The 57,671-nt window shown below is 61.7% G+C and carries 52 protein-coding genes (2 of these 52 only partly in view); 33 read left to right on the forward strand and 19 right to left on the reverse strand.

All coding sequences use genetic code 11. The features are described 5' to 3' along the window. A protein-coding gene (locus CO660_RS22275; RefSeq protein ID WP_097600534.1) for a helix-turn-helix domain-containing protein crosses the window boundary here: on the forward strand, nt 1-197 show its 3' portion. The gene continues 832 nt to the left of window position 1, outside the view; 197 of the gene's 1,029 nt are visible here — the last part of the coding sequence; the start codon falls outside the window, past its left edge; its stop codon occupies nt 195-197. Nucleotides 198-238: 41 nt separating this feature from the next. Here the strand turns inward: CO660_RS22275 and CO660_RS22280 are convergent, their stop codons facing one another. Together CO660_RS22280 and CO660_RS22285 are read right to left on the reverse strand one after the other, a co-directional pair. Then, nucleotides 239-1,276: a LacI family DNA-binding transcriptional regulator gene (locus tag CO660_RS22280; RefSeq protein WP_097600535.1), complete on the reverse strand. Its 1,038-nt coding sequence runs from the start codon at nt 1,274-1,276 to the stop codon at nt 239-241. A gap of 112 nt (nt 1,277-1,388) precedes the next feature. Next, nucleotides 1,389-2,021, reverse strand: a complete 633-nt coding sequence (locus CO660_RS22285; protein WP_097600536.1) for a TetR/AcrR family transcriptional regulator — start codon at nt 2,019-2,021, stop codon at nt 1,389-1,391. 108 nt (nt 2,022-2,129) lie between these two features. On the opposite strand from CO660_RS22285, the gene CO660_RS22290 reads away from it, so the two are divergent. The 8 genes from CO660_RS22290 to CO660_RS22325 all read left to right on the forward strand — a co-directional run bounded on the left by CO660_RS22290 (nt 2,130) and on the right by CO660_RS22325 (nt 12,529). Next, nucleotides 2,130-3,203 (forward strand): efflux RND transporter periplasmic adaptor subunit, encoded by a 1,074-nt coding sequence (locus tag CO660_RS22290; protein ID WP_097600537.1) that lies wholly within the window; start codon nt 2,130-2,132, stop codon nt 3,201-3,203. After that, nucleotides 3,200-4,285 (forward strand): efflux RND transporter periplasmic adaptor subunit, encoded by a 1,086-nt coding sequence (locus CO660_RS22295; RefSeq protein WP_097600538.1) that lies wholly within the window; start codon nt 3,200-3,202, stop codon nt 4,283-4,285. The genes CO660_RS22290 and CO660_RS22295 overlap by 4 nt, the downstream gene beginning before the upstream one ends. Further along, the gene (locus CO660_RS22300) at nt 4,282-7,353 is read left to right on the forward strand and encodes an efflux RND transporter permease subunit (RefSeq protein ID WP_097600539.1); all 3,072 of its coding nucleotides are present in this window, start codon (nt 4,282-4,284) and stop codon (nt 7,351-7,353) included. The genes CO660_RS22295 and CO660_RS22300 overlap by 4 nt, the downstream gene beginning before the upstream one ends. 184 nt (nt 7,354-7,537) lie before the next feature. Next, nucleotides 7,538-8,689: an alpha/beta fold hydrolase gene (locus tag CO660_RS22305; protein ID WP_176536348.1), complete on the forward strand. Its 1,152-nt coding sequence runs from the start codon at nt 7,538-7,540 to the stop codon at nt 8,687-8,689. A 141-nt stretch (nt 8,690-8,830) separates the two neighbouring features. Then, nucleotides 8,831-10,282: an NCS1 family nucleobase:cation symporter-1 gene (locus CO660_RS22310; protein ID WP_097600540.1), complete on the forward strand. Its 1,452-nt coding sequence runs from the start codon at nt 8,831-8,833 to the stop codon at nt 10,280-10,282. A gap of 227 nt (nt 10,283-10,509) precedes the next feature. Beyond that, nucleotides 10,510-10,794 carry a DUF1778 domain-containing protein gene (locus CO660_RS22315; RefSeq protein ID WP_085781699.1) on the forward strand — a complete coding sequence of 95 codons (285 nt, stop codon included), beginning with the start codon at nt 10,510-10,512 and terminating at the stop codon, nt 10,792-10,794. A 3-nt stretch (nt 10,795-10,797) separates the two neighbouring features. Further along, entirely contained in the window at nt 10,798-11,307 is a 510-nt protein-coding gene (locus CO660_RS22320; protein ID WP_085781698.1) for a GNAT family N-acetyltransferase, read from the forward strand. Nucleotides 11,308-11,485: 178 nt separating this feature from the next. Further along, nucleotides 11,486-12,529, forward strand: coding sequence for a magnesium and cobalt transport protein CorA (locus CO660_RS22325; RefSeq protein WP_097600541.1), 1,044 nt, complete (start codon nt 11,486-11,488; stop codon nt 12,527-12,529). Here CO660_RS22325 and CO660_RS22330 read toward each other — a convergent pair whose 3' ends face one another. The 3 genes from CO660_RS22330 to CO660_RS34500 form a co-directional block, all read right to left on the reverse strand. Next, on the reverse strand, nt 12,530-13,303 hold the full coding sequence (locus CO660_RS22330) for a phosphotransferase (RefSeq protein WP_097600542.1): 774 nt from the start codon (nt 13,301-13,303) through the stop codon (nt 12,530-12,532). Then, entirely contained in the window at nt 13,300-14,190 is an 891-nt protein-coding gene (locus CO660_RS22335; protein ID WP_097600543.1) for an MBL fold metallo-hydrolase, read from the reverse strand. The genes CO660_RS22330 and CO660_RS22335 overlap by 4 nt, the downstream gene beginning before the upstream one ends. Before the next feature lie 69 nt (nt 14,191-14,259). Next, complete coding sequence (locus CO660_RS34500; protein ID WP_097600544.1) at nt 14,260-14,622, reverse strand: hypothetical protein; 363 nt, start codon at nt 14,620-14,622, stop codon at nt 14,260-14,262. 266 nt (nt 14,623-14,888) lie between these two features. Here CO660_RS34500 and CO660_RS22345 point away from each other — a divergent pair, with 266 nt between their 5' ends. The 3 genes from CO660_RS22345 to glgB are packed head-to-tail and all read left to right on the forward strand — an operon-like array spanning nt 14,889 to nt 23,593. Then, entirely contained in the window at nt 14,889-18,116 is a 3,228-nt protein-coding gene (locus tag CO660_RS22345; protein ID WP_097600545.1) for an alpha-1,4-glucan--maltose-1-phosphate maltosyltransferase, read from the forward strand. Beyond that, on the forward strand, nt 18,117-21,398 hold the full coding sequence (treS, locus tag CO660_RS22350; protein WP_097600546.1) for a maltose alpha-D-glucosyltransferase: 3,282 nt from the start codon (nt 18,117-18,119) through the stop codon (nt 21,396-21,398). Further along, a complete protein-coding gene (glgB, locus tag CO660_RS22355; protein WP_097600547.1) occupies nt 21,395-23,593 on the forward strand; it encodes a 1,4-alpha-glucan branching protein GlgB in 2,199 nt (732 codons plus the stop codon). The genes treS and glgB overlap by 4 nt, the downstream gene beginning before the upstream one ends. 21 nt (nt 23,594-23,614) lie before the next feature. Here glgB and CO660_RS22360 read toward each other — a convergent pair whose 3' ends face one another. Beyond that, nucleotides 23,615-25,240 (reverse strand): thiamine pyrophosphate-dependent enzyme, encoded by a 1,626-nt coding sequence (locus CO660_RS22360; protein WP_097600548.1) that lies wholly within the window; start codon nt 25,238-25,240, stop codon nt 23,615-23,617. Between the two features lie 25 nt (nt 25,241-25,265). Continuing rightward, complete coding sequence (locus CO660_RS22365) at nt 25,266-26,444, reverse strand: amino acid aminotransferase (protein WP_097600549.1); 1,179 nt, start codon at nt 26,442-26,444, stop codon at nt 25,266-25,268. 150 nt (nt 26,445-26,594) lie between these two features. Here CO660_RS22365 and CO660_RS22370 point away from each other — a divergent pair, with 150 nt between their 5' ends. Further along, a complete protein-coding gene (locus CO660_RS22370; RefSeq protein WP_097600622.1) occupies nt 26,595-27,062 on the forward strand; it encodes an Lrp/AsnC family transcriptional regulator in 468 nt (155 codons plus the stop codon). A 12-nt stretch (nt 27,063-27,074) separates the two neighbouring features. Here CO660_RS22370 and CO660_RS22375 read toward each other — a convergent pair whose 3' ends face one another. The 6 genes from CO660_RS22375 to CO660_RS22400 all read right to left on the reverse strand — a co-directional run bounded on the left by CO660_RS22375 (nt 27,075) and on the right by CO660_RS22400 (nt 31,683). Beyond that, on the reverse strand, nt 27,075-27,836 hold the full coding sequence (locus CO660_RS22375; RefSeq protein ID WP_097600550.1) for an ABC transporter ATP-binding protein: 762 nt from the start codon (nt 27,834-27,836) through the stop codon (nt 27,075-27,077). Continuing rightward, entirely contained in the window at nt 27,833-28,873 is a 1,041-nt protein-coding gene (locus CO660_RS22380) for an iron chelate uptake ABC transporter family permease subunit (protein WP_097600551.1), read from the reverse strand. Before CO660_RS22380 ends, CO660_RS22375 begins: the two co-directional genes overlap by 4 nt. Beyond that, complete coding sequence (locus CO660_RS22385) at nt 28,870-29,895, reverse strand: ABC transporter substrate-binding protein (protein ID WP_097600552.1); 1,026 nt, start codon at nt 29,893-29,895, stop codon at nt 28,870-28,872. The genes CO660_RS22380 and CO660_RS22385 overlap by 4 nt, the downstream gene beginning before the upstream one ends. Before the next feature lie 142 nt (nt 29,896-30,037). Continuing rightward, nucleotides 30,038-30,919, reverse strand: a complete 882-nt coding sequence (locus CO660_RS22390; RefSeq protein ID WP_097600553.1) for an alpha/beta hydrolase — start codon at nt 30,917-30,919, stop codon at nt 30,038-30,040. Between the two features lie 2 nt (nt 30,920-30,921). After that, nucleotides 30,922-31,203 (reverse strand): hypothetical protein, encoded by a 282-nt coding sequence (locus tag CO660_RS22395; RefSeq protein ID WP_085781684.1) that lies wholly within the window; start codon nt 31,201-31,203, stop codon nt 30,922-30,924. 27 nt (nt 31,204-31,230) lie between these two features. Continuing rightward, nucleotides 31,231-31,683, reverse strand: a complete 453-nt coding sequence (locus tag CO660_RS22400) for a hypothetical protein (protein ID WP_097600554.1) — start codon at nt 31,681-31,683, stop codon at nt 31,231-31,233. A gap of 168 nt (nt 31,684-31,851) precedes the next feature. Between CO660_RS22400 and CO660_RS22405 the strand changes: the two genes are divergently transcribed. The 9 genes from CO660_RS22405 to CO660_RS33400 all read left to right on the forward strand — a co-directional run bounded on the left by CO660_RS22405 (nt 31,852) and on the right by CO660_RS33400 (nt 45,004). Next, nucleotides 31,852-38,151 carry a HAMP domain-containing protein gene (locus CO660_RS22405; RefSeq protein ID WP_097600555.1) on the forward strand — a complete coding sequence of 2,100 codons (6,300 nt, stop codon included), beginning with the start codon at nt 31,852-31,854 and terminating at the stop codon, nt 38,149-38,151. A gap of 10 nt (nt 38,152-38,161) precedes the next feature. Continuing rightward, entirely contained in the window at nt 38,162-39,835 is a 1,674-nt protein-coding gene (locus CO660_RS22410; RefSeq protein WP_097600556.1) for a response regulator, read from the forward strand. A 298-nt stretch (nt 39,836-40,133) separates the two neighbouring features. Then, complete coding sequence (gene treZ / locus CO660_RS22420) at nt 40,134-41,930, forward strand: malto-oligosyltrehalose trehalohydrolase (protein ID WP_097600558.1); 1,797 nt, start codon at nt 40,134-40,136, stop codon at nt 41,928-41,930. Beyond that, complete coding sequence (gene malQ / locus CO660_RS22425) at nt 41,927-43,888, forward strand: 4-alpha-glucanotransferase (protein ID WP_097600559.1); 1,962 nt, start codon at nt 41,927-41,929, stop codon at nt 43,886-43,888. The genes treZ and malQ overlap by 4 nt, the downstream gene beginning before the upstream one ends. A 29-nt stretch (nt 43,889-43,917) precedes the next feature. Continuing rightward, the gene (locus CO660_RS34340; RefSeq protein ID WP_280953008.1) at nt 43,918-44,049 is read left to right on the forward strand and encodes a hypothetical protein; all 132 of its coding nucleotides are present in this window, start codon (nt 43,918-43,920) and stop codon (nt 44,047-44,049) included. 103 nt (nt 44,050-44,152) lie between these two features. Continuing rightward, entirely contained in the window at nt 44,153-44,368 is a 216-nt protein-coding gene (locus CO660_RS22430; protein WP_097600560.1) for a hypothetical protein, read from the forward strand. Nucleotides 44,369-44,378: 10 nt separating this feature from the next. After that, nucleotides 44,379-44,561 carry a hypothetical protein gene (locus CO660_RS33930; protein ID WP_097600561.1) on the forward strand — a complete coding sequence of 61 codons (183 nt, stop codon included), beginning with the start codon at nt 44,379-44,381 and terminating at the stop codon, nt 44,559-44,561. Between the two features lie 9 nt (nt 44,562-44,570). After that, nucleotides 44,571-44,759 carry a hypothetical protein gene (locus tag CO660_RS22440; RefSeq protein ID WP_088685813.1) on the forward strand — a complete coding sequence of 63 codons (189 nt, stop codon included), beginning with the start codon at nt 44,571-44,573 and terminating at the stop codon, nt 44,757-44,759. An 83-nt stretch (nt 44,760-44,842) separates the two neighbouring features. Next, on the forward strand, nt 44,843-45,004 hold the full coding sequence (locus CO660_RS33400) for a hypothetical protein (protein ID WP_164517833.1): 162 nt from the start codon (nt 44,843-44,845) through the stop codon (nt 45,002-45,004). Nucleotides 45,005-45,303: 299 nt separating this feature from the next. On the opposite strand, the gene CO660_RS22445 is transcribed toward CO660_RS33400, so the two are convergent. The 3 genes from CO660_RS22445 to CO660_RS33405 form a co-directional block, all read right to left on the reverse strand. Then, nucleotides 45,304-45,528 carry a hypothetical protein gene (locus tag CO660_RS22445; protein ID WP_097600562.1) on the reverse strand — a complete coding sequence of 75 codons (225 nt, stop codon included), beginning with the start codon at nt 45,526-45,528 and terminating at the stop codon, nt 45,304-45,306. A gap of 47 nt (nt 45,529-45,575) precedes the next feature. Next, nucleotides 45,576-45,938 (reverse strand): hypothetical protein, encoded by a 363-nt coding sequence (locus CO660_RS22450; RefSeq protein ID WP_097600563.1) that lies wholly within the window; start codon nt 45,936-45,938, stop codon nt 45,576-45,578. A 133-nt stretch (nt 45,939-46,071) separates the two neighbouring features. Then, nucleotides 46,072-46,320, reverse strand: a complete 249-nt coding sequence (locus CO660_RS33405) for a hypothetical protein (RefSeq protein WP_176536349.1) — start codon at nt 46,318-46,320, stop codon at nt 46,072-46,074. 383 nt (nt 46,321-46,703) lie between these two features. On the opposite strand from CO660_RS33405, the gene CO660_RS22460 reads away from it, so the two are divergent. The 5 genes from CO660_RS22460 to CO660_RS22480 all read left to right on the forward strand — a co-directional run bounded on the left by CO660_RS22460 (nt 46,704) and on the right by CO660_RS22480 (nt 48,531). After that, nucleotides 46,704-46,994 (forward strand): hypothetical protein, encoded by a 291-nt coding sequence (locus CO660_RS22460; RefSeq protein WP_097600564.1) that lies wholly within the window; start codon nt 46,704-46,706, stop codon nt 46,992-46,994. 15 nt (nt 46,995-47,009) lie between these two features. Next, nucleotides 47,010-47,417 carry a hypothetical protein gene (locus tag CO660_RS22465; protein WP_097600565.1) on the forward strand — a complete coding sequence of 136 codons (408 nt, stop codon included), beginning with the start codon at nt 47,010-47,012 and terminating at the stop codon, nt 47,415-47,417. Nucleotides 47,418-47,482: 65 nt separating this feature from the next. Further along, the gene (locus CO660_RS22470; RefSeq protein ID WP_097600566.1) at nt 47,483-47,731 is read left to right on the forward strand and encodes a hypothetical protein; all 249 of its coding nucleotides are present in this window, start codon (nt 47,483-47,485) and stop codon (nt 47,729-47,731) included. A 205-nt stretch (nt 47,732-47,936) separates the two neighbouring features. Beyond that, on the forward strand, nt 47,937-48,167 hold the full coding sequence (locus CO660_RS22475; protein ID WP_097600567.1) for a hypothetical protein: 231 nt from the start codon (nt 47,937-47,939) through the stop codon (nt 48,165-48,167). Nucleotides 48,168-48,267: 100 nt separating this feature from the next. After that, nucleotides 48,268-48,531: a hypothetical protein gene (locus CO660_RS22480; RefSeq protein ID WP_097600623.1), complete on the forward strand. Its 264-nt coding sequence runs from the start codon at nt 48,268-48,270 to the stop codon at nt 48,529-48,531. 30 nt (nt 48,532-48,561) lie between these two features. On the opposite strand, the gene CO660_RS22485 is transcribed toward CO660_RS22480, so the two are convergent. Continuing rightward, complete coding sequence (locus tag CO660_RS22485; RefSeq protein WP_097600568.1) at nt 48,562-49,632, reverse strand: LacI family DNA-binding transcriptional regulator; 1,071 nt, start codon at nt 49,630-49,632, stop codon at nt 48,562-48,564. A gap of 180 nt (nt 49,633-49,812) precedes the next feature. On the opposite strand from CO660_RS22485, the gene CO660_RS22490 reads away from it, so the two are divergent. The 5 genes from CO660_RS22490 to CO660_RS22510 all read left to right on the forward strand — a co-directional run bounded on the left by CO660_RS22490 (nt 49,813) and on the right by CO660_RS22510 (nt 54,425). Next, entirely contained in the window at nt 49,813-50,640 is an 828-nt protein-coding gene (locus CO660_RS22490; RefSeq protein WP_097600569.1) for an ABC transporter substrate-binding protein, read from the forward strand. A 78-nt stretch (nt 50,641-50,718) separates the two neighbouring features. Continuing rightward, nucleotides 50,719-52,257 (forward strand): amino acid ABC transporter permease/ATP-binding protein, encoded by a 1,539-nt coding sequence (locus CO660_RS34345; RefSeq protein ID WP_097600624.1) that lies wholly within the window; start codon nt 50,719-50,721, stop codon nt 52,255-52,257. Nucleotides 52,258-52,323: 66 nt separating this feature from the next. Then, complete coding sequence (locus CO660_RS22500) at nt 52,324-53,460, forward strand: FAD-binding oxidoreductase (protein ID WP_097600570.1); 1,137 nt, start codon at nt 52,324-52,326, stop codon at nt 53,458-53,460. Between the two features lie 93 nt (nt 53,461-53,553). Next, nucleotides 53,554-54,066, forward strand: a complete 513-nt coding sequence (locus tag CO660_RS22505) for a hypothetical protein (protein ID WP_097600571.1) — start codon at nt 53,554-53,556, stop codon at nt 54,064-54,066. Nucleotides 54,067-54,173: 107 nt separating this feature from the next. Further along, nucleotides 54,174-54,425 carry a hypothetical protein gene (locus CO660_RS22510; RefSeq protein WP_097600572.1) on the forward strand — a complete coding sequence of 84 codons (252 nt, stop codon included), beginning with the start codon at nt 54,174-54,176 and terminating at the stop codon, nt 54,423-54,425. Between the two features lie 320 nt (nt 54,426-54,745). Here CO660_RS22510 and CO660_RS22515 read toward each other — a convergent pair whose 3' ends face one another. Next, the gene (locus CO660_RS22515) at nt 54,746-55,474 is read right to left on the reverse strand and encodes an endonuclease/exonuclease/phosphatase family protein (RefSeq protein ID WP_097600573.1); all 729 of its coding nucleotides are present in this window, start codon (nt 55,472-55,474) and stop codon (nt 54,746-54,748) included. A gap of 116 nt (nt 55,475-55,590) precedes the next feature. Between CO660_RS22515 and CO660_RS22520 the strand changes: the two genes are divergently transcribed. Beyond that, entirely contained in the window at nt 55,591-56,550 is a 960-nt protein-coding gene (locus CO660_RS22520) for a lysylphosphatidylglycerol synthase domain-containing protein (RefSeq protein WP_097600574.1), read from the forward strand. Here CO660_RS22520 and CO660_RS22525 read toward each other — a convergent pair. Further along, nucleotides 56,497-57,671, reverse strand: the 3' portion of a protein-coding gene (locus CO660_RS22525) for a phospholipase D-like domain-containing protein (protein WP_097600575.1). Its footprint extends 361 nt past the window's final position; the window shows 1,175 of its 1,536 coding nt (coding positions 362-1,536); the start codon falls outside the window, past its right edge — the gene reads right to left on this strand; it ends in the stop codon at nt 56,497-56,499. The genes CO660_RS22520 and CO660_RS22525 overlap by 54 nt on opposite strands.

The raw sequence follows: 57,671 nt of genomic DNA on the forward strand, positions 1-57,671 counted from the left end.
CGCCGGCCGGCTACCTCCGCACGATCCGGCTGCAGGCGGCCCGCGAGCAGCTGCGGGATCCGACGAACCAGCAATCCGTCCGCGAAATCTGCGCGATATGGGGTTTTGCGCACGCCGGCAGGTTCTCCATCATCTACCGCAGCACTTTCGGTGAAAGCCCGAGGGATACGCGGTTGCGGGCTGAGCGTTTGCGCTGATGTGAGCTTCGGACCTTCGAAAGGCTGGCTCTTCCGGCCCTTCAGCGCGGCGGTGCGATGCTGCCCCGCAGGACGAGATGGCAGCCGAGTTCGAGGCGATGAGCCGGCCGTTGCGGATCATTGGCGATCAGCCGCTGTTCGATGAGCGCGAGCGCTGCCGCCCCGAGACGGTCGGTAGGCACGCTCACGGTGGACAGCGGCGGGCGGCTGAACTCGCCCGGAACGATGTCGTCGAAGCCGAGCACAGATATCGCGTCGGGCACGCGTATCTCGCGATCGGCCAATGCCTTCAGGCAGCCGAGCGCCAGATTGTCGGCCGCGCAGAAGACGGCGGTGGCGCCTTTCAGCGTTGGGTCGCGATGGAGCAGCGCGTTGATGGCCGCTTCGCCATGCCGGGGCTCATATCCCTCGGCCTCGATGATCATGTCCTCCGGCACCGGAAGCTGTGCGGCCAAATAGGCATCGGAAAAACCGTCGTACCGGCGCTGAATGGTCGTGCGGCCCTTCCAGGTCAGATGCAGGATCCGGCGGTGGCCGAGCGCCATGAGGTGCTCGATGCCGAGCCGTGCGCCGAAGCGGTTTTCAGGCGTCACAGTATCGACCAGCATGGCGGGATCCTCGCCGTTGACGATGACGACGGGCATGTTAGCCGAGGCTAGGCTGCGGATGAGTTCGGGCTGATCATCGTTCAGCACCACGATGCCGTCAGCGCGTTCTGCTGTCGCGATCTTCCTGACCTCGGCGCCGTCGATGCGCCGGCCGCTGCTGACATAGGGTACGATGCGGATGCCGCGACGCTCGCATTCCCTGCGAAGACCGTTGAGAATGGTCCAGCTCACCAGGTTGAGATCGCTCTCCGGGGCGGCATCGTCAGGAATGGCGAGAAGCAGAACGTGCAAGGCGGCGATCGTCGCCTTCTTTCTCCGGCGGTCGAGATAGCCGAGACGTTTTGCCGAATCCAGCACTCTTTCCCGCACCTCGATCGTGAGCGGCGCAGTTCCGTTCAGGGCGTGCGAGGCCGTGCTCAGCGACACGTCGGCATCGCGTGCGACATCTTTGAGATTGACTTTACGTTCCACTTTTTCCGCCAGGAATTCAGATCGTACCTTCGAAGCATAAGCTAACTCGATGTTTTTACATAAAGACTTTCGAAAAGCTATGTGCTTGCGCCGATATTTTCGTCATTCGCAATCAGCGGCGTTCGGCAAGCAGCCCGTTGAACAGCAGGTCGAAATAGGCTCGCATAAAGGCATCCTTGTCGGGTGTCGGCACGCGGCGATCATCGAATATCAGCCGCAGAACCGTCGTCGTCAGAATCGGCGCGACCACGAGGTCTGAGAATTCGACAGGAATTTCGCGAAATTCCCCCAACGCAACACCTTCCAGGATGAGAGCGTCGATCCTGGCGATAATCGGCGCTATGAATTCATCGTGGTGGCGATCGATCAGGTCGGGGAAGCGCTGTCCTTCCGAAATGACCAGACGCGTCAATTCGCGGGTTGTACGATCCTCCGCGATTTGGTCGTAAAGCAGACCGAGAATGGACGTCAGCCTGTCGGTGGCGGTGCCGCTGAGGCCAGCGGTGATTTCAAGCAGTTCCTGAAAGGGGACGGAGAAGTGACTGATCATGGCTTCGAACAGCTTTTCCTTCGTCTCGAAGTAGACGTAGACCGTGCCCTTGGTGACGCCGACCCTGTCTGCGATGTCGTCGACGCGGGCGCCGGTGAACCCGTTTCTGACGAATTCCTCGAATGCAGCATCCAGGATCTGGATGGGTCGCAGCGCCTTCTGTTCCGCGCGTGTGAGTTTCTTCTGAGCTGCCATGCGTGCCTCGCCTCCCTTGTTTTGCGCAATCGTTCCTGCGCAAAAGTTTCATTGACTAATCCGTCAGTCAATTATATAGCAGCTGCCGTTGAGAGCAAGAGGTCAACTATGAGAACCATTCTGATCGCCACAGCGATCGTATGCACGATCGGTCTCGTCTCCTGCAGCGAGCCTGGCGGGCCGAGCGAACCTGCCGCGCGCCAGGTCGGCGTCGTCGTCGCGAGGTCTGAGCCGCTGAGTGATGGCGGTGCGCTGACGGGAGAGGTGCGCGCCCGGGTCCAGACCGATCTGTCCTTCCGGGTCAGCGGCAAGATCATCGAACGGCTGGTGGAAGTTGGTCAGTCAGTAAAGGCGGGGCAGGTACTGGCGCGCATCGATCCGGAAGAGCAGAAGGCCGATCTCGATGTGGCGGCGGCCAATCTTCAGTCGGCTGAAGCCCAGCAGACCCAGGCGCAGCTCGCCTTCGACCGTCAGCAGAGCCTGTTTCGAACGCAGGTGACGACGCGGGCCGCACTCGACCAGGCACAGGAGGCGCTCCTGACGGCGCAGGCCTCGACGAAGTCGGCGCAGGCGCTCTTCGAGACCGCGCAGGACACCCTGTCCTATACGGAGCTGAAAGCCGATGCCGATGGCGTGATCACCGCCCGCAATGCCGAGGTTGGCCAGGTGGCGCAGGCCGCGCAGGTTGTCTTCACCCTTGCCCATGACGGCGACCGGGACGCCGTCTTCGAAGTCGTCGAGAGTGCGTTCCTGCGTCCGATCGAAGGCGACGGCACTGTGAACCTGCTGTCGAACCCCTTGCAGAAGATCACGGCGAAGGTCCGCGAGATTTCGCCGACGATCGATTCTTCCACCGGCACTATCAGGGTCAAAGTCGCCATTACGAGCGATGCTCCCATTCCGCTCGGCGCTCCCGTCGTCGGGAAATTCAGTTATGTCCCCCAGGACGTCATCCAGCTGCCCTGGTCGGCAATGACCTCCAAGGACGGCAAGCCAGCCGTCTGGATCGTCGATCCTGCATCCTCAGCGGTTTCGATGAGAGCGATCGATGTCGCCAGCTACGAGACCGGCAGCTTCGTCGTCAAATCGGGTGTGTCGGCGGGAGATGTCGTGGTGACCGAGGGGACCAAATTCCTCAGGCCCGGTGAAACCGTGTCTTATGTGAAGGAAGCATCCAAGTGAGTATTCGTCCCAAGATAATCGCCCTGATGATGGGTACGGCCCTGCTCTCCTCCTGCACGAAGCCGGAGGAAAGCATGCAGGAGGCGCCCCGTCCCGTGCTGTCGATGACGGTCAGGCAGACGCCCGCGACAAGCCTCAGCCTGACCGGCACGATCCAGCCGACGATAGAAACCGAACTCGGCTTCCGGATCCTCGGGCGGATGATCGCCCGCAACGTCAATGTCGGTGATGTCGTCAAGAAGGGTGACGTGGTCGCTGCCATCGATCCGCTGGCGCTGGAGCTTGCCGTGCGCAGCGCCCAGTCCGATGTCGAGAATAGCGACGCCCAGCTTCGAAACGCGGTAACGACGGAACAGCGCCAGCGCGCGTTGGTGGAATCGCGCTCGGGCACGGAAGCCTCGCTCGAAGAAGCCGAGCAGGCGAGACGGACGGCCGCGGCTGCGGTCGCCAAGGCGCAGGCCAATCTCGACAAGGCCAAGGAGCAGCTCGGCTATGCGCAGCTTCAGGCGGAGTTTGATGGGGTCGTCACGGCGACATCGGCCGAGGTCGGCCAAGTCGTGTCGGCCGGCCAGACGGTCGTCACGATAGCCCGGCCGGACAAGCGTGATGCGGTGGTCGACGTGCCTCAGGCCGCTGCCCAGAAACTGAAGATCGGCGCGCCCTTCGACGTGACGCTGCAGCTCGAGACTTCGATCCGCGCGACGGGCGTCGTGCGCGAAATCGCGCCGGAGGCGGAAACCGCCACCCGCACGAGCAGGACCAAGATCGCACTTGCCGATCCGCCTGAAGCCTTCAGGCTCGGCGCGGTCATCACAGCCTCCGCAACCATCGCCGCCGACCCCGAGATCGTGCTGCCTTCCTCGGCGATCCTTGCCGGCAGCGACGGCGCCAACGTCTGGATCGTCGACGTGCCGGCCAAGAAGGTGGCGCTGCGCCGCGTGAAGATCGACGGCGACGTCGTCGACGGCGGCACCGTCCGCGTCACCGAAGGGCTCGCTCCCGGAGAGCGGGTGGTTGTGGCGGGCGTGCATAAACTTGAGGATGGCCAGGCCATCAGGATCGACCAGGAGATCAGCCAGTGAAGTCCTTCAATCTTTCCGACTGGGCGCTCGAGCACCGTTCGCTCGTCTGGTACTTCATGATCGTCTTCATTCTCGCAGGCGCCTTCTCCTATCTGAACCTCGGCCGCGAGGAAGACCCGAACTTCACCATCAAGACAATGGTGATCACCGCCCAGTGGCCCGGTGCTTCCGCCGAGGAAGTGACAAGGCAGGTGACCGACAGGATCGAGAAGAAACTCCAGGAACTGGAATCGCTCGACTACACCAAGAGCCAGACCGTCGCCGGCCAGACGACCGTCTTCGTCGAGCTGCTGCCGACGACCAAGGCTAGGGATGTCGCGCCGACCTGGCTGCGCATCCGCAACATGATCGCCGACATCAAGGGGGATTTCCCGAGCGGGGTCGTCGGTCCCTTCTTCAACGACCGCTTCGGCGACGTGTTCGGAAACATCTATGCCTTCACCAGCGATGGGCTCACCCAGCGCCAGCTTCGCGATCTCGTGGAAAATGCCCGCTCAGAAGTTCTGACGGTCCCGAATGTCGGCAAGGTCGATGTGATCGGCGCCCAGGACGAGGCGATCTATCTGGAATTCTCCACACGCCAGATCGCGGCGCTCGGCATTGACCAGCAGTCGGTCATCCAGACGCTGCAGGCCCAGAATGCCGTCACGCAATCCGGCTTCGTCGACGCCGGTCCGGAGCGTATCGCATTGAGGGTGAGCGGACAGTTCACCTCCGAGGAGAGTCTCAGGTCGATCAACCTTCGCATCAACGACCGCTTCTTCCCGCTGACCGATGTCGCCACGATCAAGCGTGGTTACGTCGATCCGCCCTCGGCGCTGTTCCGCTTCAATGGAGAGCCGGCGATCGGTCTTGCCATCGGCATGAAGCAGGGCGCCAACCTTTTGGAATTCGGCGAGGCGCTCGACGCGCGGATGAAACAGGTCGTCGCCGATCTTCCGATCGGGGTGGATGTCCACCGCGTTTCAGACCAGCCCCATGTCGTCGACGAAGCCGTCTCGGGCTTTACCCGCGCGCTCTTCGAAGCGATCGTCATCGTGCTCGTCATCAGCTTCATCAGCCTCGGCCTGCGCGCCGGCATGGTGGTAGCGATCTCCATTCCTCTCGTGCTCGCCATCACCTTCGTGGTAATGGAATATTCCGGCATTTCGCTTCAGCGCATCTCGCTCGGCGCGCTCATCATCGCGCTCGGGCTGCTCGTCGACGACGCCATGATCGCCGTCGAGATGATGGTGGCCCGCCTGGAGGCGGGCGACGATCTGAGGAAGGCCGCCACCCACGTCTACACCTCGACGGCCTTTCCGATGCTGACGGGAACGCTGGTGACCGTCGCGGGCTTCATCCCGGTCGGTCTAAACAGCAGTGCGGCCGGCGAATTCACCTTCACGCTTTTCGTCGTCATCGCGGTTTCGCTCGTGGTCTCCTGGATCGTCGCCGTGCTGTTCACGCCGCTTCTCGGGGTCACTATCCTGCCGAAGACGATGAAGTCGCATCACGAGAAGAAGGGGCGTTTCGCCGCCGTCTTCTCCTGGCTGCTGACGCTCGCTATGCGCTGGCGCTGGATCACCATCGTGCTGACGGTCGGCGTCTTTGCGCTTTCGGTCGGCGGCATGGGGCTGGTGCAGCAGCAGTTCTTCCCGAACTCGGACAGAACCGAGCTCGTGATCGACTGGAACCTGCCGCACAACAGCTCGATCGCCGAGACCAACAGGCAGATGGCCAAGTTCGAAAAGGAGATGCTGGCGGACAACAAGGATATCGATCACTGGACGACTTATGTCGGCCAGGGCGCCCCACGCTTCATCCTGTCCTTCGATGTGCAGACGCCAGATGTCACCTTCGGGCAGACCATTATCGTCACCAAAGGCCTCGACGTGCGCGACAAGGTGCGGGCGGAGCTGCAGGATTATCTGACGAAGACCTTCCCCGGCACCGACGCCTTCGTGAAGCTTCTCGATATCGGCCCGCCGGTGGGCAAACCGGTCCAGTACCGGATCAGCGGCCCGGATATCCAAAAGGTACGTGATATCTCCCAGCAGTTTGCAGGCGTTGTCGGTACCCATCCGCTGCTGTCGAACATGGTGCTGGACTGGAACGAGCCTTCGCGGGTGGTGAAGGTCGATGTGCTGCAGGACAAGGCGCGCCAGCTGGGCGTCTCTTCCGAGGACATCGCGACCGCCCTCAACGGCATTGTCGAAGGTTCGACCGCGACGCAGATCCGCGACGACATCTACCTGGTCAATGTCATCGGCCGGGCCAGGGCGTCCGAGCGCGATTCCGTCCAGACGCTTGAGAATCTGCAGCTCTCGACCTCCAACGGCAAGGTCGTGCCGCTCTCGGCCGTGGCGAATTTCCGCTTCGAACTTGAGCAGCCAACGATCTGGCGTCGCGACAGGCAGCCCACCATCACGCTCAAGGCGGCCGTCATCGGTTCGACACAGCCTGCTACGATTGTCGATCAGCTGAAGCCGAAGGTGGAGGAATTCCAGAAGAACCTTCCTGTCGGATACAAGGTGGAAATCGGCGGCGCCGTCGAATCCAGCGCCGAGGCGCAAGGGCCGATTGCGGCGGTGGCTCCGCTGATGCTGTTTACGATGGCGACGATCCTGATGGTACAGCTGCAGAGCTTCAGCCGCCTCTTCCTGGTCTTTGCGGTCGCGCCGACGGCGCTGATCGGCGTGGTCGCAGCCCTCCTGCTGAGCAACGCCCCCATGGGCTTCGTCGCCATCCTGGGGATTCTGGCGCTGATCGGCATCCTGATCCGCAACTCCGTCATCCTGGTGGTGCAGATCGAGCAACTGCGCGCCGAGGGATTGGCGCCATGGCAGGCTGTCATCGAGGCGACCGAACACCGCATGCGGCCGATCATGCTGACGGCGGCGGCGGCAACCCTGGCGCTGATCCCGATCTCGCGCGAGATCTTCTGGGGGCCGATGGCCTACGCCATGATGGGCGGCATCGTCATCGGCACCGCGCTCACACTGCTGTTCCTGCCGGCACTCTATGTCGCGTGGTTCAGGATCCCCAGGGATGAAAGTGTTCGGGCGGAAGCCTTGGCTGAGGCATGAAACCGGGCTTCAACGGCCATCGCCTACGGCCGCCGCGGCGGCCGCTGCAACACGGACCGCGACGAAATAGGTGGGATGGCGCAGGCGATGCCGTCCCACCCCGGAGCGGGAATGGCATGGCGAAGATGACGTGGTCAGAACCACACGCCGGAGAGCGTCTGGATCTGAGGGAAACGGATCGATAATGCAGCCACATTTCCGAGGCCTGCCAAAGCCAATGCGCGCGATCATCGTCACCATCGGCCTGGCGACGCTCGCCGGCTGCGCCACGCGGCCATCGGCTGAGGTCTTGAGGCCTGTTCATCTGAGCGTGCCGGCCCGTTCGGAAACGGCGCCGGACAGGGTGAGCGTGCTCGTCGCGACCAACAGGACCCCGGATCGCGTGCGGGGCGGGTTCGACAGCACATGGGCCGAGAAGCTGACCTATGAGCAATACGCTTTCTCGGTTCCTCCCGTCAGGAAGGATACCGTGATCATCTATCCCAAGTCGAAGCCGGATCCGGAGCGGCAATTTGCCGTCGTCAAGCGCAGGCAGCTGCCGAACGATGCTTTCGTGCAGCAGGCGCTCGCCTCCGTGCAGCCCGACGGCACCGTCGGCATCTTCGTCCACGGCTACAACTACAGTTATCAGGAGGCGCTTTACCGCACCGCGCAGATTGCCGCCGACGCGAAGATCCCGGGCGCTCTGATCCTGTTTTCCTGGCCTTCGGCGGCATCCGTCACCGGATATGTCGCCGACCGCGACGCTGCGCTTTCCTCGCGCAGCGAACTCGATTCTCTCGTTACATCTCTCTCGGCATCGGGCAAGGTGAAGCGCGTCATCCTGTTTGGGCACAGCATGGGCGGGTTCCTGGTGATGGAAACGGTGCGAGAGCTCAAGCTGCAGCATCGTAACGCCGTGATCGGCAAGCTGGCGGTGGTGCTCGCCGCTCCAGACATCGACGTCGATGTCTTCCGGTCGCAGCTGAAGGACATCGGTCCAATGCCGAACCCGATCTCCCTTCTGGTTTCCAAGGACGACCGGGCGCTTGTGGCCTCAAGCTTCATCGCCGGCGAACGGGCGCGCGTCGGCCGCCTCGATATCGACGATCCCGTCATCCAGGAGGCGGCCTTGCAGGCGAGGCTCCGGGTCATCGACATTACCTCGATCAAGACCTCCTACGGGTTGGGCCACGACCGCTACGCATCGCTCGCGAAGTTCGGCGCCCAGCTTGCTTCCTTCGAGAGCGGCAGGCGGTCGACCGCCGGCGATGTCGGCGCCTTCGTCTTCGATGCCGCAGGCGCTGCAGTCGCAAGCCCGTTTCGCCTGGCAGGACGTGTCGTTCGCTCGCAATAGAGCGGTTTGCTCCAAGTCGGGAGCCTGTACATCCTGATCATCAGGATTGTGTACAATGTGACTATTAAATTGTCAGATGCCTAAATGAAGCGCAGACTTCCATCGTGGCCGAGTCGGCCACTGGGGATATGGGAGGGCATTATGAGCATTCAAAATCCGTCTCCCTCGTTGTACAACGAGGATCTTGCGCCCGCGGAGGAGCGTAAGTGGGGCGCATTCAGCATCTTCAACGTCTGGACGTCGGACGTCCATAGTCTTTGGGGCTACTATCTGGCGGCAAGCTTGTTCTTGCTCTGCGGCAGCTTTGTGAACTTCGTCATCGCTATCGGCATCGGCTCCCTCGTCATCTTCTTCCTGATGAGCCTGGTCGGCAATGCCGGCGTGCGCACCGGTGTACCCTTTCCGGTGCTGGCGCGCGCCTCCTTCGGCACGTTCGGCGCCAACGTTCCGGCTCTGGTCCGGGCGGTGGTCGCCTGCTTCTGGTACGGCGCGCAGACCGCCGCCGCATCCGGCGCGATCGTCGCCTTGCTGATCCGCAACGAGAGCCTGCTCGCCTTCCACCAGAACAGCCACATGCTCGGCCACTCGACCCTCGAACTCATCTGCTACATCATCGTCTGGGCGCTGCAGCTGCTGATCATTCAGCGCGGCATGGAAACGGTCCGCAGGTTCCAGGATTGGGCAGGTCCTGCCGTCTGGATCATGATGCTGATCCTGGCCGTCTATCTGGTCGTCAAGTCAGGCACCTTCTCGTTCGGTTCAGAAATCCCGCGTGACGTGCTGATCGAAAAGACCAAGGATGCCGGCGTGCCGGGCGAGCCCGGCTCCATCGCCGCACTTGCCGCCGTGGCGGCCACCTGGATCACCTATTTCGCGGCACTCTACCTGAACTTCTGCGATTTCTCGCGTTACGCGACGAGCGAAAAGGCGCTGCGGAAGGGCAATCTCTGGGGTCTGCCGATCAACCTCCTGGCATTCTGCCTCGTCGCCGGTGTCACGACCACGGCCGCCTTCACTGTGTACGGCGAGGTCCTGCTGCATCCGGAAATGATCTCGGCGAAATTCGACAGCTGGTTCCTGGCGCTGCTTGCGGCGCTGACATTCGCGGTTGCAACGCTCGGCATCAACGTCGTGGCAAACTTCGTCTCGCCGGCCTTCGACTTCGCCAATGTCTTCCCGCGCCAGATCAACTTCAAGCGCGGCGGATATATCGCCGCTTTGATCGCCCTCGTGCTCTATCCGTTTGCTCCCTGGGAGACGGGTGCTGCGCATTTCGTCAACTTCATCGGTTCGACGATGGGGCCGATCTTCGGCATCATGATGGTCGACTACTATCTCATCAGGAAGAGCCAGCTGAACGTCGAGGCGCTCTATCAGGAGAATGGCGAGTTCCGGTTCCAGAATGGATGGCACGGCAATGCCTTCATCGCATTTGCGGTGGGCGCGCTGTTCTCGTCGATCCTGCCGACCTTCACCTCCATCCTGCCGGACTGGTGGGGCACCTATGGCTGGTTTTTCGGCGTCGGCATCGGCGGGGCGATCTATTTCGTGCTGAGAATGGGCGCGCGGCGCACTCCGGCCTTCGCCTCATGACGAAACAAAGGCGCCTGGCCATCGCCGGGCGCCTTCATGCTCTGTTTGGAAAATCTGCTGCCGGAGGGAGCCGGTCATTCGCCCGGTTCAAACGGCGTACCGCCACTGCATGGATGGCCGTACGGCCTATGAGTATTGCGCCGTCAATTAGGTATACGCACTTTAAATGTATTGCGTTCCGCGTTACATTCGCCTATATAGCTTCCCGATGCCTCATGAGGGAAACCATGGCAAACACCGCTCCCCGCAAGGAAATACCCGTATCAATGCGTTTTCGCGATGATGATCTGGCAGTCATTGACCGTGGTGCAGCGCTCACGGGTCTCTCCCGGACAGAGTTTATGCGACGCGCTGCCGTGCATGAGGCGCAGATGGCGATCCTGAACGAAAGCGTCATCCGCCTGTCTCCCGATGCTTTCGATGCCTTTGTGACGGCAATCGAGGCGGCACCATCCGCGCCATCGCCGAAAGTAGTGGAACGCTTGCAGCGCAAGGCGCCTTGGGAAAATTGACCGGTGGCGCTGTCAAATGTCGAGCTTCTTGACGGGCGTCATCGACTTCAGGGGTTTTCCTGTGGCAAGCCGTCCCTGGATTCTTGGCTACAGAACTTTGCAGCATCGAATCAGCAACGTGGATTTACCCGGACGTTTGTCGTTTGCGACGACGATAGGGTGATCGGCTATTACGGCCTCGCACCGACGGTCATCGAGCCCAACGTCGTATCACGCAAGATCAGAACTGGACGTCCGCCCGATCCGATTCCCTGCCTCTTGATCGGGCAATTGGCCGTGGATAGCCGCTATAGGGGCAAAGGTATCGGATCGGCACTCGTGAAGGATGCCTTTCTTCGCTGCGTTGCCGGAGCCGATATCATCGGCGGACGGGCCATCGTCGTCCGTGCGATCGATGAAGAAGCCGAGCGGTTCTGGCAGAGCTGGGATTTCATGCCCTCGCGCGACAACTCATCGATCCGTATTCGCTCACTGGAGGATATTCGTGCATGGCTTTCAGGTCTCGGTGGATAGAGATGCAGGCCCGCCGCCCCTCTGGCCATTGGATGGGCGTTTTTCGGATAGCGAGGGTTTAGCCAGTCGCCGTGCGGAAGCGGATGCATGTTTTACGAAATGGCATTATGATCGGCGCAACGCTTGACCGGCGTTGGATGCGGATATGTGAGCCGCGGAACGGGGAGGACGGCAGGATTTGGAACGGCTGAAGGATCTGGACAGTGTTTCCGCGCAGGTCGGCAGCGGGTCGGCGTCGCCTCCTTATGAACGACGCGGCGTCGTGGCTGCCGCCGTCTACGAGCATGGGCAGCGTATTCGCGACATCAAAATAGAGGAAGCCGGCGAGTGGCGAAACCGGGAGAATGCCATCGTCTGGATCGGCCTGCACGAGCCGGATGAAGTGCTGCTGCACCAGATCCAGGCCGAGTTCAATCTGCATCCGCTGGCAATCGAGGATGCAGCGCAGCCCCACCAGCGCCCGAAGCTGGAAATCTACGGGGAGGCGATGTTCATCGTCGCCCGCACTGCTCATATGAAGGACGGCGAGATCGTCTTCGGCGAAACGCATCTCTTCGTCGGCCGCGGTTATGTCGTTTCGGTCCGCCATGGGGAGTCGTCCTCATATCTGGCGGTCAGGCAGCGTTGCGAGGCGACGCCGGCAGCGCTTGCCCATGGTGAGAACTACATTCTCTATTCCATCCTCGATTTCATCGTCGACAACTACATGCCTGTCATCGAGGTGGTGCAGGAAGAAGTCGAGATGCTCGAGGATCTTGTGCTGCGCGAACAGTTGGGAAAATCCGACATCGAGCGGCTTTACCTGCTGCGGCGCAAGCTCCTTCGCCTGCGCAACGCCGTGGTGCCGCTTGTCGACGTCTGCCGGCGATACGAGCATATCGACCTTCCCGGCATGGATCCGACACTGCAGTCGCTGTTTCGCGATGTCACCGATCACGTGCGCCGGGTTCAGGAAGATATCGACGCGCTGCGCGAGGTGCTCGCCTTCGCCTTCGAGGCCAGCGTCATGATCGGCCAGACGGAGCAGACGGCGATCGCCCGCAAGCTCGCCGCCTGGGCGGCGATCCTTGCCGTTCCCACCGCGATCGCCGGCATCTACGGCATGAATTTCAGCGACATGCCGGAATTGAAATTCCAGTATGGCTATTTCGTCGTGTTGGGCGTCATCGCCGTTCTGTGCCTCGGGCTGTTCGGCTTCTTCCGCCGGCGAAAATGGCTTTAATCAGGATAGCGCTTCCAGCAGCCGATTTCGGTGTATCCCGATATAGCCGATGTCGTTCAGATAGAGCCTCGCGTCTCCCGCATCGACGTCTTGCGCGAAGGCCTCGTCGCCGGCCGCAGCCCTTGCCAACATGAAATCGACGAGGGCTTGAAGTCGGTTGCAGATCATCTCGGGAAGCCGGCGCCGTTCTTCCGTCGTCGCGCCATAGGCGTTGCAGAAGATTTTCGCCCGCCGCAGTTGGTGGTCGAGACCGAATGCCAACGAGGGATTGCCAGGATCGGAAAGGGGTGCCCAGCGATAGACCGCATAGGCGAGATCCCAAAGGCGCGGGGCGGGATGGGCAGTGTCGAAATCGATGATCCCGACAGCCTCCTGATTGACGGTGGCGACATTGTAGGGCGCAAAGTCTCCGTGACAGACGATCTCACGTGGCTCCTGCGGCGGCAGCATCCATATCTGCGGCCTGTCATCTGATTCCAGAAAGCCTTGAGACGCCATATGAAGGTCACGCAGAAGTCTCGCTGCGGACATCAACATGCGCTCCGATCCGACAAGGGGATCGCCAAGGTCCTCGCAGACGCGACCGGCGACGTAGCTGACGACCTCCCGATCGTCGCCGGTAATTTGAATGGGCTCCGGAGCCGCCGGAAAGCCTTTGCTTCTGAGATGGCGCAAGAACCGGTGCGTGGTCGGCGTCCATGCGCCGGATGGTCTGATCACGGTATCGCCGTCGCGCCAGATCTGCCCGGTTCGCCCGCCCTCCAATAATTTCACGCATGGCCTCCAGATTTCAGCTTTTCGATATGAGCCTGAACCGTATCGGCAAGGTTCGTCTCATGGCAGTTCCGATAGAAGGCCGTCGTGTCCGAAGGCATCTCGACGGGTATTGCGACGAAGTCTTCGAGCCGGAAACCACTTGTACTGCCGAGTTGCGGGTCAGCCAGCCGGCTTTCACTCAGGCCGCCGACGCGAACGGCCAGGGCCTCGAAATAAGCAAGGTTCTCGTCCACTGCCGAAGGCGAAGATGTTCTGCCGTGCGCGGGAATGACCAGTTTCGCATCAAGGTCACGGATCCGCCTGAGTGAGGAGCGGATCTGGCGAAGATCATCGGCACTCCTGCTCCAGACTTCGGGAATAGGAGTTTCCACCGCGTCGACGGCCAGGCAGATCCGGAGTTCCGGGATCCAGACGGCGATATGGTCAGGCGTGTGTCCCGGCGTATGAATGAGTTCGAGCGTCAGATCGCCGCCGTTCAGGGCCATCGAGCCGGAGAAGGTGATATCCGGGCCGATGAGTTCGACATTCGCAAACCGCGTTTCCTGTCTCGTCTTGTCCTTCAGGACCTCCTGCGTGGAGGCATCACGCAGACGGTCGAGCGCTGCGGCATGCGCGATGATCGGAGCACGTCCTGAAACCGCAGAGTTTCCCCAGAAGTGATCCCAATCCATATGCGAATTGACGACGACCAGCGGGCGATCCTCGACGCTTTCCTCAAGCTGATCCAGTGCCATCCGGCACAGATGGGGTGTGCCGAGCGTATCGATCAGGACATTGAACCTCTCGGTCCGCACAAACACGGCATCGACTTCGTCTCCTGCCCGCAGGATGACGATGCGCTCGTCAAGTCCGGGATAGGAGCACAATTCTACCGCTTGGATCACGTCTGCCCGCCCTATTGCAATCGCAGTGACATCATCTACTACATCAAGTCTCGTTTGGATGCGCGCCTTCTAAGGGCTCCCAGATGTCCGCTCCACGGGTACTGGCACATCCCACCGTTCCATCACGGCGTTCGGCACAGTGACCGCACAGATCACCATAACGCTAGGCTTCGAGCGGCCGAGGTTCTTAGGCGTCCATCGTGCCTGGAGCGGGACGGCGCATCGGGGAACCAGCACCTTCGCGTTTGGTTCCAGCACGTCCCAGCGCTCATGCCCCTTCGCGTTCCCCTGTGCGATGAAACGCCTGGCCTCCTCGCGGATTTCAAACAGGCCGTGCTTATCGGGTGTCGAGCGATCTGTCTCGATGCTCCAGGAGGCGAGGCAGGGTATGCAAGCCGTGAGGACGGTGATGAAGACTATTGATCTAAGGATTGATGGGCTCTCAACCGCTCGATATTTCCCGATCGGAAACAGTCAGAGGATCTTTTAACGCATGTCGGCAATATCTCTACCGGCAAATCATGCGGTCTTCCTTCGCTCCTTGAGTGAGACCGGCTTGCCGGATCACGTCGTCTCCCATCTCACCACCCATGCGTGTCCCGCCTTGCCATGCCCCATGCAGCCGTGAATTGACGGTTTGAGTGGAACAACCTCCGCCAAAGGAAGTTTGCCTGAAAAGCAACGCGAGGCGGCGGCCGATGTTACTCTCTGCGAAGCAGGGTGCGTTCAGCACCCCACCCCGGATCTATTATGTCAACCCGCTACTTCTCCAAGGCATCGAAGCATGGCGCGAGGTTTTCGACCATGCGGCGGATACCGGCTTTGATTATGTTCTGACGGCGCCGCTCTTCGACCGAGGCGGGGACTGCAGCGTCTTTACCTTCCGGGATTTCGATCGCCTCGATCCTGAACTGCAGCTCGGAAGCGCGGTCGATGATGGGATATCGCGCTTGGCGGAGGCCGCGGAGAAGAGCGGCGTCGGCCTGATGATGGACCTGATGCTCGACGGGAAAGTCGGCGATGCACAAGCCGGCTTTCGTCCGGTCGATCCTCGACGTTCGCCGCTCGATCCGGCGGAGCCGATGAACACGATCGGGTCCGAGCGGCAATTGCATTTGTTGGGGGAGTGGACCGAGCGGCTGTGGCGGCTGTCCGGACTCGGCCTCTCCGGCTACCGGGTGCTCGGGATCGATCGCGCCGCACCGGCGCTTTTCAAATCGCTGATCGCTGCGGTGCGCGAGAAGGTTGACGTGCAATTCCTGGTCTGGACGCCCGGCACCGATTTTGCCGTAAGAAGAGCGATCGCGGATGCGGGCTTTTCTGGATGTTTTTCATCGATGGCCTGGTGGGACCTCGACGAGAGATGGTTCGTCGAGGAGCATCGCGTCCAGGAACCGCTCGGCTGGCAGGTCGCCTTTCCCGAGCCGCCCTTTGCCAGACGCATTGCGCATGGCACCGAGAGCCGTGAACTCCTCGAGCGGCGTGCCGTCAGAGCGCTGCGGCTTGCCGCCTCGCTCGGCGGCGGCCTGATGGTTCCCATGGGTTTTGAATATGGTGCGGCGACACCACTTGATCCGACCCATGGCGATGGTTCGGGGCTGCGGAGGCTGCGCCACGATCTCGCCTTCGATATCTCCGCCGAGATACGCGCCGCCAACGCGGGGATCGGCAGGCCCGACCACGTGCGCGCTCCATCGCTTCGCCTGGTCCGCAACGCCAACGGGCCGGTCTCGGCGCTTGTGCAATCCGAGGAGCAGGATCTTCGCGGCACATCGAATGTGCGGTTCGTCCTGATTAACAGGGATCTCAGGAGAAGCGCATCCGCGCCGATGACAGCCCTTCGCGAGGCTGCCTCCGGCTATCTTCCCGTCGCGGCCGATGGCGCTGTCCTGCGCCTGCGGGCAGGGGAGACGCGGATCATCGAAGCCAAGGCGCCCGAGCCGATCGCATCCCGGCCCGCCATCGACGTCGAGCAGGCGATCGCTTCGCCGCGGCTTGCCATCGAAAACATCATGCCTCGGGTCGATGACGGACGATTTCCCGTTAAGCGTGTCGTCGGCGAAACCGTCACAGTCGAGGCCGATATATTCGCCGACGGCCACGACCCGATCGCCGCCGTGCTGCTCTGGCGGCCGCACGATGCCATGGCGGAGTGGAAGGAGACGGAGATGCAGTTGGTCGAGAACGACCGCTGGCGTGCCGAATTCCTGCTGGAACGCGTCGGGCGCTATGAATTCGCGGTCGAAGCGTGGAAGAACCCGTTCGCGATCTTCCGCTACGAGCTGACCAAGAAGAACGATGCCAGGCTGGACCTGAAACTGGAGCTGCAGGAAGGATTGGACCTCGTCCGCGCCGCAAAAGCCGAAGCGCAGGCGGCACTCGGCGCAGAGTTGCAGGCGCTCATCGACAGTCTTGAAAACGCTTCCGATGCCGAGCGCACGGCGATCTTGCTCGACCCCGAGACAGCCGAGTTGATGAAACGGGCCGATAAGCGGCCTTTCCGGCTTCGCTCCACGGCAAGCGCCGTCGATGCCGAACGCAAGTCGGCGGCCTTCGCCAGCTGGTACCAGATCTTTCCGCGTTCGCAAAGCGGCGATCCGAACCGGCACGGGACCTTTGACGACGTCATCCCGAGACTGCCGGATATCCGCGGCATGGGCTTCGACGTGCTCTATTTCCCGCCGATTCATCCGATTGGAACGACCAACCGGAAGGGGCGCAACAACAGCCTGAAGGCAGCACCCGGCGATCCGGGAAGTCCTTATGCCATCGGCTCCAAGGAGGGCGGCCATGACGCAATTCATCCAGAGCTTGGAGATTTCGAGGATTTCGGCCGACTGGTCGAGGAGGCGGGTCGGCATGGGCTGGAGATCGCACTCGATCTTGCAATCCAGGCTTCGCCGGATCATCCCTGGCTGACGGAACATCCCGGCTGGTTCGACTGGAGGCCTGACGGCACGATCAAATATGCGGAGAACCCGCCGAAAAAATACGAGGACATCGTCAATGTCGATTTCTATACGAAAGACGCGCTGCCCTCCCTGTGGGTGGAACTTAGGGATATTGTCCAGCTTTGGGTCGACCAGGGCGTCAAGCTGTTTCGGGTCGACAATCCGCACACCAAACCCTTCCCGTTCTGGGAATGGCTGATCGGCGATATCAGGGCGCGCCACCCCGAGGTCGTCTTCCTGTCGGAAGCCTTCACCAAGCCGAAGGTCATGTACCGGTTGGCGAAGATCGGCTTCTCCCAGTCCTATACCTATTTCACCTGGCGCAATACCAAGTGGGAGCTCGAGCAATATATGCGGGAGCTCACCGAGACGGCGCCGAAGGAATTCTTCCGCCCGCATTTCTTCGTCAATACCCATGACATCAATCCGGATTTTCTGCAGAACGCGCCGCGCCCGGCCTTTCTGATCCGCGCGGCATTAGCCGCGACGCTTTCCGGACTGTGGGGCGTCTATAACGGCTTCGAACTCTGCGAGGGGCGTCCCGATGCCAAGCGCAAGGAATATGCCGACAGTGAGAAATACGAGATTCGCGCCTGGGATTACGACAGGCCGGGCAACATCATCGCCGAAATCCGGATGTTGAACCGCATCCGGAACGAAAACACCGCGCTGCATTCGCATCTCGGGCTGACGCTGCTGAACGCGTGGAATGACAATATCCTGTTCTTCGAGAAGGCGAGCCGCGCCCGCGACAATGTCCTGCTGATCGCGATCAGCCTCGATCCCCACAATTTTCAGGAGAGCAATGTCGAGCTGCCTCTGTGGAAATGGGGGCTTGGGGACGGCGGCGCGCTCGACGCCGAGGATTTGGTCACGGGGCACTCGTTCAGGTGGAACGGCAAATGGCAGAGAGTGAGTTTCAATCCTCAGATCCTGCCCTTTGCGATCTGGCGCGTTCGCGCAGCGGAGGCATGAATGGACACGATGAATCCCGGTAGCGCCGACCCGCTGCTCTGGTACAAGGATGCGATCATCTATCAGTTGCACATCAAGTCGTTCTACGACGCCAATGGCGATGGTGTCGGCGATTTTGCCGGACTGCACCAGAAGCTCGATCACATCGCAGCGCTCGGCGTCAACGCCATCTGGCTTTTGCCTTTCTTTCCCTCACCGCGCCGCGACGATGGATACGACATTGCCGACTACGGCAATGTCAGCCCGGATTACGGGACCATGGAGGATTTCCGCGCCTTTGTTGACGCCGCCCATCAGCGAAATATCCGCGTCATTATCGAGCTCGTCATCAACCATACCTCCGACCAGCATCCCTGGTTCCAGCGCGCACGCCATGCACCTGCGGGATCGCCGGAGCGGGATTTCTATGTCTGGTCAGATAGCGACCAGAAATTCCCGGAAACGCGCATCATCTTCCTCGATACGGAGAAATCGAACTGGACGTGGGATTCGGTCGCCGGCGCCTATTATTGGCACCGCTTCTATTCTCACCAGCCCGATCTCAATTTCGACAGCCCGCTGGTTATGGAGGAGCTGCTGAAGGTGATGCGCTTCTGGCTGGAGACCGGCATCGACGGTTTCCGCCTCGACGCAATTCCGTACCTCGTCGAGCGCGAGGGGACGATCAACGAAAATCTTCCCGAGACCCATACGATCCTCAAGCGCATCCGTGCCGCTCTCGACGCCACTCATCCCGGCGTGATGCTGCTTGCGGAGGCCAATCAGTGGCCCGAGGACACGCGGGAATATTTCGGCGAAGGCGACGAATGCCACATGGCGTTCCACTTCCCGCTGATGCCGCGCATGTATATGGCGATCGCCAAGGAAGACCGCTTCCCGATCACCGACATCCTGCGTCAGACGCCTGAAATTCCGGAGAACTGCCAGTGGGCGATCTTCCTGCGCAATCATGACGAGCTGACGCTTGAGATGGTCACTGACGCGGAGCGGGACTATCTGTGGGAGACCTATGCATCCGACAAGCGCGCCCGCATCAATCTCGGCATCAGGCGGCGCCTGGCACCGCTGATGGAGCGCGACCGCCGGCGCATAGAGCTGATGAACGCGCTGCTTCTGTCGATGCCGGGAACGCCCGTGATCTATTATGGCGATGAGATCGGCATGGGCGACAACATCTATCTCGGCGACCGCGACGGGGTGCGGACGCCGATGCAATGGTCACCGGACCGCAACGGCGGCTTCTCCCGGACGGATCCGGCGCGCCTCGTCCTGCCGCTGATCGCCGATCCGCTCTACGGTTTCGAGGCCGTCAATGTCGAAGCCCAGAGCACCGACGCGCATTCGCTGCTCAACTGGACGCGAAAGATGCTGGCGTTGCGTGGCCGGCATCCGGCCTTCGGACGGGGATCGCTGCGTTTCCTGTCGCCTGAGAACCGCAAGATCCTGGCCTATCTCAGGGAATATGACGGCGAGACGCTGATGTGCGTCGCAAACCTCTCGCGACTGCCCCAGGCGGTCGAGCTCGACCTCTCGGCGTTTGAGGGCCGCGTGCCGATCGAACTAACGGGCATGTCGCCGTTTCCACCGATCGGGCAACTGACCTATCTCCTGACACTGCCGCCTTACGGCTTCTTTTGGTTTCAACTCGCCGCCCATGCCGACCCGCCGGCATGGCGCACCGCGCCGCCGGAACAGCTTCCCGATCTCGTGACGATGGTCCTGCGCCGTGGGCTGCTCGATCTCGTCGATGAGCCGCGGTTGGGACGCGTCCTCAGCAACGAAATTCTCCCCGCCTATCTCACCAAGCGGCGCTGGTTCGGCGCCAAGGACCAGCCGCTTCAGGCGGCCCGGCTGATCTCGGCGACGCCGATACCCTATGCTGACGGCGTCGTCCTCGGCGAATTGGAGGTGGAGCTGCCGGATCATAGCGAGTCCTATCAGCTGCCGTTGGCGATCGCCTGGGACGACGCGCAACCCTCCGCTCTGACGCAGCAGCTCGCCCTCGGGCGGGTTCGCCAGGGCAGGCGGGTCGGCTTCCTGACGGATGGGTTTGCGGTCGAGCCGATGGCGCGCGGCATCCTGCGCGGACTTGCCGACCGTTCGCGCATTACGGGGCGCACCGGCACCCTCGAATTTTTCGGAACCGAACGGCTCGACCGCCTCAATATCACCGACGAGATGCCGGTCCATTGGCTCTCGGCCGAGCAATCCAACAGCTCACTGATCGTCGGCGACCTCGCGATGATCAAGCTGATCCGGCACATCTTCCCAGGTGTCCATCCAGAGGTGGAGATGACGCGGTTTCTGACCTGCGCGGGTTACGACCACACCGCGCCGCTGCTCGGCGAGGTCGCGCACACCGATTCCAGCGGCCGCCGCTCGACCTTGATCATCGTCCAGGGCGCGATTCGCAACCAGGGCGACGCCTGGAACTGGATGCTGAACAATCTGCGTCGCGCGGCGGACGAATTCGTCTTGAACGATCCGGCGCTTGAGCCGGACGACGAGGTCTTCCAGCCGCTCATCAACTTCGTCGCAATGGTCGGCGTGAGGTTGGGCGAGCTGCACGCAGTGCTTGCTGGAGAAAACGCAGACGAGGCGTTCAGTCCTGTCGTCGCCGGCGACGACGAGGTCGAGGCGATCAAGAAGGCAGTGTCGGGCGAAGTGGCCTATGCCATGTCGAAGCTTGCCGAGCGCGAGGAAAACGCCGATCCCATGATCGATCAACTCGCCGGCCCGCTTCTCAATCGACGATCGGAACTCATCGAGCTTGGCGCGAAACTGGCGGAGAGCGCCCGCGGCTCGCTGATGACGCGCACGCATGGGGATTTCCACCTCGGCCAGATCCTGGTCAGCGAGGGTGACGCGGTCATTATCGACTTCGAAGGCGAGCCAGCGAAAAATCTGGCCGAGCGCCGCGCGAAGACCGTTCCCCTGCGCGATGCCGCCGGACTTTTAAGATCGCTCAGCTATCTCGTCGCCACCGCCCAGCTCGAAAACGACGCCATTACCGAACATGAGAGCGAGGTTCGCCGCGACGCCATCGCGCGGTTCGGCCGAAGGGCCGAGGAGGCCTTTCTCGGCGCTTATTGGCAGGCAGTTTCGACATCCGCGGCGCTCGCCATGCCGACCGAACAACGACGGAGGGTTCTCGATGCCTTTCTTCTTGAAAAGGCCGCCTATGAAATCGCCTATGAGGCCCGCAACAGGCCGAAATGGCTGCCGATCCCGCTCGCCGGCCTTACCGAAATCGTATCGCGCTTAGCGGGGGTAACGGCATGAATATTGAACGCTCGGAACTTCTCGCCGGCATCGGGCATGACGCCCTCTGGGCCCTGATCGAGGGACGCCATGGCGATCCCTTCTCGATCCTCGGTCCGCATGAAAGCGGCGGCATGACGATCGTGCGCGTCTATCTGCCGGGTGCCGAAGGCGTCGATCTCATCGAAGCGGCGAGCGGCAGGGTGGTGACACCCTTCAGCATCGCTCACCCCTCCGGCCTGTTTGCGGCGGCGATGGGTTCGAGGATGCCCTACCGGTTGCGGATCACGTGGCCGGATGGCGAGCAGATCACCGAGGACCCCTATAGCTTCGGGCTTCTGCTCGGAGAGCTCGATCTCCACCTGATATCCGAGGGCACCCATTACAGCCTAAGCCGGACGCTCGGCGCGGTCGAAATGTCGGTCGACGACGTCGCGGGCGTCCGCTTCGCCGTCTGGGCGCCGAATGCCCGCCGCGTTTCAGTTGTCGGCGATTTCAACGCCTGGGACGGGCGACGAAACCCAATGCGGCTAAGGCAGCCGGCGGGCGTCTGGGAGCTGTTCGTGCCACGGCTGGCGCCTGGCGAGAGATACAAGTTCGAGATCATCGATCCGCATGGAAACTGCTTGCCGCAGAAAGCCGATCCGGTGGCGAGAGCGAGCGAAGCCGCCCCGTCCACCGCTTCGATCGTCGCATCCTCGACGCGATTTCGATGGACTGATGACAATTGGATGAAGGGCCGGTCGCGACAGCAAAGACTGGAAGGGCCGATCTCCGTCTACGAGGTGCATGCCGGGTCCTGGCTGCGGGAGAATGGCGGGCGGTCGCTCGACTGGGTCGAGCTCAGCCAGCGGCTCGTTCCCTATGTTCGCGAGATGGGATTCACCCATATCGAGCTGCTGCCGATCATGGAGCACCCCTTCGGCGGCTCCTGGGGATATCAGCCGCTAGGCCTCTTCGCCCCGACCGGCCGTTATGGCACGCCTGAGGATCTCGCCTATTTTATCGACCGCTGCCATGGCGCCGGGATCGGCGTCATCCTCGATTGGGTGCCGGCGCATTTTCCCACCGACGTCTGGGGGCTCGCCCGCTTCGACGGCACCGCGCTCTACGAACACGAGGATCCGCGTGAGGGCTTTCATCGCGACTGGAACACGCTGATCTACAATCTCGGTCGCAATGAGGTGAAAGGCTTCCTGATCGCCAGCGCGCTCGAATGGCTCGAACGCTACCATATCGACGGATTGCGCGTCGATGCCGTCGCCTCGATGCTCTACCGCGACTACAGCCGCAACGAGGGGGAATGGATTCCCAACCGGTATGGCGGCCGTGAGAACCTGGAAGCGGTGGAATTCTTCAAGCACCTGAACAGCATCGTCCATGAGCGCTGCCCGCATGCGATGACGATCGCAGAGGAGTCGACCGCTTGGCCCGGCGTGACGAAACCGCCGGGAGAGGGTGGGCTCGGCTTCGACATGAAGTGGAACATGGGCTGGATGCATGACAGCCTAAGCTATATCGAGAAGGATCCGGTTTACCGGAGTTACCACCACGGCACGATGACCTTCAGCATGATCTATGCCTATTCCGAACGCTTCATTCTGCCGATTTCGCACGACGAGGTGGTCTACGGAAAGGGCTCGCTGCTCGGCAAGATGCCCGGCGACGAGTGGCAGAAGTTCGCCAACCTGCGCAGTTACCTCGCCTTCATGTGGGGCCATCCCGGAAAGAAGCTGTTATTCATGGGAAGCGAGATCGCTCAGCCTGGCGAGTGGAACCACGACGCCTCAATCAGCTGGGATGTGCTGGATCGGCCCGCGCATGCGGGAATCCAGCGGCTGGTCAAGGATCTGAACGGCTTTTACAAAGACGAGCCGGCCTTGCAGTTTGGCGATTTCCATCACCAAGGCTTCGAATGGGCGGCGGCTGATGACGCCGTGAATTCCGTCCTCGGCATGCTGCGTTATGCCCCTGACCGCTCCTCGTCGGTGCTCGTCGTCTCGAATTTCACGCCGGTGCCGCGCTATGGCTATAGGATCGGCGTCCCGCAGGATGGCGTTTGGATCGAGAAGATCACGACGGATGCGGGCGAATATGGCGGCTCGGGCCTCGTCAATGGCGCAGTGTCGAGCGAACCAGTATCTGCCCACGGGAGGCCGCATTCGCTCTCGCTGACGCTGCCGCCGCTTACGACGATCTTTCTTAAGTCGCCTTGATAGGGTTTCGCCTCCTTCCGGTCATTCGTGCGGAGCCGGATGGATGAAGGGCCAGGGGCTTGCCTCCGATCCCTTTTCAACTGGAACTTCGATGAGGACGGGCTCGTCGAGTGCAAGGGCTTTCTCCAGCACGTCCCTTAATTCGCCGGGGCTCGTCGCCTTGAAGGATCGGATGCCGAAGCTTTCGCCGAGAGCGACGAAATCGGGATTAGTCAGATCCGAGCCGAGAGTGCGGCCCTTATAGGTCTGCTTCTGGTCGCGCAGCACATTGCCATAAGCGGAATTGTTGAACACGATGGCGACGACGGCGATCCTGTGCTGTACGGCGGTGGCAAGCTCCTGAACGCCGAACATGAAGCCGCCGTCACCCGAAACGGAGATCACGGCTTTGTCGGGATGGGCGACTTTCACGCCCAAGGCGGTGTTGAAACCGAAACCAAGATTGTCCTGATAGCCGCATGTCACGTATCGGCGTGGACCATAGCTCGGGAAGGCAAAGCGGGCGGCAAAGCCCATCTGACTGATTTCCTCGACGAAGAAGCCGTCTCTCGGCAGGGCCTCGCGAATGGCTTCGAGATAGCCAAGCTGCGGCTGCACCGCCGAAAAACGAGACCTTGCTTCTTCATTGAGTTCGGCAAATTCACGTGTGCGATCCTCGCGGCCGGAACCGGCCAGCGCATCGATCAGCGCCTTCGTTCCATCCCTGGCGTCCGCGACGATACCGACATCCGGCTTGAGGCGGACCATTTCGGTCGGATCGATATCGATGCGGATGATCTTGAGCCCCTTGGGAACCCACTTCCAGCGCATGAACTGCAATTCGAGCCGGCTGCCGACCCCGATCAGCACGTCGACCTTCTTCCAATATTCATAGGCGGCGACGAAATTCAGATAGTTCGGATGGTCGTCGGGGACGATGCCCTTGCCGGAGCGATGCGATGTCACCGGTGCCTGCAGCAGTTCCGCAAGCGCGGCGATATCAGCGCCGGCATCCGCCGCGCCACCGCCAACCATGATCATCGGATTACTGGCGCTTGATATCAGCGCCGCCGCGGCGGCGATCTGATCGGGATTGATTGCCGGATGAGGCGCTCTCGCGCCAATGGGAATGTCGATTTCAGGGCCGGATTGTCCGAACACGTCCCAAGGGGCTTCAACCGCTCCCGGGCCCTGGCGGCCGGAGCGCATCTTGGCGACAACCCCCGCCATGATGACACCGGCTTCGGACTGGTGATTGATGCGTTCGGCCGTCTTGGTAATCCCGCGCATTGTCGCGAGTTGATCCGGCAGTTCGTGCAGCTGTCCTCTGCCTCGGCCGATGAGCTGCGACATGATGTTGCCGGTGATGCAGAGCACCGGCGCGTTGGCGCCGTAAGCGGTGCAGACGGCCGCGCCCGAATTGAGAACACCCGGGCCGGGCACGACGGTATAGGCGCCGATCCGGCCGGTGGACTTGGCGTAGCCGTAGGCCATATAGGCCGCGCCCTGTTCGTGCCTTGTATGGATGAACCGGATCTTGTCGCCGGCGTCATAAAGCGCATCGTTGAAATCATACATATGGGCGCCGGGGATGCCGAAGACCGTGTCGATCCCATGGGCGACAAGCGATCGGGTGATCGCCTGGCCGGTCGTTTCTTTCCTGCTCATTCGGAGGCTCCAACGGAGTGTTGATTTATGACTTCAGGCAGCCTTCGGCCCTGAGCGCGGCGACGATGGCGCCGGCATCGGCGGGCTGCATGCCGGCAAGATTCATGCGGCCGGAATCCGCCATGTAGATGCCATGGTTTGCCCTGAGCGCGATCGCCGTTTCCTTGCGCATAGCGAGATTGGAAAACAGGCCGCGCTGCCGGCTGATGAAGGCCAGTTCGGTCGAGGCAGCAGCCAGCGCCGCGCGATTGCCGTTGATGCGCTCGCACATTTCTTCGAGTTCGGCGCGCCACATTGCCTTCATTTCTGCGCTTTCGAGAATGGCCCTGACGACGGCAGCCCCATGGTCCGGCGGCATGGACCAGTTGACGCGGGCAAGCGCCGCCATGTTGCTTTCCGCCTTTCTGACGTCATCGGCATTGCGAGCCAGGACATAAAGTGCGCCGACGCGTTCGCGATAGAGGCCGAAGTTCTTGTCGCAGGAATAGGCGATCAGCGCCTCGTCGACCGCATCGAGGATCATGCGTGTCGGGGCGGCATCCTGTTCGAGGCCGTCGCCGAGCCCCTGATAGGCAAGATCGATGAAGGGCACCAGCCTGTGCGCGACGAGGAGGTCGGTAATCTTTCGCCACTGCTCCATGGTGAAATCGATGCCAGTTGGGTTATGGCAGCAACCGTGAAGCAGCACGACGTCGCCTTCCCCGGCGGAAGACAAGGCGGAGACGACGCTGTCGAATGTCACCTGCTGTGAAGTCAGGTCCACGAAGGCGTATTCCTTCACGCCCAAGCGTGCCGAAGCGAAAATCGGTGCATGGTTGGGCCAGCTCGGCGTTCCCAAAAAAACCTTTGCTGATGGGTTTGCCGTTTGAATGAGCTCCGCGCCGAGACGGAGCGCGCCGCTGCCGCCGGGCGTTTGAATACCGGCGAGCCGTTGGGCGAATTTCGGCGCGTTGCCGAAGATGATCGGCTCAAGCAGGCGCACGAATTGCAGATCGCCTTCGGGGCCGAGGTATTTCTTGCTGCCCTGGGTCTCCAGGAGAAACTGCTCCGCCGCCTTGACGGCCCGCATGACGGGCGTGCGTCCCATGCCATCGCGATAGACGCCGACGCCGAGGTCGATCTTTCCGGGACGATCGTCGGCCTGGAAGGCCTTGATGAGGGCGAGCAGGCTATCGGCCGGCCGGCTGTTCAGTTGGTCAAACACGGTTCCACCTCGCTTTTGCATTGTGGCTGGAGATTAACTGAACTGTCACGGCGAATTTCTGCGATTTTCACCCCTGGAGTCCGCGATCGTGCAGACAATCGGCGGAAGCGGCCTATAATGTGCAGAAAATCACCGTCTGGAGTGATGGTCATGCTTGATCCGTTCGATATCAAATTGCTCGCCGCCCTCCAGGAAAACAGCGAGATGACGCAGGGCGAGTTGTCCCAGAAGGTCAACCTGTCCGCCACTCAATGCGCGCGCCGTTTGGAAAGACTGCGCAAAGAGCAATATATCCAGAGCGTCGTCGCTATCCTCAATCCGGTGAAACTGGGTTTCACCGTCGTCGCACATACGCTCGTCAGCCTTCGAGCCCATACCGAAGGCGGAAACGAGCGGCTCCATCGTTTCATCGAGACTGCGCCGGAGATCCTGGAATGTTACTCGCAGACGGGCGACGCCGACTTTCTGATGAAGGTCATGACGCGTGACCTCGACCATCTCAGCCAGTTTCTCGAAAGAATGATCCGGGTCACCGACAATCTGGCGTCGGTCAAATCAAGCATCGTCCTCAAGACGATTAAAAAGACGACCGCTTTGCCGCTGCAGATCGTGACGTGAGAGCGGCCGTTCTCACCTGAGATAGTGGATATGCGGGCGCGAATGATGGGGGGAGGCTTCGATGCGGGCTTCGACCGAAAAGACTTCGCGCAGCAGCGTCTCGCTCAGCACATCCTCTGGCGCGCCTGACGCGACGATCCTGCCCTGCTGCATGATAGCAAGCTCGTCGCAGAACATGGCGGCATGGTTGAGATCGTGCAGGGCGACGATGCTGGTGATCGGCAGGCCGGAAACGAGCCGCATCAGGCCGATCTGGTGCTGGATGTCGAGATGGTTTGTCGGTTCGTCGAGGATGAGTTCCTGCGGCGACTGGGCAAGCGCCCTGGCGATGTGGGTGCGCTGCTTTTCGCCGCCCGACAGGCTCTGCCAGCGATCGTTGCGCTTTTCGGCCATGCCGGCGCGGGCGAGCGCTGCCTCGACCGCCTCTTCGTCGGCCTTCGTCCAGCCGGAGAACATCGACCGGTGCGGGAAACGGCCGAGCTTGACGACGTCGACGACCTTGAGATTGGCGTTCGTCGTTGCGTGCTGCTCGACGAAGGCGATACGTCGGGCGATCGAGCGGCGGCTGATCGTGCCGATATCGCTCCGGTCGAGTGTGACGCGGCCGGAATGCGGCCGCTTCAGGCCCGCGAGAAGCCGCAGCAGCGAGGTCTTGCCCGAGCCGTTCGGCCCGAGCAGGCCGAGCATCCGGCCGGGCTGCGCCTCCATGGAGACGCCGTCCAGAATGGTCTTCCTGCCAATTTTCCAGGTGAGGTTGTCGGCCTTGATGCTCATGACGCGCGCTGGAACCGGTAGAGGATGATCGAGAAGAAGGGCACGCCGACCAGCGCCGTGACGACGCCGATCGGCAGGATCTGGTTGGGAATGAGGGCACGCGCGGCGATGTCGGCGAGCACCATGAAGATTGCGCCTGATATGGCGCAGGCCGGCAGAAGACGGATATGAAGCGGCCCGACGACGAAACGGGCGACATGCGGCACGACGAGGCCGACGAAGCCGATCGAACCCACCATGCTAACGATCGTGGCCGTCATCATCGCCGTCAGTGCGAAGAGCGCCATTCTGGCGCGGCTGACATTGACGCCGAGCGAGGATGCCGCCTCATCGCCGAAAGCGAAGGCGTCGAGCACGCGGGCGTAGAGCAGGCAGGCGGCGAGGCCGAAGCCGACGACGATCGAGACCAGCGCAAATTCCGGCCAGCGCACGCCGCTGAAGCTGCCGAGCAGCCAGAACATCACGTCGCGGGCCTGCTGCGCATTGGCCGACGTGGTGACGATATAGGAGGTCGAAGCATTGAAGAGCTGCGAGGCGGCGACACCGGCAAGGACGGTGCGGTCCGCGCCGCCGCGCGTGCCGTTCGACAGCAGCGCCACAAAGAAGAAGGCCGCGAAGGCGCCGGCGAAGGCGCCTGCCGAAAGCGATACGGCGCCCGCGCCGACGCCTAAAATGACGATCGCAACGGCACCGGTGGAGGCGCCGGCCGAAATGCCGAGCACATAGGGTTCGGCGAGCGGATTGCGCAGCAGCGACTGCATGATGGCGCCAGACAGCGCCAGTCCCGCGCCGCAGAAGGCGGCGACGAGCGCGCGGCTCAGGCGATAATCCCAGATGACAGTCTCATGGATGCGGTTCAGCTCGACAGCGGTCCAGCCGAGCCGGTTGGTAACGGCCGAGAAGGTGGTCGCAAGCGGGATCGGCAGGTCGCCGATCCCGACGCTGACGCCGATGGCGACAGCGATGAGGCAAAGGGAAGCCAGGAGCAGTGCGATGACTGCTCCCAGCTGCCGGAAGAGACGGCCGGCGTCGATCACCTCAGGAGACCGAGCGCCTTCAGCTGTTCGGCCACCTGCTCGGCGCCGTAGATCGTGCGGATGGTCGGATTCATCGCCTGGCCATCCATCACGACGAGGGCCTTGTTCCTGACCGCCGGAATCTGGCTGACGGCCGGATCGCAGTTCAGGAAGTTGATCTTGGCTTCCGGCTTGTCGAGCTCCCAGCGGTTGCGGTCGAGGCTGGCGACGACGATGACGTCGGGGTTGGAGGCGATGATGCCTTCCCAGCCGACGGTCGGCCATTCTGCGTCGGCGGTGATCGCATTATGTCCGCCGAGCAGATCGGCGATGAAGCCGGAGGCGCTGTTTTTACCACCAACATAGGCGTCGGCCGACGGGCTGGGGCTGGAAAACCAGAAGACGTAGGACAGGTTCTGGCCGTCCCTGGCAACGCTCCCGCGAAGCTTGGCTTCACGCGCCTTGAAATCGGCGATCAGCGCCTGGCCCCGATCGGCGACATCGAAAATCTGCGAGAGTTCGTCGATCTCCTTGTAGAGAAGATCCATGTTCCACAACTCGCGGCGGCTGCCGTACTGGTCCTTGACCTCCTTGGTGCTGAGGCAGGTGCTCGGCGAGAGGTAGGTTGAGACGCCGACCTTGTCGAAATCCTCGCGCTTGGCGATCTTGCTGTTGGGGCCGACCAGGCTTGGCAAGGCCACCGCCACGAAATCGGGATTTTCCGCGAGCATCGACTCGAAGGTCGGCATTTCGACGGTGAGAAGCTTGACCTTGGCATTTGCCTCGGCGAGCTGCGGCAGAACCCTGCTCGGCCAGAAGGCGGTGCCGACCATCTTGTCCTGAAGGCCGAGCAACAGCAGGATTTCCGCGCTGTTCTGGCCAAGCCCGATCGCCCGCTCGGGCGCCTTCTTGAAGGTCACCTCAGCGCCGCAGTTTTCGAGCGTCAGCGGGTAGGTGGTCGAGCCGGCGAATGACGGAGCCGCGGCAAGGCCGATCAGAGCGGAGAGGCCGCAGGCGGCCAGAAGTGATTTAAAGCCGATCACTGTAGAAATCCCGGTGCGTGAGTTTATGGGCGGGGGTATAGCCACAGGAGGCGCAGGAAAACAAGACCAAATGGATCAACTTATCGCAAAAATCGACGGTGCTGGACACTGCGTCCAGTTAGCTCGCCTACCAGACCATGTCCTAAGTCCAGATACTATCACTATCGTTTTCGAGAAACTTCCGGATCGCCTGCGAGAGAGCTTGTGGGTTCTCCTCGGCCACGTGATGGCCGCTGTCGATGCCGAAGCCGCGCACGTCCTCGGCCCAGTTTCGCCAGATAGCGACGGGATCGCCATAGATCTGTTCCATATCGTCGCGCAACGACCAGAGGCACAGCATGGGGCAGATCACTTTCCGGCCGGTATCGCGGTCCTCGCGGTCGTGGCGGTGGTCGATACTGAGGCCGGCGCGGTAATCCTCGATCATCCCGTGGATCACGGCTGGATCGTGGATAATGTCGATAAGGTCGTCATAGGCCGGCCTTCCCATCAGTTCAGGCGAGAGTTTGTCGTACCATGCCAAGGGATCGGCCATGATCGCCCGCTCCGGCTTTTCCGGCTGAGCGAAGAAGAACCAGTGGTACCAATCCCGGGCAAATTTCCAGTCGGCGCGTTCGAGATGCTCGATCACGGGGATGCCGTCTGCGATGACGAGTTTCTGCACGCGATCGGGATGGTCCATCGCCATGCGGAAGGCAGTCAGGCTTCCGCGGTCGTGGCCGACCACCGCGAAGTTTTCGTGCCCCAATCGCCGCATCAGCGCGACCAGCGCTTCAGCCTTGGCGCGCTTCGAAGAGTTGCTGCTGTCGGGAGCATCGGCTGGCTGGTAGGAGCGGCCGAAGCCGGGAAGGTCGGGGCAGACGACCGTGTAGTCGGGCGCCAGCAACTCCGCCACCTTCCCCCAGGTCATATGCGTCCTGGGATGGCCATGGAGGAGAAGAACGGCTGGTCCTGATCCGCCGTGTCGGACGCGAAGCAAACCCGGTCCGACGTCGACGGAATCGAGAGAAAAGCCTTGGAACATGGTCAGCTGAGCTTGCCCACGAGCTTGGCATAATCCGAAAATGTCGCCCCTTCGCCTTTGCTGCCGGCCTCGCCGGCAAGCTGCAGCACACGGATTGGAAATAGGATTGCCGCCAGGTTGGCGCCGGAGAGCTCATGGTCGTCGTCCTCCTCGATCGCCTTTTTGGCTTTCGAGAGCGCGGCATCGATTTCCGCGCGCGTAAGCAATTCCTTTTCGACGATCGCGTCGCATATCGAGGCCATTGCCATGATCAGGCCCTTGAGCTGCAGATTGGCGGTATTCATGAGAACTCCCGGGTGAAGAAAGGATTTCTAGTCCTGTTCGACCGGCCGGATTGTGTCGACCGAGACCGTGCCGTCGAGGATACCCCGCTTTATATCACGTCTGTCCCGATCGATCTCGATCACGGTGTAGAGTTTGTCGTCACGAAAGGCGCTGGCATTGGCCGTGGTGACATCTTCGGCAGGCGCCGCATCGACTTCCATGAAATCGAGCTCGCGTGCCGCGGCAACGATTCTGGCATCGCCCGGCGTCCGGGCGGCGACGACGATGGCGCCGTGATTGGGCGCATTCCCCCATCTGGGATCGTCGGGTTTGGCGATCGGCTCAAGCCGGTAGATGTTCAGCACCTCGCCGCCGGTTTCGGACGATGCCTCCGCCGCGGCATCCTGCATCTGCGCTTGGCTCTCGACCGACCTGCCGAAGGTCGTCGGGCTGGTCGCATTGTTGATCTCGTCTTTCCCTGTCCTTGAGACGTTCGACATGTCGTTCTCCTTGTCAGGACGGAAACGACGGCCAGCGGGAAACTGTTCCCACGCCGGCAAAGTTTGGCCGCCGACACTGGGTTAGGCCAACCTCTGCAACCCTGCGGCACACCCATAGCCTTTTTCCAGTCGAGCACTAGTTACCCTCTGTCGAACAGGGGGGATTTCGTGAGCACGCAAACCGGTGAATTTTCGCGCGACGACGCTGCTGCTGAGAGCATCAACGGGTACGACCACAAAAGCATGGCGTACGACGATGCCAGCGCCCTTTTAGAAGTGCTGGTCGCGGTCAGGCGCGGCGACTTTTCCGTGCGGATGCGCTCTGACCTGACCGGCGTGACCGGCAAAGTCGCCGATGCGCTGAACGACATCATCGCCGCCAATCAGCGCATGGCCCGGCAGCTCGAACATGTCGGCCAGGTCGTCGGCCGCGACGGGCGGACAAGTACCAGGGTGCGCTTCGGCCTGTCGGATGGTTCATGGTCGGAAATGGAAGGCTCGATCAATGGCCTGATCGACGATCTCCTGTGGCCGACCACGGCGGTCACCCGCACGATTACCGCGGTCGCCAAAGGCGATCTCTTGCAGACCGTGCCGCTCGATGTCGACGGGCGGGCGCTGAAGGGCGAATTCCTGCGCTCGGCCGATATCGTCAACACGATGATCAAGCAGCTCAGCGTCTTCACCTCGGAGGTGACGCGCGTTGCCCGCGAAGTCGGCACTGACGGCAAGCTCGGTGGCCAGGCGCAGGTGCCCGAGGTGACGGGCGTCTGGAAGGACTTGACCGAAAGCGTCAACTCGATGGCGTCGAACCTGACGGCGCAGGTGCGCAACATCGCGGAGGTGACGATCGCGGTCGCTAACGGCGACCTCTCCAAGAAGATTACCGTCGACGTGCGCGGCGAGATCCTGCAGCTGAAGGAAGCGATCAACACCATGGTCGATCAGCTGCGCTCCTTCGCTTCCGAAGTGACGCGCGTCGCCCGTGAGGTCGGAACCGAAGGCAAGCTTGGCGGCCAAGCGCTGGTGCCGGGCGTCGCCGGCACCTGGAAGGACCTGACCGACTCGGTCAACGCGATGTGCGGCAACCTCACCGCCCAGGTGCGCAACATCGCGCAGGTGACGACGGCGGTTGCGCGCGGCGACCTCTCGCGCAAGATCACCGTCGACGTCTCGGGTGAAATTCTGGAGCTCAAGGAAACCATCAACACGATGGTGGATCAGTTGAACGGCTTTGCCGGCGAGGTGACGCGTGTGGCGCGTGAAGTCGGCACCGAAGGCCGCCTCGGCGGTCAGGCGCAGGTGCCGGGCGTCGCCGGCACCTGGAAGGACCTGACGGACAACGTCAATTCGATGGCCTCGAATCTGACGGCGCAGGTGCGCAACATCGCCGAAGTTTCCACTGCGATCGCCAATGGCGACCTGTCGAAGAAGATCACGGTGACGGTTTCGGGCGAAATCCTCGAGCTGAAGGAAACCATCAACACGATGGTCGATCAGCTGAACGCCTTTGCCTCGGAAGTGACGCGTGTCGCCCGCGAAGTGGGAACGGAAGGCCGGCTCGGCGGTCAGGCGAACGTACGTGGCGTCGCCGGCACCTGGAAGGACCTGACCGAAAACGTCAACTCGATGGGCGGCAACCTGACGGCGCAGGTGCGTAATATCGCGGAAGTCTCCACAGCCATCGCCAATGGCGACCTGTCGAAGAAGATCACCGTCGACGTGAAGGGCGAAATTCTCGAACTGAAGGAAACCATCAACACGATGGTCGACCAGCTGAACGCCTTCGCTTCGGAAGTGACGCGCGTGGCGCGCGAAGTCGGCACGGAAGGCCGGCTCGGCGGCCAGGCGAACGTGCGCGGCGTGGCCGGCACCTGGAAGGACCTGACCGACAGCGTCAATTCCATGGCCTCCAACCTGACCGGCCAAGTGCGCAATATCGCCGAAGTCGCGACTGCCGTCGCCCAGGGCGACCTTTCGAAGAAGATCACCGTTCCGGTGTCGGGTGAGATCCTCGAACTGAAAGAGACCATCAATACGATGGTCGACCAGTTGAACGGCTTTGCCGGCGAGGTCACGCGCGTCGCACGTGAAGTCGGCACCGAAGGCCGGCTCGGCGGCCAGGCCAACGTGCTTGGCGTGGCCGGCACCTGGAAGGACCTGACCGACAGCGTCAATTCCATGGCCGGCAACCTGACGGCGCAGGTGCGCAACATCGCCGAAGTCTCCACGGCGATCGCCAATGGCGACCTGTCGAAGAAGATCACGGTGTCGGTCTCGGGCGAAATCCTCGAGCTCAAGGAAACGCTGAACACCATGGTGGATCAGCTGAACCGCTTCGCCTCCGAGGTGACGCGTGTGGCCCGAGAGGTCGGCACCGAAGGCAAGCTCGGCGGTCAGGCGCAGGTGCCTGGTGTGGCCGGGACCTGGAAGGATCTGACCGAAAACGTCAACTCCATGGCTTCGAACCTCACCGGTCAGGTGCGCAACATCGCCGAAGTCACGACCGCCGTGGCGCGCGGCGACCTCTCACGCAAGATCACTGTCGACGTGAAGGGGGAAATCCTTGAGCTGAAGAACACCATCAATACCATGGTGGACCAGCTGAACGCTTTCGCCGGCGAAGTCACGCGTGTTGCCCGCGAAGTCGGCACCGAAGGCAAGCTCGGCGGCCAGGCGCAGGTACCAGGTGTTGCCGGCACCTGGAAGGATCTGACCGACAGTGTCAACTCCATGGCGGGCAACCTGACGGCGCAGGTGCGAAACATCGCCGAGGTGGCGACTGCGATCGCCAATGGCGACCTGTCGCGCAAGATCACCGTCGATGTGCGCGGCGAGATCCTGCTCTTGAAGGACACGCTGAATACTATGGTCGACCAGCTTCGCTCCTTCGCCGGCGAAGTGACGCGTGTCGCCCGCGAAGTCGGCACCGATGGCCGGCTGGGCGGCCAGGCAGTCGTTCCCGGCGTCGCCGGCACCTGGAAGGACCTGACCGACAACGTCAACCTGCTCGCCGCCAATCTGACGACGCAGGTTCGCAACATCGCCGAAGTGACGACCGCCGTGGCACGTGGCGACCTGTCGCGCAAGATCACCGTCGACGTGAAGGGGGAAATCCTCGAACTGAAGAACACGATCAATACGATGGTGGACCAGCTGAACGCCTTCGCCGGCGAAGTCACACGCGTCGCCCGCGAAGTCGGCACCGAAGGCAAGCTCGGCGGTCAGGCGCAGGTGCCCGGCGTCGCCGGCACCTGGAAAGATCTGACCGACACCGTCAACGTCATGGCCGCCAACCTCACCGAACAGGTGCGCGGCATCGTCAAGGTGGTGACGGCGGTCGCAAACGGCGACCTGAAGCAGAACCTCACCGTCGCCTCGAAGGGCGAGGTGGCAGCCCTTGCCGAGACGATCAACAACATGACCAACACGCTTGCGACCTTCGCCGATCAGGTGACCACGGTGGCGCGCGAAGTCGGCGTCGAAGGCCGCCTCGGCGGTCAGGCGAATGTTCCCGGTACCGCGGGAACGTGGAAGGATCTGACCGGCAACGTCAACCTGCTTGCCGCCAATCTGACGACGCAGGTGCGTGCCATCGCCGAGGTCGCCACCGCCGTCACCAAGGGCGACCTGACGCGGTCGATCAAGGTCGATGCGCGCGGCGAAGTGGCCGAGCTCAAGGACAACATCAACACGATGATCGACAACCTGCGCCTGACGACGGAGCGCAACACCGAGCAGGACTGGCTGAAGACAAATCTGGCGCGCTTCACCAACATGCTGCAGGGCCAGCGCGACCTGACGCTGGTCGGCAAGATGCTGCTTTCGGAACTGGCGCCGCTGGTCGGCGCGCATCAGGGCGTCATCTACCAAGTGGACGCCGACGAAGAGCAGCCGTTCCTGTCCCTGCTCTCGGTCTATGCGCAGGGCGTCGAAGCGGCGCATCCGCTGCGGCTCGACTTCGGTCAGGGCCTGGTCGGTCAATGCGCCAGCGACGCCCGCCGCATCCTCGTCACCGATCTTCCCGACAATGTCGTGCCGATCAGCTCGGGCGTGTTCACGACGCTGCCGCGAAGCGCGATCGTCCTGCCGGTGCATTTCGAGGGGCAGGTGAAGGCGGTGATCGAGCTTGCCTCTGCAGGTGAATTCACCGAGCTGCAGCTTTCCTTCCTCGACCAGCTGACGACGTCGATCGGCATCGTTCTCAACTCGATCGAAGCGACCATGCAGACCGAAGGCCTGCTCAAGCAGTCGCAGCAGCTCGCGGCCGAACTGCAGACGCAGCAGCGCGAGTTGCAACAGACCAACGAGCAGCTCGGCCAGAAGGCGCAGCAGCTCGAGGAACGCAACGTCGAAGTCGAGGCGAAGAACCAGGAAATCGAGCAGGCCCGCCGCGCGCTCGAGGAAAAGGCGACGGAGCTTGCTCTCACCTCGAAGTACAAATCCGAATTCCTCGCCAACATGTCGCATGAATTGCGCACGCCGTTGAATTCGATCCTTATCCTCGGCCAGCAGCTTGGCGAAAACCCCGACGGCAACCTCTCGGCAAAGCAGGTCGAATTCGCAAAGACCATCCACGGCGCCGGCACCGATCTGCTTAACCTCATCAGCGATATTCTTGATCTGTCGAAGATCGAGTCCGGTACGGTCTCGGTCGACGCCGAGGAGATCTTTGTCAGCAATCTGCTCGAAGTGATGGCGCGGCCATTCCGGCACGAGGCGGAAAACCGCAACCTGTCCTTCGCTATCGAGGTCGGCGCCGATGTGACGAAGAGCATCATTACGGATTCGAAGCGGCTGCAGCAGATCCTCAAGAACCTGCTGTCGAACGCCTTCAAATTCACGGCGCAGGGCGGCATCACACTTCGCGTCGCCTCGGCGGCGAGCGGCTGGTCGCCGGAGCATCCCTCGCTCCGGCATGCGCCATCGGTCATCGCCTTTGAAGTGATCGATACCGGTATCGGCATTCCGCCTGAGAAGCAGCGCATCATCTTCGAGGCGTTCCAGCAGGCGGACGCCTCGACCAGCCGCAAATATGGCGGCACCGGCCTGGGGCTCGCCATCAGCCGCGAACTGGCAAACCTGCTCGGCGGCGAGATCCAGCTGCGCAGCACGCCGGGTGTCGGCAGCACCTTCGTGCTTTACCTGCCGCTCACCTATGTCGGCGCCGGCGCGGTCGCGCCGAAGTCGGCTCCGGCAGCGGCGAATGTCGTTGAATTCGCCGAGGCGGCTGCCCGCCGGGCTGAGAAACCCGCCGAACATGTCGCGGACGACCGCCACCGGATCGAGCCCGGCGACTCCGTGCTGCTCGTCGTCGAAGACGATGCGCATTATGCCCGCGTCCTCGTCGATCTCGCCCGCGACAACGGTTTCAAGGTGTTGGTCGCGATGCGCGGCAGTGATGCGCTTGTTCTTGCACAGGAATACAGGCCGTCGGCGATTTCGCTCGACATCTTCCTGCCCGACATGCTCGGCTGGACGGTGCTGAGCCAGCTCAAGCAGAATTCGCAGACGCGACACATTCCGGTGCAGATCATCAGCCTCGACGAGGATCGCCAGCACGGGCTGACTCGCGGCGCCTTCGCCTTCATGAGCAAGCCGACAACACCGGAAGGTCTCGGCAAGGCGCTGTCGCGGCTGAAGGCTTATGCCGAGCCGCGCCGCAAACAGCTGCTGCTGGTGGAAGACAACGAAGCCGAGCGCATGAGCGTCACCGCCCTTCTTGGGCACGATGACATCGACATAACAAGCGTCGGCTCCGGGTCTGAGGCGCTCACGGTTCTCCGGCAGGGCTCGGCCGACTGCGTCGTGCTCGACCTCACGCTGCCTGACATGTCCGGCTTCGAAGTGCTCGAGCAGATCCGCGACGACGCCGAGATCGCCGAAGTCCCGGTCGTCGTGTTCACCGGCCGGGAGCTTTCGCCCGAGGAAGACGCCACGCTGCACAGCATGGCGCGCAGCGTCGTGGTGAAGGGCGTGGAGTCGCCCGAGCGCCTGCTCGACGAGACGGCGTTGTTCCTGCACCGGGTGGTCGCCGACCTGCCGGCGGCAAAGCAGGCGACGCTGCAGGAGTTGCACAGCTCGGACGAGGATCTCGTCGGCGAGACCGTGTTGCTCGTCGACGATGATGCCCGCAACATCTTTGCGCTGAGCAGCGTGCTCGAACGTCGCGGCATGAAGGTGCTGACCGCGACGACGGGTAGCGAGGCAATCGAGGTCATCAACACCGAGCCCTCGGTGGCGATCGTGCTGATGGATATCATGATGCCCGGGATGGACGGTTACGAGACGATGCAGGTGATCCGGTCGGAGCCCCGCTTCCGACGGCTGCCGATCCTGGCGCTGACGGCTAAGGCGATGAAGGGTGACCGGGAGAAATGCCTGGAAGCGGGCGCGTCGGACTACCTGGCAAAGCCCGTCAACACCGAGCAGCTCCTGTCGGCTCTGCGTATGTGGCTGCACCGCTGAGGATCCGGCCATGAACCCCGTCAACATCCTCCTCGTCGACGACCAGCCCGCCAAACTCCTGAGCTACGAGGTCATTCTCGAAGAGCTCGAGGAAAATCTGATCAAGGCGCAATCGGCGCGCGAAGCCTTCGAGCACCTGCTGCGCACGGAAATTGCCGTGATCCTCGTCGACGTCTGCATGCCCGAGCAGGACGGCTTCGAACTGGTCAGCATGATCCGGCAGCACCCGCGCTATCAGAACACACCGATCATCTTCGTCTCCGCCGTGATGCTGGCCGAACCCGACCGGCTGCGCGGCTATGCGGTCGGCGCCGTCGATTACGTCTCCGTCCCGATCGTGCCCGAGGTGCTGCGGGCCAAGGTCAGGGTCTTTGCCGATCTCTACAGGAAGACGCGGGAACTCGAACGTCTGAACGCCGAACTGGAGGCCAGGGTGCATCAGCGCACCGCTGAGCTCGAAGCGTCGGCGGCGCAGCTGCGTCAGCTGAACGAGGAGCTGGAGCACCGCATCGACCAAAGGACACGCGAACGCGAGGAGGCGCTGGCGCAGCTCTTCGAGGCACAGAAGCTCGATACGATCGGCCACCTGACAGGCGGCGTGGCGCACGACTTCAACAACCTTCTGATGGCGGTGCTCGGCAGCCTCAGCCTGCTGAAAAAGCGGCTTCCGGCGGATGAGCGCAGCGAACGTTTGGTGACGAACGCCATCCAGGCGGCCGAACGCGGTACGGCGCTCACCCAGCGCCTGCTTGCCTTCGCTCGCCGACAGGAGCTGAAGCCGCAGGCGGTCGATTTCCTCCGCCTGTTCGAAAACGTCGAGGATCTGCTCGCCAAGGCGGTCGGACCGCGCGTCGAAATCCGAAAGCGCATCCCTGCGGATCTGGAGCCGCTGCTGGTGGACAGCAATCAGCTGGAACTGGCGCTGCTCAACTTGTTCGTCAATGCGCGGGATGCGCTCGAAAGCGGCGGTGCGGTGACCGTCGCGGCTGCGGCGGAGGAGACCCGGCCGGCCGGTCTTGCCGGTGGAAATTACATCAGGATATCGGTGTCGGACGATGGCGAGGGAATGGACGAAGCGACGGTTCTGCGCGCTGCCGAGCCATTCTTCACCACGAAGGGGATCGGCAAGGGCACCGGGCTCGGCCTGTCGATGGTGCACGGCCTGGCAGCGCAATCGGGCGGTTCGATCCAGATTTCGAGCACGAGAGGCAAGGGCACGACCGTTTCGCTCTGGCTGCCGGTCGCGCAGAGCATTGCCAAGGCGCAGCCGGCAGTCGTGCCTGCGACCGCGGAACCCCTGAATCCGGTCTCGCGATCGCTTGCCATCCTCGTCGTCGACGACGATGCACTCGTCAGGACCGGAACCGTGGCAATGCTGGAGGACCTCGGGCACCTGCCGCGGGAAGCGGCTTCCGCTACCCAAGCTTTGGAATTCCTCGCCGGCGGACAGGAGTGTGATCTCGTCATCACCGATCATGCCATGCCGGGCATGACGGGCGCCGAGCTCGCACGCCATCTTCGTTCAGCCTTCCCCAACCTGCCCGTTATCCTCGCTTCCGGCTATGTCGAGCTTGCCGAGGATCAGGGGCTCGGCCGGATGCTCAGGATGGCGAAGCCGTTCACGCAGGAGCAGCTCCAGGCGGCCATGGACGAGGCGCTGAGAGACAAGGTCGCAGCGGCATGATGATCGAAGCGGCAGCCGTTGGGGGATGCTGCATAATCGACGTTTCTTCATTCACCCCTAAGTCACCAGCCTGAGTGGCGGAGGAATCGGCTGCCGTGCCCGCGGATGCCGCCCATGAGGCCCGCGGTTAACATGGAAAACTGCTCTTCGTCCGCGTGAACCAGCATGAACACGCCGCGACCAATTCGGATTTGCGCCGCCCGCTGATGAGATCTCGTCGCGCGTACTCTACCCCGGCGAAACTTTTCGCTCTGCTGAAAGTTACTCAAACCCATCCTCACTCACCGAAGGCTTCCCCTTGACCAAAACGATGTTCGGCCCCGCATTCACCGAAGATGGCGTTCTGTTTCGCCTTTGGGCTCCACTGCATGAAAGCGTTTCGTTGAAAATCGAAGGCTCTGATCCGCGCCCGATGCAAGCGGCTGAAGATGGCTGGCATAAGTGCGCGGTCGCGAATGCCGGCCCTGGTACGCAGTATCGCTTCATCCTGCCGGACGGTCTTCAAATTCCCGATCCTGCTTCGCGCTTCCAGCCGCAGGATGTGCATGGTCCGAGTGAAGTGGTCGACCTTTCCCGCTATCGCTGGAAGACGGGCGACTGGGCAGGCGGCCCATGGGAAGAGATGGTCATCTACGAACTGCATATCGGCTGCTTCACACCGCAGGGGACTTTCAAGGCCGCGATCGAGCGTCTCGACCACCTGCGGAAGCTGGGCGTCTCGGCGCTGCAGATCATGCCGCTCAGCGACTTCCCCGGCCGCTACAACTGGGGCTATGACGGCGTGCTTCCCTATGCACCCGACAGCACTTACGGCCGGCCGGAAGATCTCATGGCGCTGGTGGATGCGGCGCACGAACGTGGCATTTCGGTCTTTCTCGACGCGGTCTACAACCACTTTGGGCCAGATGGGAACTATATTCCCTCCTACGCACCGCTGTTTACCGATCATCATAAGACACCCTGGGGCCACGGCATCAATTATGACGGTGACGGCTCTGAGATGATCCGCGAATTCATCATCGAGAATGCCATCTATTGGATTAGCGAGTTCAGGCTCGACGGTTTTCGCTTCGACGCCGTCCATGCCATCAAGGACGACAGCTCTGAGCACCTTCTTCACGCACTGGCCGGCCGCGTCAGGGCTGAAGCCGGTGACCGGCATGTTCATCTCATCGTAGAAAACGAGGAGAACGACAGCGACCTTCTGAAACGTGACGCAGATGGCGGGGCGAGGCTGTTCACGGCCCAATGGAACGACGATGTCCACCATGTGCTGCATATTACTGCCACGGGTGAAACCTTCGGCTACTATGCCGATTATGTCGGCGACGCCGGCAAGCTCGGCCGGGCGCTGGCGGAAGGCTTCGTGTTCCAGGGCGAGCACATGCCGTATCGCGGCGGAAGCCGAGGCAGGCCAAGTGGCCACTTGCCGCCCACCGCCTTCGTGTCCTTTATCCAGAACCATGACCAGATCGGTAACCGGGCGCTCGGGGACCGGATTATGGCTTCGAGCCCGACCAATGCCATCAAGGCCGTCACATCGATCTACCTGCTGGCACCTGAGATACCGATGCTGTTCATGGGTGAGGAATGGGGTGCGCGAGAACCTTTTCCGTTTTTCTGCGATTTCAACGAGGATCTGAACGAAAAGGTCAGAAAGGGCAGGCGTGAGGAGCTTTCGCGCCTGCCGGGGTTCGATGTTGACGAGCATCTCGATCCGACGGCGCCGTCGACCTTTGCGGCCGCGAAGCTCGACTGGTCGAAAAGCGTTTCATCGGAAATGCTTGAATTCTACAAGACGCTTCTCGACCTCCGACATAGACGGATCGTACCCCTGCTGAAAGGAGCCAGAGGCGGAAACGGGGTCTATCGCTCCGCAGGTGCAACGCTCGCGGTGGATTGGGTCCTGGCCGGCGACCGGCGCCTTCATCTGGATGCCAATCTCGGCGGCGAGGCGGCGCCGCTTCCTCGGCGGCGCGAAGAAGGCGAAACGATCTTCCGCCTCGGCGGCTGCGATGGAGGACAATTGGCGCCCTGGACGGTGATCTGGAGCATCTCGGGTGAGGGGCCTGGCATGAAGGCGATCGGACGATGAAATCCGCCGAGCTCGAAAAGCTCGCACGGCGATACGGGATCAGCCCGACCAGGCCCAGTCCCGAGGATCGCGAGGTGGCGATTTCCGCCGACACCAAACGGAAGATACTCTCGGCTTTGGAAGTCGATCTGTCAGGAACCACCCATCGGCAGACGGTTGCACCGCGGCGGGAGCAGGAGCCGGCGCCGGCGAATGACGTAATTCCCAAGTCATTTCTGCCGGACTTCCTGCTCAAGACGCGGGTCTGGGGGATCAGCCTGCAGCTTTACGAACTGCGGTCGGCGCGAAACTGGGGCATCGGAGATTTTGAGGATCTGTCTGACGTGGCCGACCTGGCGGGGAAGATCGGCGCTGACTTCGTCGGCCTCAATCCGCTGCACGCACCGTTTCTCGCCGATCCCGACCGCTGCAGCCCCTATGAGCCCTCGAGCCGTCAGCATCTCAACCCGCTCTACATCGCGGTCGACCGACTGCCAGGTTTTGTCAGTAGTGCCGAATTCGAACGGCAACTGGAGGGACTTCGCCGAAGCGACCTCGTCGATTATGTCGGAGTTGCGAGGGTCAAGCTTGGAGCTCTGCGGGATCTCTGGCGCGGCTGGCCCCAAGCAGGCGTCGCCGATAAAACTTACGATCCCGTTGATTTCGATGCCTTCGTCACGCGAGGCGGCAACAGCTTGCAGCGACATGCGCTCTTTGAATGTCTTTCGCTTTCCATGGTGGAGCGTGGTGCAGGCGCCGGCTGGCAGGGATGGCCGGCAGATTTCCGGCGCTCTGACAGCGCCGCCGTCGCCGAATTCGCGCGCAAGCATGCGGACGAGGTCCGCTTCCACATGTGGCTGCAGTGGCTCGCTCATCAGCAACTGCTTCAGGCAGCGGACCGGGCGCGCGAAGCGGGCCTGCGGATCGGACTTTATCTCGATCTCGCCGTGGGCGAGGCGGTCGACGGATCGGCCACATGGAGCGAGCCGGATGTCTATATCTCGAAGGCGACCATCGGCAGCCCTCCCGATCCATTCGCGGTAGAGGGACAGGACTGGCATCTAGCCGGATATCTGCCTTCCGCGATCGCTTCGGGAGACAGCTCGCCTTACCGGCGCATGGTGAGCGCCGCCATGCGCTATGCCGGTGCGATCCGGATCGATCACGCCCCGGCGCTCCGGCGCCTGTTTCTGGTGCCGCTCGGCAGCAGGCCAGATGGCGGCGCCTATGTCCGCTACCCCCAGCATCAGCTTCTGCAGATCCTGGCCGAGACCTCCGCCAAGTATCGATGCCTCGTCATCGGCGAAGCGCTGGGAATGATCCCGCCGGATTTGCCTGACGAGCTGGCGGCGGCGCAGATCCTTTCGTATCGCATTCTCTCCTATGAACAGGACGAAAAAGGCTTCAAGCCGCCGGATGCCTATCCCGTCTTTGGCCTGACCTGCATTTCGACGCACGACCATCAGACGCTCGCCGGCTGGTGGCGCAGCGCCGACATCCAGGATCGCCGCGACCACGGCATCGTGCCGCCCGATCTCACGGCAAAACATCTCCAGCACCGCCGGCGCGAGCGACGAAATCTGAAGGCCGCGCTCCTCGCTGCCGGCATCGACGTGCCGGCAGGTCTTAGTGCGAGGGCCGGCCGGGAGACTTTGAGGGAATTGACGGTCAGCGCCTACCGCTTCATCGCCCGTACTCCGTCGCTTCTTGTCGCGGTTCGGCTTGCCGACCTTACCGACGAGAAAAGGCCCACCAATATCCCTGGCACTAATGACAGCTACCCCAACTGGAAGCCTAAGCTGTCGGTTTCGCTGGAAGACCTGGCGTCGAACCGTCTGCTGCATCGCATTACGGCGGCGATGGGGGAGGAAAGGCCACGGATTCAGGCGGCAAGGGGACGACCAGGGAGCAGGCGGATTTCGAATAGCCAGGATAAGGATCGCCGAGAAGCCAAAGACCGCTTGTCGAAGTCGCCATAGAGACCGTGGAACGCGTACCGGTGGGCATCATGAACGCCAAGCAGGCATTGTCGCTTCCTGACGATCTCGACGTGAAGGTATCGCATCCCGATCATGAGCCGGGCAGCACCGACAATTTCATTCCCAAGGGCGAACTGCAGCGGCACCTGGACAAGCCTTAGGACGTCTCAGCTTGTCCGCTCGAGCGTCAGGCGATTTGAGTTTCGCATCCCGGAACCTCCATGAGCTTGGCGTGTTTGACTCCACAAATGGAAGGAGAAAACCATGGCACATGCCGACCGGAAGCACATTGGCGCGGGCGCGAAGGGGAAGGGCGACGGAAGCGGCGCGATGACCAATCTCGACGAGGAAAAGCTTCCCGCAAACACAGTTCTTTCGAACCGTGACAAGACCCGGCACTCCAAAGAGCGCGGTCTCGACGGCAAGACGATTCAGACCGAGCAATACTCGGATCACAGCTCCAATCGGAATCCTAAATGAGGACAAGGTGATGAGCAGCAGATTACCTCCCATTCCCGCCGACAACGTCAGTAACAAGGGAGCCGGCAAGCCCCGGCAGACCGAGTCAGAGGATACTGCGGTGGCAAGCGGCAACGAAAACCCTCATAAGAAGGGTCAACTAGGAAACACCAAAGTCAACACCACCCATCAGGGTTACCAGCAGGACAGGTAGGAGGCATCGATGTCTACGTCGAAGAAGAGCCCATCGACTATCCGCCAGGGCGGCCCAGGCGCATCCCATGAAAACGCCAAGGCGCCGCTCGAGATACCGAAGCCGCCAGCCGAGCCGGATAGACGTACGCGAAGCAAGGTTTCGGGCGGCGGCGGCGAGCATGATCGCCACCACACCCACGACGCAAGAGAGAAGTGAGGGACAGACCTGGCGGTAGAACCCGATGAGCCCAAAGCACGAGGTCCACCGCTTCACATGATCAACATGACGGAAAACAGACCATGACGACCGCATTCATCCTTGTTGCACTGGCTCTCATCGTCATCTACGCCGGCCCGACATTGCTTTACATCTGCGTCGGCTATGCTGACTACATGATCGAACGGCGCCGACATTTGCTGGCTGTAAAACACGCGGTAAAGCGCCGCAGCGACGAGCTTTAGTTGTCCGGTCGACGGCGGGCCAGGATTTCATCCACGCTTGGGACGCCGATGTCTTCGGCCGCCGCAGTTTCACTCGATTTCGTCGGCACGCTGGGTGATCGCGAACTCCTAAGGATGCCGGCCATTTCGGGGTCGTTGCCGGCATGTGCAATAAAAGCGTAGAAGGCCGCACGAAACGATTTCTTTCTTGGTGGCCTGCGAATGTGATTTCATCACAGCCTTGATCAGCTGCTTCGGTGTGATATTGGCCCGCTTTTCCTTCAGAATGGGCTCGCCAGGCTCCTTCAGATCCTGGTCTTTCAGTCGATTTCCCCGGAATCCTTGTCTCCGATTTCCTCGACATCATGATCAGGTAGAATGCGATGCTTTACTTCCTCGGCCGCGACCGCGATGCCTCTGGCCGTTCCCGCCAGGGCAATCTCGGCCGCGATGAGAGGGTGCTTGCGCACAAGCTTTCCGAGCGCCTTGGCCGTCGCGGCCGCTTTGGCCTGAGACAAGACGCCTTTATCGGCGCGTTTGCGCAAGAGAGATTCCAGCTTTCGCTTCGAATGCTTTCGGGGCGGCGTCGCATCTAATGCACGGCGACGCCCTTCCGAGGGTTTTCTTCCGCCTGCTTCCGGATATTCTTCGGAAGCGCCGAACTGGCGGCCTCACGCACAACATCGATGGCCGCATCGGCGGCACTATGGAAGGCCTGCCCGACCAGCCCAAGAGTCTTCGCGCTCTTGCGCGTACTCGATTTTGCGGCGCCGGCAATGTCCTCGCGGTCCTCCACCAGCACGGCCGCAGCAGCGCCGGCTCCCGCAATCAGCGCCTTTCCCAGCGTGTCACGACCGGTGGGGCTCGCCAGTAAGGTTTTCAGTATCGAATTCTTTCGGATGGCTTTCGGCACCTTGTAACCTGCAATCTTCTTCGGAATCTTTGTCTTGGCCATAACGCACCTCCTTCAGACCGTGAGAACGCGGCAAAGCGCACCCTGTTCCGAGAGTGGGTGGCACCGCGCGAAGGAGGAGCTTCGCCTCTTGTTTGCGGCAACTTCGGCTCGCCGAAGCAAAGGTTAGCAGATGTTAGTGGATCGAGTGAGAGGTGGCAGCATTGATCTTGAGCAGATCCGGGGCGGGAAACATCTCGATCAATCCTGCGGCGAGTTCGTCGACATCGGTCTTGCCTTCATTGAAGAGCTGGATGGCGGCGCTGCACAGGATCTGGCTGTCGTGTTCGCTTACCGAGACGCCGAAATGGCGATACCAGCTCATGACAGCCTTCGACAGGCATCTGAAATCCTGCGGGAGTATCGGTCGGTAGAAAATCGACATGAAAGTCCGCCACGATTGCCGGTTAACGTCATCGCTCTTCACCTAATCAAGATAGTAGCCGCCCCGTTTGATACCAAGCGGCCTGTTTCCTTGGTGCGTTAGCGCACGGAGCCGCTATTCGAGCGCTTCGGAGCCTCTCTTGCCTTTACGCCAGGACACCGGCCGCAATGGGCGGCCTGGATGAAACGTTGGCGCGCCAGTTCGGCGCTTCCGCGTCGGCGATACGCATCGACGCAGCGCCGCGCTTCGCTTCGAAATAACCGCCGCCCCGGTGTTCCTGTTCGAAGAGGAACTCCTGCCTGCTGCCACCGGGTTCCGGAACAATGTCCGCCGCGCCTTGTTATTTGTGCGACAGGCGAATGCCGAAGCAGCCGGAGGATTCGATGAGGCGGAGCATGGGGCTTGGGTTGGTTATGGCCATCGGGCTGACTGGTTGCACGACCAGTGCAGGCAGCTACTCATCGGCGGGACTTGAGCCCATTCCGGGCAGCATCACCTATCAGGGGCAACCGCGCACAAAGCTGACGAAATCCCCGGTCGGTTCATCCTTTCCGCACACCTTCACGGATCAATGGGGGCGGCAAGTCGAGGAGATTTATATTATCCAGCCCGACCGAAGCTTGGTGATTTCCCAGCGCCATTACCGACCGGTTTTTTCGCTCGACGACGACTAGGAAGGAGACCTGATCATGCCGCGCCGCAAGAACACTGTGGGGACGACGCTTGATACCGAAGGAGCCAAAATCGGCGAGCCGGTTCCGAGAGCGATCATCGATATCAACACCGCCTCCGTCGGGGTCCCCCGCCAGGCCGAGGACGATTTGCGCACAGAATTGAGCGCTCTGCGGCAACAGGTCGATAGGCTTCAGCAGCAAGTGATCAGCGCCGGGCGATCGGCAAAGGCCGGCGCCGAAGAGGCTGCCCGCCAGACCGGAGCTCTGGTGAAACATTATCCGCTGTCATCCTTTGCCCTCATGGCTGCCGTCGCGGGTTTGTTGGCGCTTGCCTCGCGTCAGCTCTCCCCACCGCGCCATCGTGGGCCGTCGGCCTTGCGCGAACTCAAGGATTTGTACGAAAGGATGCGCGAGCGAATCTGACAAGATTTCAGGATTGCCAGCGTCCCGATTCTGCCCGACTCTCTGTCGGGCAAGGAGGGAAATGCATGCTCGACGTCCTTATACGAAGCGCTCTCGATATTGTCCGGCGCTCGGAGCGCTTGATCGAAGCGGCGAGAGGGTTGCTTGACAGGCATGATCTTGATGAGGTCGAGCGATATGAACTCGGTTATGAGATCGAACGGCTGAGGGACGCGGTTCTTGCGGTGGACGAGGCCGTCCGGTCGCTCGCGCGCGGGAGCGAACGCTGGCCGGAGGTGGCTCGGGTCCACGCATTACAGACGACATTGCACTGATTGCGGGACTTTTTCGGGCTCTTGCCGCTTTCAGAAGTTGCTGGTTTCTAAGCATTTTCTCAGACGAAACTGCATGTCACGCTGATGTCACGCGACCATGGGCGAAATATATGCTTGATTGGGCCGCTTAGCGCTTATGATTTCCGGCCGGATGCACTGAAACAGGGGGCGAGGAACAGAGCGCTGTTATCGTTGGGGCATCGCGATGACTTTGAAGACCTCCGGACAAATATATGTGCCCGACGAATTCGTATTTCCGGTTCACACCCGGACGATCGCCGAGATACGCTATGATATTCTCAACCAGGTCATGACGGTCGTCTATCACGATGGCCGCTTGCGCACGACAACCGGCATACAGGGTCCGGCGATGCTTAGGATCCTCGCCCAGCGTCCACTGGAGCGGTCCCCGTTTCTGCTGCAGACGGTCATCTGATCGAGAGAGCAGGCGCATCCGCCGCTAAATTGTCTTCGTCGTGCATCCATTTCGGAAGAGCTGCGTTCATCCTGATAGCCAGACCATGGAGGGAACGCCGATGACCTTTCCACCGCCAAAAGCCGAGGCTCCCGCTCAGCGCTTCGAAGAAGCAAGTGCTGCTGCGCGCGACGCTTTGGAGAGGCTGATTGCAGCCGCCAATGAAGCCGGTTGGGGAACCGAGGAAATCTCGGTCGCATTCCTCGAGGCGGCGCGATTTTTGACCGAAGCAAATAAAAAAGATCCAGATCCTGCCGACGATCCCGTGATTAGCGACGTGCCGGGCAAGCGGGAGCAGATCGGCCACGGTGAGCTTTTCGATTAGACGCCGCTTCATTCCTGCTTTGGAACAAGCTCACCCGCCAATCCTTGCGACCGAACTGCGGATGACGAGGCTCGTACTGACCCGCAGCCGTTCAACGGCAAGGGGAATCTGTTCGATGCGGGCGACGAGCCGCTCGCCGGCGAGTTTGCCCATCTCGTAGACGCGCTGGTCGACGACGGTAATCGGCGGCACGGTCACGCTTGTCCAATCGGCATCCAGGAAGGAAATCATCGAGATATCGCCGGGAATTGAGAGACCGAGTGATTGCAGCGACTTGAAGACGCGCAGCCCCACCAGGCTGTCCGATGCGAGGACCGCGGTTGGCGGCAATGGGTCCGCCAGCAGGCGTTTGATCACGGCGTCCGTCTGCGGTTGATCGGTCGCGCCAAGCCGCACATAGTGAAGGGGGTCGGACAAGCCCGCTTCCGTCAGCACGCTCATGAAGCCTTCCACGCGTTCACGCACGGCAGAATTCGATATCCGGCTGATATCGGTCACTCCGCCGTCCTCAGCGTCCATGGCCGAGACGTAAGCGAGACGTCGATGTCCTGCGTCGACCATAAACCGGGCAGCGGCGATGGCGGCCTCGCGATCATCGCCGGTCACGGCGTCGACATCGAGCTCCGCGATGCTCCGGTCGAAGAGGACCAGCGGCATACCGGCGCGGCCGACGTGTCGGAGATGGTCGAAGCTGTCACAGCGCGCGGGCGTCACGATCAGGCCGTCGACACGCTTGCCGATCAGGAGGTCGACGGCTGATTTCTCCGATTCGAGCTTCTCGCCCGAATTGGAGATGATCACATCGAAGCCGGCGAGCCGAGCCGCATCGCTGATGCCGCGCACCGCCAGACTGAAGAAGGCGTTTTCGATATCGCCGACGACGATCCCGATGATGCCGGACCGGCCGGTGCTCATGCTGCGCGCAAGTTCGTTCGGCCGGTATTCGAGAGCGGCTGCCGCCGCCATGACCTGATCCTTGATCTTGCCGCTGACGACGCCGTAGCCGCCGAGCACGCGGGCGGCCGTCGCTTTCGACACCCTTGCCGCCTTCGCGACGTCGGCGACCGTGACTGAACGTTTTGGAGCAGCGGAATCTTCCATGCCGCAGCACTACAAGAGTTGTTGACGGCCGGTCAATTGACAGTTATCAAATCCGTGGTGAGACCGGTCTCTTTTTATTGGAGACCGGTATCCGTGCAGATCGTGTTGCCGCAGAAGGGCGGCAAGGCGGCTGAATGAATAATGCCGACAAGAGCATTCCTTCTGGAGCGGAGAACGAACATGAAGCTTTTTGAATCACTTCCGGCAGTCATTGCGCCTCTGCAAGCCGGCCTCGCGGCTTGCTTTCTGGCGATGGGAGTCGGGTTGGCAACGGCGGCCGACAATCCCTATAATCTGATCGAGCCCGGCGTCATCAGCGTCGGCACGATGGGCGATGCCAAGCCCTATACATTTGCGACCGCGGATGGCCAGTTCACCGGTTTCGACATCGAACTGTTTCTCAACGTCGTGTCCCGGCTCGGCTTTGCGAAAGACAAGGTCACGTTCACCGGCCAGGAATTTTCGGCGCTCCTGCCATCGGTGGCAAACGAGCGGTTCGACGTTGCCGTCGCCGCGATCGGAACCACCGAAGCCCGCAAGAAGACCGTGGACTTCTCCGACGGCTATCTCGCCGGTTATCTCTCCGTGCTGACGTCGGACTCCGCCATCAAGGACGCGACCGGGCTGAAGGGCAAGCGGCTCGGCGTCGTGCAGGGAACCTTACAGGAAGTCTACGCCGCCAAGAATTTTGGCGAAACCGATCTCGTGAAATTTCCCGACAACAATTCCGCCGTCGCCGCTCTCAACAACGGCACGATCGATGCGCATTTCCTCGACTACGAGGCGGCCAAACAATATGGCGAGCGCTATCCCGCGCTGAAAGTCGCCGTCAACATCCCGTCCTTCGATGCGCCGGCGGGCTTCGTGATCAGAAAGGGCAACGATGCCTTCCGCACGGCACTGAACGGCGCCCTTCACGAGGCAATGCAGGACGGCACCTGGAAGACGCTCTATGAGAAGTGGTTCCCCGGCTCGCCGATGCCGGACCAATATCTCCCCAAGAAGTGAGGCCGCGAGCCGTCCGTCGAAAACGGACGGCTGACCTCGATGGCGGCACGCCCGACAAGGGCTTCGATGGGGATTTTTATGAATTGGCTTGAGAATCTGCGCCGCAGCTTCCTCGACTGGGAGGCGATGGCGGACGTGCTGCCGAGCATGATCAATGTCGGCCTGAAGAATACTTTGATCCTGGCCGCGTCTTCGACCGTGCTCGGCGTCATCATCGGCATGGTTCTTGCCGTCATGGGCATCTCGCAGTCTCGGTGGCTGCGGCTGCCGGCGCGCATCTACACCGATATCTTCCGCGGGCTGCCGGCGATCGTCACGATCCTGATCATCGGCCAGGGCTTTGCCCGGATTGGACGCGATATCTTCGGTCCGTCGCCGTTCCCGCTGGGAATTCTTGCGCTCAGCCTGATCGCTGGCGCTTATATCGGCGAAATCTTTCGCTCGGGCATCCAAAGCGTCGAGCGTGGGCAGATGGAGGCCTGCCGGGCGCTCAGCATGAGCTACGGGCAAGGCATGCGCCTGATTGTCATACCGCAGGGCATCAGGCGCGTACTGCCGGCGCTGGTCAACCAGTTCATCGGCAACGTCAAGGATTCGAGCCTCGTTTATTTCCTCGGATTGCTCGCCTCCGAGCGAGAGATTTTCCGCGTTGGGCAAGACCAGGCGGTGGTGACCGGCAATCTGTCGCCGCTGCTGCTGGCAGGCGTTTTCTACCTCGTGATCACCGTGCCGCTGACCCATTTCGTCAATTATATCGATGCGAGGCTGCGATTGGGTAAGCAGGGGCGCGGTCCCAGTCCTGCGAGCGGATTGGTCGAGGTGAGCGAGCTTGCGGCGGCAGCCGGTCCCCACTCCATCGTCGACGCCGCGAGCTGCGATCACCGGCATTTCAGGGGCGGGACCCTTCAAATCCGGGATTTGAGCATGTCCTACGGCGAACTCGAGGTACTCAAGGGTGTCGATCTTGATATCCCCGCCGGAACCGTCACTTGCATCATCGGCCCTTCCGGCTCAGGAAAATCAACGCTGCTGCGTTGCATGAACAGGCTTGTCGAGCCGAAGGGTGGCGACATACGGCTCGACGGCGAAAGCATCCTGACCATAAGGCCGGAAAAGCTTCGTCGCCGGGTCGGCATGGTGTTCCAGCACTTCAACCTGTTTCCCGATCACACCGCTCTCGAAAACGTCATGCTTGCGCTGACGAAGATCAAAAAGATGCCGAGGCAGGAGGCGCGGCGCGTCGCCGAAGCGCGCTTGGCTGATGTCGGTCTGGCCGCGCGCGGGGATCACCGGCCGGCGGGCCTTTCCGGCGGGCAGCAGCAGCGCGTCGCGATCGCTCGGGCGCTGGCCATGGATCCGGAGGTCATCCTGTTCGACGAGGTGACGAGCGCGCTAGATCCCGAATTGGTGAAGGGCGTGCTCGACCTGATGGCGACGCTCGGCCGTCAGGGCATGACCATGGCCGTGGTGACGCATGAGATGGGATTTGCCCGCCGCGTGGCCGACCAGGTGGTCTTCATGGACGAGGGCCGTATCATCGAAGCCGGCTCGCCGCAGCAGATTTTCGACAATCCGCAAAGCGAGCGGCTGAAGCGCTTCCTTGCGGAAGTTCTCTGAGGCGCCAGGCCGGCAACGCGGCGCAATTCGGTTCGATCAAACAAGAGCAGGAATAGGGTACCCGACATGAATGCTTACACCAAACCTTCGAAGGTCGTTGTCATCGGCGGCGGGATTTTCGGCGTCTCGACTGCGCTCCATTTGGCTCGACTCGGGGTTGATACACTGCTTGTCAATGACGGCGCGCTTGCCAACGGTGCCTCCGGCCGATCTCTCGCTTGGCTGAACTCGGCGCGAAAACGCTCCGATGCCTATCACCGGCTGCGTCTGGCAGGCATTGACCGCTATCGCACGCTGGCTGCTCGATACCCCGATGCCTCATGGCTGCGCTTTGACGGCGGGCTGACCTGGGATGCGGACGACGCCAGCAATGAGATCGCCGAAATCTTCGACCATGAACGTGACCTCGGCTATCACGCTCAATGGCTCACCCCGGAGAGGATCGCTGCGGTGACGCCCGGCGTCGACCGGAGCGCTGTGACGCCGCAAGGCGCAATCTTCAACCCGGGGGAGGGGTGGGTCGATCTTCCATCTCTGATCGGCAGGCTTGCGGAAGAATTCCGTGCGCTTGGCGGCGAGATCATCACGGATGCCGGACGCGCGGCGGTCGATGTCAGCAGCGGGCGCGCCCACCGCGTAATCACGGCGGACGGCGCGCGTCACGACGCCGACGCCGTGCTACTTGCTGCAGGCAGCAAGGTTCCCGCAATTGTTGCTGAGGCTGGCCAGCAGATCGAGGATGCGACACCCATCGCCCTTCTTGTCAGGACAAAGCCGATCAGCCACCCGCTGAAGGCCGTGCTCAACACCCCGCGCATCGCCATTCGACCGATGCCCAATGGCGGCTTCGCACTCGATTCCGCCTGGTCGGAGGAAGAGGTGAGCGCCAACCCCGACGGCAGCTACAATGTCAGGCAATCCACGCTGCAGGGACTGCTGCGAGAAGCGTCGAGAGTCCTCGAAGGCAATCCGGTCCTTGAGATCGAAGATTATGGGGTCGGTCCGAAACCGATTCCGGGTGATGGCGAGCCGGTTTTCGGCGAGTTGTCATCGATTCCGGGCTATTTCGTCGCCTTCAGCCATAGCGGCGCCACCCTTGGCCTGATCGCCGGCGAACTGCTGGCGGACGAGATCGCCATGGGCCGCCGCCATCCGCTGCTTTCCGACTTCCGCCCTGAGCGCTTCAGCGCGGCGTCCCGGTGACAGCCACGATGCGGATGGTCGCCAGCCTGACGTCGGACGGATCAATTTGAGCCATCGAACGTTCTGCCGAAAGGAACCAACGGGAGACGCATCATGATCAAGGATGAGGCCGCCGCCTTCGGCGCCGAAAATGATCGCGGCGATGCCGCCGCTTCAATGCCGAATGGAGAAGAATCGACCATCAATCCGGATCTCGTTCGGCGTGAGGGGTTCGCGAGCGAGGCCGAATACCGCGCCTACTTTGCCACATTGGGCGGAGATGCGTCCGCACCGCCCGAAAATCACGTGGCAGAACCGGTGCCGACTTCCGGGGAGCAGATCCTGGAAAGCCGACTGCAGGAATTGAAGTGGGAACTGGAAATTCTGCGAGCTCGCCTTCATGGAATCAGACGCCAGGCCGCGACCGTCGTAACCGAAAACGTCAGGTGGGCTGATTCCAGCGCCCATGCCCAGCTCGGTGATCAGCCTTGGCTAAAGCTCGCCGGCGCGATGGCCGTTGCATTTCTCATCACCAGGGGGTTGAGACGGCTGCCTTGGGGAACCGTGGCGACAACGGCACTGCCCCTGGCCATCGCTACGATGAATCGAAAGCTCGCGCGGCGGTAATGGCTGCCGGTGGTTCTGCGTGATCGCGTATCGATTCTTCACTATGAAGGGGGCGCCATCATCTCGCCGAAGTGTTCGTGACATCTACCATTTTAACGGAGGCAAACATGGCTGGACACGACGCTCGCTATGTCGAGATTACGACGCGTCTTCGCTCGGTACGATCGTTCTGCGACTTCCTCTCGCAGGGCGGAACCGTCCGCGTCGCCCAATCGGATGGCGGCCCCTACAAGGATGTTACCGCCGCGCTCTTGGAGCGAAACCGCAGGGAGGCGGAGACACTTGCTCGCACGCGCAGGCATCTCTACCCGGAACTCGCCGACGAAGAGGTGGCGCCGCCGCTCTACAGCCACCACTGACGCACCCGCGTGTTGTACTCTTTTGCGCGACATGTTCTAGGCAGCGGCAACGCGGCGGGCGTCTATTTCATCCAGCTGGAAATGGTCGATCAGCTGCAGGAGCGTTCTGGTCTCATCGGCAAGTTCCTTCGTCGCTGCGATCTCGAGTGAAGGATCCGCTCGAATCGACTCTATTCGTTCCCATCCGACACCCAATCAGCGGAATGAATATTTCATAACGCATAGTTCGTGAAATATCCGCTTCAATGTCGCTTTGAATGACGTCGAGTGTCGTTTTCTCCGGGGATTCCGTGTCCGGCCGCTCGGCTACTGGCGAGCGATCAGGCGAAACTGATTTCTGCAAGGAGAGGGAGGTGGTCGGAGGCGACCCGCGTCAGGCGGGTTTGGAGAACTGTTGCCCGTTGGACGACGAGGTCTTCAGTGACGAAGATGTGGTCGAGGCGCATCAGCGGATAGCGGGCGGGGAAGGTCGCCTTCGGCGCGCCCCCTGCGGCAATCTGCGCATCCTTAAGGGAGCGCGCGACGAGCCGATATGTTGCGGACGAGGGGATGGCGTTGAAATCGCCGCAGAGGATGGTCGGCAACGGAGTTTCCGCCGTCCCATGCAGCCAGCCGGAATTGAGCAGCGTCGTCATCTGCCGGATCCGTTCGCGGCCGCGAAGGCCGAGATGGGTGTTGACGACGAGCAGCTTCCTGTCGCCCGCCGTGACTTCGACGGAAAGCGCGCCCCGGGCTTCGCCGACGGAGGGCAGGGGGCCTGCCTTGATCGCGCCTGTCGGAAGGGCGGTGATGATCGCATCGCCGTACTGTTCTTCGGCAATCGACAGCGCCGGATGGAAATGCGCCTGCATCTTCAAGAGCGAAGCGATCACATGCGCCTGGTCGATGCCGCCGGTCCTGCGCCTACCGACGTCGACTTCCTGAAGCGCGATAATATCTGCCTCCGTCTCGGCGATAACGGAAGCGATGCGGCCGGGATCGAGTTTCCGGTCGCCGCCGATGCAGCTGTGCACGTTATAAGTGAGCAATTTGATTGATTTATCCGGCATAGGCCCGTTGGAAGCTTGATCGCGCGGGAGGTTTTCTTCCCCCGGGGGAACACGGAACTCGTTTGATCGTTCCGGATGATAGGGCCTGTCGCCCGCACTTTTGAAATGGATGATCGATGAGCTTGAAAAGCATTATCATGAACGCACTGCTCGTGGCTGCCCTTTGTCTTGCGGTCTTTCTTCTCTACCGGATCTTCCAACAATATAGCCTCGATGAGATCGTTCAATCGGTTCGAAGCATTCCTCTTTCGACCTTCCTCACGGCGCTCGTCTTCGCGGCGGCATCCTATCTCTGCCTCAGCTGTTTTGATCTCCTGGCGATCCGTTCGCTCGGCAAATCCTTGCCCTATCGCAAAATCGTGCTCGCATCGTTCATCAGCCTTTCGCTCGGCCACAATATCGGCTTTGCCGGCCTGAGCAGCGGCGCCTTCCGTTATCGGTACTATTCGCGCTGGGGGCTGACGACGGAGGACGTGGCGAAGATTATCCTGTTTTGCGGCGTCACCGTCGGACTAGGGCTCGTCACGCTCGGCGGCCTTGCGCTGATCATAAATCCTTCCGACGCGGCACGCCTCATGCGCGCCGATGCGGGAAGCGTCCGCATCTTCGGGGTGCTGGCCCTGATCGTGCCTGTGGTCTATGCGGGCCTGGCGTTTTTCGTCCGCGGCAAGCTGCGGCTTTGGCGCTGGTCGTTTCAACTGCCACGCTTTTCGATCGCCGTGGCGCAGGTGGGCGTCGGGACAGTCAACTTCATGCTGGTGGCCGCTTGCCTGCACCAGATGCTTTCGACCTTCGGCGACGTTGCCTTTTTCCGGTCGGTTACGGCTTACGTGCTGGCAAATTCGGCGATCCTTGCGACGCACGTCCCCGGCGGTCTCGGCGTGCTGGAAGCGACCGTCTCCCATGTCGTGCCGCAGGAGGCGTCGATCGGTGCGCTGATCGCCTTCCGCTGCGCCTATTTTTTCATCCCGCTGGCGCTCGGCACGACGCTTCTCCTGAGCATCGAACTCATCTTCCGGCGCTCAAGCGGTGCGAGTGAAGAGGCGGACGAGAGCGCCGAGGCCCAGTCGGTGTAAGAGGAGGAAGGGCCGGGCCGGGTCGAAGATCGCGGTGCCGGTGATCGGCGAGATGCTGCCTGACAATTCGATGGCAAATTCCCTGAGGCCGCGAGCGCCACCGTTCAGCGCGTCAATCGCCCCGATCATCGAGCCGCTTCGCCCGAAGGCGACGGCAAAAGTCTCGGGGGCCGTCCCGAGATATTCCGCCAGCAGCCGATCACGCAGCTCCGAAATGGCGCGACGATGGTCTGCATTTACAGCCTCGAACAGCAGATCGCATTCCGAATCAAGCCCTTCCGAACGATTGTTGAGATTGGAAGAGCCGATGCGGACCAGCTCGTCGTCGGCGATCATCAGTTTCGAATGGATGAGCACCTCAACTTCGCAGTCCGCCTGCGCTGACTGCCGGGGGGCTTCAGGCCCCGGCACTTTCGGCCCGGGCACGACGGGGTAGTAGACCCGCAGGCGGTTGGCGCGATCGGCCCGTTTGAGGCGGCGGATGACACGGTCGCGATTGCCGCCCATGACGAGCTTTTCGATCAGTCCGTGAGAGCTGCGCGTGCAGATGACGACCACCTCCGGCCCGTCCCTTTCCTGTAATCGAGCGGCGATGGCGTCGGCAACCCGGAAGGAGGCGAGATATTGCGCCTCGATGTAGAGCTGGCGCCGGGCTCGGGCGATGATCTCCAAGGTCGAGGCGATGCCGTCGCTGATGCCCCTACGCCAGGTGGTCGCCGGCTCTGTCAGGGCGAAACCCACAGGGACGTCCCGCAGCGAAACGGAAAGGGTATCCGGCCAGGCGAACGGCATGTTGTCGGCGAGCGCCAGGTGCTTTTCGCCGGTGGCTTCCTCCCAGCGCCGCCTGGCGATATCGCCGATCAACCGGGCGGCGGAGCCCGTGACCATTGCCTGCACGTCGTGCAGCGGATCGTAAGGGGTACCCTCGGGGTCCCGCCTCAGCCTGTCCTTGGCGCGATGACGCCTCGTATCCCATCGCCGCGCCGTCAGGTCTATCCCGCCGATGAAGGCGACCGCGTCGTCGATGCAGACGAGCTTTTGGTGATGACAGCCGCGCAGCGCCCCTTGAAGAGCAAAACGCAAATCGATTCTGGTATTTTTGGGGAAATTCTTCTTTCGAA

This window comes from Rhizobium sp. L9, from assembly GCF_002531885.1.
Taxonomy (GTDB): domain Bacteria; phylum Pseudomonadota; class Alphaproteobacteria; order Rhizobiales; family Rhizobiaceae; genus Rhizobium.

Bases quoted from the DNA above. Each gene is read 5' to 3' on its own strand.
- CO660_RS22285 (WP_097600536.1), bottom strand. From the start codon at position 2,021: ATGGCAGCTCAGAAGAAACTCACACGCGCGGAACAGAAGGCGCTGCGA.
- CO660_RS22290 (WP_097600537.1), top strand. From the start codon at position 2,130: ATGAGAACCATTCTGATCGCCACAGCGATCGTATGCACGATCGGTCTC.
- CO660_RS22305 (WP_176536348.1), top strand. From the start codon at position 7,538: ATGCAGCCACATTTCCGAGGCCTGCCAAAGCCAATGCGCGCGATCATC.
- CO660_RS22310 (WP_097600540.1), top strand. From the start codon at position 8,831: ATGAGCATTCAAAATCCGTCTCCCTCGTTGTACAACGAGGATCTTGCG.
- CO660_RS22315 (WP_085781699.1), top strand. From the start codon at position 10,510: ATGGCAAACACCGCTCCCCGCAAGGAAATACCCGTATCAATGCGTTTT.
- CO660_RS22345 (WP_097600545.1), top strand. From the start codon at position 14,889: ATGTTACTCTCTGCGAAGCAGGGTGCGTTCAGCACCCCACCCCGGATC.
- treS (WP_097600546.1), top strand. From the start codon at position 18,117: ATGGACACGATGAATCCCGGTAGCGCCGACCCGCTGCTCTGGTACAAG.
- glgB (WP_097600547.1), top strand. From the start codon at position 21,395: ATGAATATTGAACGCTCGGAACTTCTCGCCGGCATCGGGCATGACGCC.
- CO660_RS22360 (WP_097600548.1), bottom strand. From the start codon at position 25,240: ATGAGCAGGAAAGAAACGACCGGCCAGGCGATCACCCGATCGCTTGTC.
- CO660_RS22370 (WP_097600622.1), top strand. From the start codon at position 26,595: ATGCTTGATCCGTTCGATATCAAATTGCTCGCCGCCCTCCAGGAAAAC.
- CO660_RS22375 (WP_097600550.1), bottom strand. From the start codon at position 27,836: ATGAGCATCAAGGCCGACAACCTCACCTGGAAAATTGGCAGGAAGACC.
- CO660_RS22390 (WP_097600553.1), bottom strand. From the start codon at position 30,919: ATGTTCCAAGGCTTTTCTCTCGATTCCGTCGACGTCGGACCGGGTTTG.
- CO660_RS22395 (WP_085781684.1), bottom strand. From the start codon at position 31,203: ATGAATACCGCCAATCTGCAGCTCAAGGGCCTGATCATGGCAATGGCC.
- CO660_RS22400 (WP_097600554.1), bottom strand. From the start codon at position 31,683: ATGTCGAACGTCTCAAGGACAGGGAAAGACGAGATCAACAATGCGACC.
- CO660_RS22410 (WP_097600556.1), top strand. From the start codon at position 38,162: ATGAACCCCGTCAACATCCTCCTCGTCGACGACCAGCCCGCCAAACTC.
- malQ (WP_097600559.1), top strand. From the start codon at position 41,927: ATGAAATCCGCCGAGCTCGAAAAGCTCGCACGGCGATACGGGATCAGC.
- CO660_RS34340 (WP_280953008.1), top strand. From the start codon at position 43,918: ATGAACGCCAAGCAGGCATTGTCGCTTCCTGACGATCTCGACGTGAAG.
- CO660_RS22430 (WP_097600560.1), top strand. From the start codon at position 44,153: ATGGCACATGCCGACCGGAAGCACATTGGCGCGGGCGCGAAGGGGAAG.
- CO660_RS33930 (WP_097600561.1), top strand. From the start codon at position 44,379: ATGAGCAGCAGATTACCTCCCATTCCCGCCGACAACGTCAGTAACAAG.
- CO660_RS22440 (WP_088685813.1), top strand. From the start codon at position 44,571: ATGTCTACGTCGAAGAAGAGCCCATCGACTATCCGCCAGGGCGGCCCA.
- CO660_RS33400 (WP_164517833.1), top strand. From the start codon at position 44,843: ATGACGACCGCATTCATCCTTGTTGCACTGGCTCTCATCGTCATCTAC.
- CO660_RS22450 (WP_097600563.1), bottom strand. From the start codon at position 45,938: ATGGCCAAGACAAAGATTCCGAAGAAGATTGCAGGTTACAAGGTGCCG.
- CO660_RS33405 (WP_176536349.1), bottom strand. From the start codon at position 46,320: ATGTCGATTTTCTACCGACCGATACTCCCGCAGGATTTCAGATGCCTG.
- CO660_RS22460 (WP_097600564.1), top strand. From the start codon at position 46,704: ATGAGGCGGAGCATGGGGCTTGGGTTGGTTATGGCCATCGGGCTGACT.
- CO660_RS22465 (WP_097600565.1), top strand. From the start codon at position 47,010: ATGCCGCGCCGCAAGAACACTGTGGGGACGACGCTTGATACCGAAGGA.
- CO660_RS22470 (WP_097600566.1), top strand. From the start codon at position 47,483: ATGCTCGACGTCCTTATACGAAGCGCTCTCGATATTGTCCGGCGCTCG.
- CO660_RS22475 (WP_097600567.1), top strand. From the start codon at position 47,937: ATGACTTTGAAGACCTCCGGACAAATATATGTGCCCGACGAATTCGTA.
- CO660_RS22480 (WP_097600623.1), top strand. From the start codon at position 48,268: ATGACCTTTCCACCGCCAAAAGCCGAGGCTCCCGCTCAGCGCTTCGAA.
- CO660_RS22485 (WP_097600568.1), bottom strand. From the start codon at position 49,632: ATGGAAGATTCCGCTGCTCCAAAACGTTCAGTCACGGTCGCCGACGTC.
- CO660_RS22490 (WP_097600569.1), top strand. From the start codon at position 49,813: ATGAAGCTTTTTGAATCACTTCCGGCAGTCATTGCGCCTCTGCAAGCC.
- CO660_RS34345 (WP_097600624.1), top strand. From the start codon at position 50,719: ATGAATTGGCTTGAGAATCTGCGCCGCAGCTTCCTCGACTGGGAGGCG.
- CO660_RS22500 (WP_097600570.1), top strand. From the start codon at position 52,324: ATGAATGCTTACACCAAACCTTCGAAGGTCGTTGTCATCGGCGGCGGG.
- CO660_RS22505 (WP_097600571.1), top strand. From the start codon at position 53,554: ATGATCAAGGATGAGGCCGCCGCCTTCGGCGCCGAAAATGATCGCGGC.
- CO660_RS22510 (WP_097600572.1), top strand. From the start codon at position 54,174: ATGGCTGGACACGACGCTCGCTATGTCGAGATTACGACGCGTCTTCGC.
- CO660_RS22515 (WP_097600573.1), bottom strand. From the start codon at position 55,474: ATGCCGGATAAATCAATCAAATTGCTCACTTATAACGTGCACAGCTGC.
- CO660_RS22520 (WP_097600574.1), top strand. From the start codon at position 55,591: ATGAGCTTGAAAAGCATTATCATGAACGCACTGCTCGTGGCTGCCCTT.